The following is a 57,671-nucleotide window of genomic DNA, read 5'->3' as shown; positions in this document are numbered from 1 at the left end:
AATACTTTCTGATGGCGACGCTGCACGGAGCAATCGCGATCGAAGAGATAGACCGCGTTGCCGTGCTTGTCCGCGAAAACCTGCACTTCGACGTGACGGGGACGCAGCAGATACTTCTCGATCAACACGCGATCGTTGCCGAAGCTCGACGCCGCCTCGCGCTTGCACGACGCGAGCGCCGCCGCGAAATCCTCGCTTCTCTCGACGACGCGCATGCCCTTGCCGCCGCCGCCCGCGCTCGCTTTCAGCAGCACCGGATAACCGATGCGATCCGCTTCGCGCTGAAGCAGCGACGGATCCTGATCGTCGCCGTGATAGCCGGGCACGAGCGGCACCGATGCGGATTGCATCAGCGCTTTCGCGGCGGCTTTCGAACCCATCGCGCTGATCGCCTCGACGGGCGGTCCGATGAACACGAGTCCAGCTTTTTCGCACGCGTTCGCGAATGCTTCGTTTTCCGAAAGAAATCCGTAGCCCGGATGAATTGCTTGCGCGCCGGTTTTCTTCGCTGCATCGACGATGCGCTCGATGCGCAGATAACTCTCCGACGCCGCCGATCCGCCGACATGCACCGCTTCATCGCAGACATCGACGTGTTTCGCTTTGGCATCGGCGTCCGAATACACCGCGACGCTGCCGACGTTCAGGCGCTTCGCCGTCGCCGCGACGCGGCATGCGATCTCGCCGCGGTTCGCTATGAGTATTTTGTTGAACATGGCGTTACATCCCGAGGTCACATGCGGAACACGCCGAAGCGTGTTTCTTCGATAGGTGCGTTCATCGTCGCGGCCAATCCGAGGCCCAGAACGTCGCGGGTCTGCGCGGGATCGATCACGCCGTCGTCCCACAGACGCGCGCTCGCGTAATACGGATGCCCTTGCACTTCGTATTGATCGCGGATCGGCGCCTTGAACGCTTCCTCGTCCTCCTTCGACCACGTGCCGCCCTTCTTCTCGATGCCGTCGCGCCGCACCGTCGCGAGCACGGACGCGGCCTGCTCGCCGCCCATCACCGAGATGCGCGCGTTCGGCCACACCCACAGAAAGCGCGGCGAATACGCGCGGCCGCACATGCCGTAATTGCCCGCGCCGAACGAGCCGCCGATGATCACCGTGAACTTCGGCACCTTGGCGGTCGCGACCGCCGTCACCATCTTGGCGCCGTTGCGCGCGATGCCTTCGTTCTCGTACTTGCGGCCGACCATGAAGCCCGTGATGTTCTGCAGGAACACGAGGGGAATCTTGCGTTGCGCGCACAGTTCGATGAAATGCGCGCCCTTCAAGGCGGATTCGCTGAAGAGAATGCCATTGTTCGCGACGATGCCGACCGGATGCCCCCAGATATGCGCGAAACCGCAGACGAGCGTCGTGCCGTAGCGCGCCTTGAATTCGTCGAAAGCGGAATCGTCGACGATGCGCGCGATCACTTCGCGCACGTCGAAAGGCTTGCGCGTATCGACGGGAATCACGCCGTAGACGCTTTGCGGGTCATAGCGCGGCGGCAGCGGTTCTTTCAATGCGAGCGTCGGCGTCTTCACGCGATTCAGATTGCCGACGATGCTGCGCGCGATGCCGAGCGCATGCGCGTCGTTCTGCGCGAGATGATCGGCGACGCCGGACAGACGCGTATGGACATCGCCGCCGCCGAGATCTTCGGCGCTGACTTCTTCGCCCGTCGCGGCTTTCACCAACGGCGGACCGCCGAGAAAGATCGTGCCTTGATTCTTGACGATGATCGATTCATCGCTCATCGCGGGCACGTACGCGCCGCCCGCCGTGCACGAGCCCATCACCACGGCGATCTGCGCGATGCCTTGCGCCGACATGTTCGCCTGGTTGTAGAAGATGCGGCCGAAGTGATCGCGATCGGGAAACACGTCGTCCTGATTCGGCAGATTCGCGCCGCCCGAATCGACGAGATACACGCACGGCAGGCGGTTCTGCTCCGCTATTTCCTGCGCGCGCAAATGCTTCTTCACGGTGACGGGATAGTACGTGCCGCCCTTGACCGTCGCGTCGTTGCACACGACGACGCACTCCTGCCCCGCAATGCGCCCGATGCCGGTGATGATGCCCGCGCCGGGCGCGTCATCGTTGTACATACCGTACGCCGCGAGCTGCGACAGTTCGAGAAACGGCGTGCCCGGATCGAGCAGTTGCGCGATGCGATCGCGCGGCAGCAGCTTGTTGCGCGATACGTGCTTGTCGCGCGCGGCCGCGCCGCCGCCTTCCGCGATCTTCGCGATCTTCTCTTTGAGGTCCGCGACGAGCGCTTCGAGCGCCGCCGCGTTCGTGCGGAATTCCTCGCCGCGCGGATTCAGTTTCGATTCGATGATCGTCATGACGCGCGCCTCAAGCCGTCTCGGCGAACAGTTCGCGGCCGATCAGCATGCGGCGGATTTCGCTCGTGCCCGCGCCGATTTCATAGAGCTTCGCATCGCGCCACAGACGGCCGACCGGATATTCGTTGATGTAGCCGTTGCCCCCGAGCACCTGAATCGCTTCGCCGGCCATCCACGTCGCTTTTTCGGCGGTGTAGAGAATGACGCCCGCGCAGTCCTTGCGCACTTGCCGCACGTGGTCCGAGCCGAGCGTATCGAGCTGACGGCCGACGGCGTAAAGATACGCGCGGCACGCTTGCAGCGTCGAGTACATGTCCGCGACCTTCCCCTGAATGAGCTGGAATTCGCCGATCGCCTGACCGAACTGCTTGCGATCGTGGATGTACGGCACGACCGCGTCCATGCACGCGAGCATGATGCCGGTCGGCCCGCCCGCGAGCACCGCGCGCTCGTAGTCGAGGCCGCTCATCAGCACTTTCGTGCCGCCGTTCAGTTGACCGAGAATGTTCTCCTTCGGCACTTCGACGTTCTCGAACACGAGTTCGCCGGTATGCGAGCCGCGCATGCCGAGCTTGTCGAGCTTCTGCGCAACCGAAAAGCCTTTCATGCCCTTCTCGACGATGAACGCCGTGATGCCGCGCGGACCGGCTTCGATGTCCGTCTTCGCGTACACGACGAGCGTGTCGCAATCCGGCCCGTTGGTGATCCACATCTTGGTGCCGTTGAGCACGTAGTGATCGCCCTTTTCCTCGGCGCGCAGCTTCATGCTGACGACGTCGGAACCGGCGTTCGGCTCGCTCATCGCAAGTGCGCCGATATGCTCGCCGGACACGAGCTTCGGCAGATACTTGCGCTTTTGCGCCTCGGTGCCATTGCGATGAATCTGGTTCACGCACAGATTCGAATGCGCGCCGTACGACAACCCGACCGACGCCGACGCCCGCGAAATCTCTTCCATCGCGACCATGTGCGCCGTATAGCCCATGTTCGCGCCGCCGTATTCCTCGGAGACCGTCATGCCGAGCACGCCGAGATCGCCGAATTTCTTCCAGAGGTCCATCGGGAACTGATCGCTGTGATCGATCTCGCCCGCGCGCGGCGCGATTTCCTTCGCTGCGAAATTAGCGAGCGAGTCGCGCAACATGTCGATGTCTTCGCCCAACGCGAAATTCAGGCCGGGTACGTTGCTCATGGGTCGTCTCCTCCAGATGCGATGTTTTCGGTGCGTCCTGAAATATGAGCCTCACTCACACAGAACCACAAACCACGGAATGGGGCAATTTCACGCTCAAATCGCCTAGCCGTCAATAGATTTTTGAGCTACGCTCACATTTATTTCCCCACGTTTCCCGCCAATGTCGACGCAAACCACCGCCACCGGCCGCCGCGCGCCCGCCGGCGTCAAATCGCAGCAGCGCGTGAAGGACATCCTGCAGGCGGGGCGCGACGTCTTCGCCGAGAAAGGCTACGACGCCGCGACGAGCGCCGAGATCGCGCAGCGCGCGGGCATTTCGGAAGCGACGGTGTTCAGCTATTTCAGCGGCAAGCGCGAGTTGTGCGCGCGCGTCATCGCGGATTGGTACGACGAAATCATCGATGCGTTCGAGAGCGGCCTCCCGCGCGACGGCTCCGTGCGGCAGCAGTTCGCGTTCATCGTCAGAACGCACATGCGGCTGATGCTGATGAACGGCACCGGGTTGTGCGCGCTCGTGCTGTCGGAAGGCCGCACGAAGCAGCACGATCTCTCCGACACGCTGACCGAGCTGCAACGCCGCTACACCGCGCCGCTGATGGACGTGCTCGCGCGCGGCCAGGCGCTCGGCCACGTGCGCGCCGACATGCCGTTGCGTCTGTTGCGCTCGCTCGTTTTCGGGCCGATGGAGCACGTCCTGTGGGACGCGACGCTCGCGAAGCGCCGCCTGAGTCAGACTCAGATCGAGACGACGGCGAACGAATTGGTGGAAGTATTGTGGGCGGCGCTGCAGCCGCCGAACGCGCAACTGGCGGCGCTCGCGCAGTTCCGGCAGGACGTCGAGGAAGCGTCGCGGCGCTTCGAAGCGAGCGCCGCGCGCGAGAAACCTACTTCTTGACGAAGCGCAGCGCGAGCCGCGCGAGTTTCGGCACGGTCGTCGGACGCAGCAGGCGCGCGTCGTAACCGCCCATGCGGCGATCATTTTCGGCGAGACACAGTTCGATCAGCGAGCGAACCGATACATCGCCCGCGACCGAATCGCCGACATTCGCCGGAAAGTTCGCATCCTGCGCCGCGCCGCTCTTGTCGAAGCCGCGCGCGAGCGAGATGCGGTCGCGAATCAGCGAAATCCACACGCTCGCGGTCTTGATCAGGAACCACGGCTTGCGATACCAAGGCAGACTCCGCCGATACCACGCGACCCAGTTCGCGAAAAACAGGATGTGCCGCGCCTCTTCCTGAATCACCGGCTCGAAGGTTTCGACGAGTTCCTCGGGAAAGTAACCCGATTGTCGCGCCGCCTCGAATAGGCCGAACGCGAAAAAACTGTCGATGCACTCGCTGTAACCCGTGAGCATCCACGCGCGCAATGCATCGTCGGGAGCGGGATACGGCGGTTCGGGCGCGAGCTCGATGCCATATGCCTCGACGAGCTTCGACAGCACCAGCTTGTGCCGCGCTTCCTCGCCGCCGTTCATGCGCAAGGCTTCGCGCAATTGCGGATCGCCGACGGTGCCCGCGTAGGTCGCGACGCGGATCGACGCGCGCCCTTCCGTCTGCACCGCGATATCCCAGATCGGCAGCGACGTCACGCGCTTCAACGCCGCGGGATCGAGCTTCGGCCAGTCGATGACGGCCGGCTTGTACGGATTGTGCGTCGTCAGCAACATCTCGCAGAACATGCGCTTGTGCAGGTCCGAACCGATCGGAATCTTCCCCGTCGACCGGTACGTCCAGTTGCGCATCGCATGATCTGCTTCCACCGGGTTGAGCGTGTCGGACATATTCGAATATTGGCCGCCGAATGGGTAGGTCCTGCGGATTTTGGCATACAGGACGCTGACTCGCAGCATCATGCGCGCATTTTCGCCTATCGCGAGATTTTCTCCAGCGCGAGATCGCGCGTTCGCGGGCCCATGAAACCGATCGCGGCCATCACGATCAGCATCGCCGACGCGATGAACACGAACACGCCCGTCGTCCCGAAACCCTTCAGCACGCCCGCGATGATGAACGACGTGAAAATCGCCGAGAAACGGCTCCACGAATACACGAAACCGACGGCGCGCGCGCGGATGCTCGTCGGAAAGAGTTCGGTCTGATACGCGTGATAGCTGTACGACATGATGTTCGCGGAGAGCGTGAGGCCGACGCCCATCGCGATCAGAAACGCCGGGTTGCCCGACTGGCTGAAGGCCAGCCCGCAGACGATGTTGAGCGCGGCCATCGCGACGATCGCGGTCTTGCGCTCGATCCTGTCGGCAATGGCGAGCCCGATGATCGGTCCGACCGGCGCGGCGATCGCAATGATGCTCGAATACATCAGGCTCGACGTCACCGTGATGCCCTGCTTGACCAGCAGCGTCGGCACCCAGTTGGCGAAGCCGTAAAAACCGACCGTCTGGAATATGTTGAAGATGATCATCATCGCGGCGCGCTTGCCGTAGGGCGGCTTCCACATGTCGGCGAACGCGCCGCGCCGCTCCGCTGTCTCGACGGCGGGTTCGGGCGGCGGCAGCGGCTTGCCGTATTCGCGCGCGACTTTCTCTTCGAGCGCGCGCATCACGCGATCGGCTTCGTCGAGGCGTCCTTTCTGCGCGAGCCAGCGCGGGCTTTCGGGCAGTGTGCGGCGAATCCACCAGACGAAGAGCGCCCCGTGCGCGCCGATGATGACGACCCAGCGCCAGCCGTCGATGCCGAAGGGCGCGCGCGGCACGAGCAGATAGGCGAGAAACGCGACCACCGGCACCGCCATGAAACCAACCGCCTGCTCGCACGCGAACGCGCGCCCGCGGATGTGTTTCGGCGCGAGTTCGGAGATATACGTGCCGATCGTCACCAGTTCCACCCCGATGCCCACGCCCGCGACGAAGCGCCAGATGTTCAGGCCGGTCGCCGTGTCCTGGAACGCCATGACGAGGTTGGCGCCGGTGTACCAGAGCAGCGAATACGTGAAGATCGCGCGCCGTCCGAAGCGGTCGGCGAGAAATCCGCAGGCGATCGTGCCGATGAAAAGCCCCGCGAACAGCGACGCGATAAAGCTCGCGACGCCCGTCATGCCGAAAAGTCCGCTGGTCGTCGGCGTGAGAATGCCGCTTTTGACGAGACCCGGTGCGACGTATCCGGAATACAGCAGATCGTAGAGCTCGAAGAAGAAACCGAGGCTCAAAAGGACGATGAGCGTCCAGACGGAGCGCGTGGCGGGCAGACGATCGAGCCGGGCGGAAATGCTGCCGGCGGTGACGGGAAGCGCCTGTGCGTGTGCGCTGCGGGGTGTTGCCATCGGGGTGTCTCCTCATGAGGCGGGGTGCGCCGCGCGGCATCGCTGGCGCGGCGCGGTCGGACGAGGGACGAATTTTAACCGGGTGGGTAACATGAGCTGGAGTTGAATCCCGTCGCCTCGTGCGTCACAACGATCGCCATCGGACTGCCGGGGTTCCGGAAGAACCATCCGCTCAGCCCCCGATACGAAGAAAAGCTCTAAAGCCCCGCTATCCGGGCTTTTACTAGCTCCCGAACTATTTTGGCTTGGTAACCTTCTGCCGATTCTGAACGGACACGATCCGCGGAATATCATGCTCTGGCGCCCAACGACGCGCCGGACGTCCGGTACGAGACCTTCCGGGCTGAACTGACCACCTTCTGGAGTTAAAACAGTGAAGAAACTGCTCGCGGCACTGACGATGTCCCTTCTCGCCGCCACGTCGCTCACCGCCGTCACGCCGGCGCTTGCGAAGGACTATTCGACGATCCGTTTCGGCGTCGACGCAAGCTATCCCCCGTTCGAGTCGAAGGGTTCCGACGGCAAGCTGGTCGGTTTCGACATCGATCTCGGCAATGAGATCTGCGCGCGCCTGAAGGCAAAGTGCGTGTGGGTGGAAAACGACTTCGACGGCATGATTCCCGCGCTCAAGGCGAAGAAGTTCGACGGCGTGCTTTCCTCGATGTCGATGACACCGCAACGCGCCGAGCAGATCGCCTTCTCGAGCAAGCTCTTCAACACGCCGACGCGCCTCGTCGCGAAAAAGGGCAGCAACATCCTGCCGACGGCCGAAAGCCTGAAGGGCAAGAACGTGGGCGTCGAACAGGGCACGATCCAGGAAACCTACGCCAAGACCTACTGGGCGCCGAAGGGCGTGACGGTCACGCCGTACCAGAACCAGGACCAGGTCTATGCCGATCTGATCTCGGGCCGCCTGGACGCCGCGCTGCAAGACGCGGTGCAGGCTGAAATCGGCTTCCTGAAGACGCCGCGCGGCGCGGGCTACGACTTCGCCGGTCAAAACATCGACGATCCGAAGACGCTCGGCAACGGCGCGGGCATCGGTCTGCGCAAGGAAGACACCGATCTCAAGGCGAAGATCGACAAGGCTATCGCCGACATCATCAAGGACGGCACCTACAAGAAGCTCGAAAAGAAGTACTTCGACTTCGACGTGTACGGCAGCTAAGCCGCTCGCCACAAGCCACACCGGCTGACGAACGGGCTCCGCGCTCAAGGGCGCGGAGCCCGTTTGCTTTTCGGACAGCGGTTTCGGCGGCCGATTTCCGCTAAGATCGAACGTTCGAGACAGCGCCGACGGAAGGAGACGCCGCGGCGCGGAGCACTTTTCCGAGGCAAGACCGCGCACTCGCCTGCGCGCGACCAACATGCAAACCAGAACTCATTCCCTGATCTCGCCGACGCTCGGCACTTCCCGCAACATCACGAGTTTTCACTACGGCCCCGGCGGCGGCCAGAAAATCTACGTCCAGTCGTCGCTGCACGCGGACGAACTGCCCGGCATGCTCGTCGCATGGCGTCTGCGCCGCCAGCTCGCCGAATTCGAAGCGGCGGGCAAGCTGCGCGGCGAAGTCGTCATCGTGCCGGTGCCGAATCCGATCGGCCTGTCGCAACATCTGCACGGCACGCTGATGGGCCGCTTCGAGACCAACAGCGGCCACAACTTCAACCGCAATTTCCACGATCTCGCCGCGCTGATCGCGCCGCGCATCGAAGCGCGCCTCGGCAAGGACGCCGGCGCGAACAAGCTCGCCGTGCGCGCCGCGATGAAAGAAGCGCTCGACGAGCAGACGCCGCACACCGAGCTCGAATCGCAACGCCTCGCGCTGCAAAAGCTTTCCTTCGACGCCGATGTCGTGCTCGATCTGCACTGCGATCTCGACGCCGCGCTGCATCTCTACACCAATCCGGACATCTGGGACGAAGTCGAGCCGCTCGCGCGCTATCTCGATGCAAGAGCGTCGTTGCTCGCGCTGAATTCGGTCGGCAATCCGTTCGACGAAATCCACAGCTTCTGCTGGTCGGATTTGCGCCAGCGTTACGGCGAGCGCTTCCCGATTCCGAATGGCGGCATTTCGGTGACGGTCGAACTGCGCAGCCAGCACGACGTGTCCTACGAACTCGCGGATAAAGACGCGCAGGCCATCGTCAACTATCTGATCCACCGCGGCGTGATCGACGCGCCCGTGCCCGAGCAGCCGCCGCTCGCGTATCCGGCGACGCCGCTCGCGGGCGCGGAGCCGATCGTCGCGCCGGCGTCGGGCGTGCTCGTGTTTCGCGCGCAAGTGGGCGCGTTCATCGAAGCGGGCGAGCCGATCGCCGATATCGTCGATCCGCTCACCGATGTCGTCACCACGCTCAAGTGCACGACCTCCGGCGTGATGTACGCGCGGCATATCACGCGCTTCGCGACGGCCGGGCTGGAAGTGGCGCGCATTGCGGGCGCGAAGGCCTATCGCACGGGCTCGCTGCTGTCGGCGTAAGCGTTTCGCGGCGGATCAGAACGGCGCGAGACAACATTGCGCCGCGACGATCTTCCACGCGCCGCCAATGTCACCCCACGTTCGCGTGTAGCGCAAGCTGCCCGCGAACGGCGCGCCCGCGAACGTTCCCGAAAGCGCCACGCGCGTGACCGTCACGGCAAACGCGCCGTACACGCGCACGCTCTGATCCTCGACGTCCAGTTTCTCGATGCGCTGCATGCCGTAACGATGCCCGTTGAGATCGTCGGACTTCGTCCAGACCTTGCCGGTCGCATCGACGAAACTGAGGTCGTCGGCCAATAGCGCATCGAGTGCGTCCACGTCCGATGCCAGCATCGCCTTCTTCAGGCGCTCCTCCAGTTCGCGGATTCCTTGCTCGTCCATGTTTTCGCTCGCGGTGACGGAACCGAGAGCATCGCATCGGACGCGCCGAATACACAAGCGCCGATATTTCGCCATCCCTGTTGCACACGCGACACACCGCAAGGCGGCTGAAAGCACTGTCACATTTCTTTCTTTAGCGCCCGCTACATTTGCGCCCGTCGAACGCCACGCGCCATCAGAGCGCGACGCACTGCAGACACCGTCAACAACCACACCGCGAACCATCATACGGAGCTTGTTTTGAAGAAGAATCTCTTGGCGACCGCCGCGCTCGCCACCTTTGCCGCCCTCGCCGCCACGTCCGCGCAAGCGCAAGCGCAAAGCAGCGTAACGCTCTACGGCATCATCGACGCCGGCATCAGCTACGTGAACAACAGCACGCAAACCGCGACGCGCGCGGGCGATAAGCTCTTCAAGTACGACGACGGCGTCGCGCAAGGCAGCCGTTGGGGCCTGAAGGGTTCGGAAGACCTGGGTGGCGGCCTGAAGGCGATCTTCACGTTGGAGAACGGCTTCAATAGCGGCACCGGCACGCTCGGCCAGGGCGGCGCGCTGTTCGGCCGTCAGGCATACGTCGGTCTCGCGAAGAACGACGTCGGCTCGCTGACCTTCGGCCGTCAATATTCGTTCTCGACCGATTACCTCGGCAGCAACTATTCGATCGGCGGCCAGACGCTCGCGGGCAACTACGCGTATCACATGAACGACGTCGACCAGCTGACGTCGAGCCGCATCAACAACGCGGTCAAGTTCAGCAGCGCGAGCTTCTACGGCGTGACGTTCGGCGCGATGTACGGCTTCTCGAACCAGGCAGGCGCGTTCGCGGGCACGCCCAACACGACCGTCGGCACGACCACGACGGCGGGTTCGTCGCGCGCGTACAGCTTCGGCCTGAACTACAAGGCGGGTCCGTTCGGCATCGGCGCGGCGTACACCGACATCCGCTATCCGGCGGCATCGACGCCCGCGTTCAGCACGGCCGTCGCGAACATCCAGACGATGGGCACCGCGAACGCCGGCAAGGATCTGCGCACGTTCGGCGTCGGCGCGAACTACGCGTTCGGCGCGGCGACCGTGTTCGGCCTGTGGACCAACACGCTGTTCGAGCCGATCAACGGCGCGAGCTCCAAGCTCAACGCGTTCGATATCGGCGGCAAGTACAGCTTCACGTCGGCGCTGTCGGCCGGCCTCGGCTACTCGTACCTGAACATGACGGGCAACTCGAGCGGCCACTGGAACCAGGTCGACGCGAGCGTCGACTACGCGCTTTCCAAGCGCACCGATGTGTACGTGCTCGGCATCTATCAGAAGGCTTCGGGTTCGAACCGCGGCGTCGAGAATCAGGCGTCGATCGGTTCGTCGTCGTCGAGCTACTTCGGCACGTCGGGTCTGGGCGAAGACGATCAGCTTGCGTTCCGCATCGGCATCCGCCACAAGTTCTGAGCTTGCTTGCTGAGTTGACATGAGATCGGGCCGCCAGACGTATCGGGCGGCCCGATTTGTTTACCTCTTGTCGGACTTCTTGCCGACGGCCTTGTTATAGCGCTCGATGTACTCGTCCATCAGCTTGCGGATCGCGCGGCCGATCTGCATATAGTCGCTCTCGTTCAGGTTCGCGAGCGACACGCGCCCCGACGGATGCTGCGTGCCGAAGCCGCGCCCCGGCAGCAGCACGACACGCGCTTCTTTCGCGAGCCTGAAGAGCATCTCCGAAGGTTCCGTGTTCTTGATGACCCAGTCGACCAGTTCGCGGCCGTGCCTGCGCTCGCCGAGATATTCGATATCGAGGATCGTGTAGTAGTCGACCTCGTTCTTGTCCTCTTCTTCGAGCGCGATGCCGATCTCGCGATACAGCGCCTGCTTGCGGCTGCGGATCAGGCGCTTCAACGCGTTCTTGTACGCGTCGGGCGTGTCCATCAGCGAGAAGAGCGAGAACAGCACCATCTGCACCTGCTGCGGCGTCGACAATCCCGCCGTGTGATTCAGCGCGACGGTACGGCTGTCCGCAACCAGCCGGTCGATGAACTTGAGCTTGTCGGGCTCCGTCGTGATCGATTCGTAGCGTTCGTGAAGCTCCGCCCGTTTGTCCTTCGGCAGCGCGGCGAGCTGCTTGTCGAGCACGTTGTCGCGATGCGTCGCGATCGCGCCGAGACGCCAGCCGGTCGCGCCGAAATACTTGGAATACGAATAAACGAGGATCGTGTTCTTCGGGCACAACGCGAAGAGCGACACGAAATCGTCGGCGAAGGTGCCGTAGACGTCGTCGGTCAGAAGGATCAGATCGGGCCGCTCCTTCACGATCTCCGCGATGTATTCGAGGCTTTCGTCGTCCATCTTCACCGATGGCGGATTGCTCGGATTCACGAGGAAAAACGCCTTCACTTTCGGATCGCGCAGCTTGTCGAGCTCGGCCTTCGAGTATTGCCAGCCGCGGGCGACGTCCGCCTCCAGATTGACGACCTTCAGCTTGTAATCGTTCAGGCGCGGAATCTCGATGTACGGCGTGAAGATCGGGGTGCCGAGCGCGATCGTGTCGCCGGGCGCGATCAGGAAGTTCTCGCGCATCGTGTTGAAGATGTAGGTCATCGCGGCGGTGCCGCCTTCGACCGCGAAGACATCGAATTCGCCGACGAACGGATGCTTGCCGATCATCTCGCGCCGCAGATATTGCGCGACGATCTGCTCCGACAGCTTCAGCATGCGGTCCGGCACGGGATAGTTCGATCCGAGGATGCCTTCGCACATCTCATAGAGAAAGTCGCCCGCGTTCAGGCCGAGCTGATCGCGCACGTACGACACCGCGCCCGCAAGAAACGCGATGCCCGGCACGCCCTTGTTCTCGCGCGCGAAAATCTCGAAGCGCTCTTCGAGCCCTTCGCGCTTCGGAAAACCGCCGACGCCTTCCGGCATGTACGCGAACGAGCGCTCGGACTCGCGCATCGCGAAGAGGCCGAGTTGCCAGAAACCATGACGCGGTATCGTCGCGAGAAAGTTCGGATTGCCGCGCCCCGCATTGAGCATCGCGAGATTGGCCGGACGCTCGACCGCCCCGCCGCCCGCCGCCTTGATGAGCTCGTCCTTCAGCTCGAACGGGCTGAGCGCCGCCATGCCGGCGCGGTCGTTGGAACCCGATTTATCGGACTTTGCCATCCAACACCTCCAGAATTGATGATGGAAACAATGCGGCAGGAAGACCGCGTCACGTCAGCAGCATCACGATGACCATGCCCCAGATCGTAAGCAGCGTATTGCCGACCGCGTACGTCACCGTGTAGCCGAGGCCCGGCACCTGGCTCTTCGCGGCGTCGCAGATCATGCCGAGCGCGGCGGTGGTCGTGCGCGCGCCGGCGCAGATGCCGAGCAGGATCGCGGGATGAAACTTGAACACGTACTTCGCGATGTACATGCCGATGATGAGCGGCACCGCCGACGCGAAAATGCCCCACAGAAAGAGACTCACGCCGAGCTTCTGCAAGCCCGCGACGAAGCCCGGCCCCGCCGAAATCCCCACGACCGCGATAAAGACGTTCAGGCCGACTGAGTTCATGAACCAGATCGTCGGCGACGGAATGCGGCCGAACGTCGGATGGATCGCGCGCAGCCAGCCGAACACGATGCCCGCGATGAGCGCGCCGCCCGCCGTCGACAGCGTGAGCGGAATCGCGCCGACATGCAGCACGAGCGCGCCGATCAACGCGCCGAGCGTGATCGCGAGGCCGACGAACGCCATGTCGGCGGCGTCGGTCGGACGGTCGAGCACGCCGATCGCCTTCGCCGCCGCCGACGTGTCCTGCGTCCGGCCGACGAGCGTGATCGTGTCGCCGCGATGCAGCTTCGTGCTCGGCAGAATCGGTATCTGCGTTTCGGTCGCGCCGCGCTTGATCTTGCGCAGAAACACGCCGCGCGACGCGGGCATATGCGCGAGCTCCTGCAGCGTCTTGCCGTCGACGGCCTTGCTCGTCACGTAGATATCGACGCCTTCGATCGGCACGGCGAGCAGTTCGGCGTCGTCCACTTCGGTCGCGACGCCGCCGAGCAGATCGACGAGCAGCTCGCGCCGCCCGGAGACCGCGACGACATCGCCCGGTTGCAGCACGTCGTCGATCTTCGCTTCCTGAATGGTTCCGCCGCGCCGAATCCGCTCGATGAAGAGCCGCGCGCCTTCCGGCTCCAGCGCTTCGGCCTGCGCGACCGACATGCCCGCCGCGCGCCCGTGCTCCGCCACGCGATACGCGCGCAGTTCGAACTTGTGCCACGCCTGCCCCGCGCCGCCGAGATCGCCGCCGCCGCCGAGCGTCGCCTCGTATTCCTTGCAGGCCGCGACGAGGTCGATGTTGAGCAGCTTCGGCCCGAGCATCGCGAGAATCAGCGCGGAGCCGATCGTCCCGAAGATATAGGTCACGGCGTAGGCGGTCGGCATCGCGTCGAGCAGCGCCTTCGCCTGATCCGGCGGCAGGCCGAGCCGGTTGATGGCGTCGGTGGCAAGGCCCATCGAAGCGGAAATCGTCTGCGAGCCCGCGAACAGGCCCGCCGCCGAGCCGACGTCATAACCCGCGATCTTCGCCGCCGCGTAAGGCGCCGCGAGGCACAGCACGCACTGGATGACGGAGAAGATCGCCTGCGGCAAACCGTCTTTCGCGATGCCGCGCACGAACTGCGGACCGACGCCGTAACCGACGGCGAACAGGAACATCAGAAAGAAGACCGATTTGACGTTCGACGAAATGCTGATGCCTAGTTGCCCGATGGCGATGGCCGCGAGCAAGGTCGCCGTCACGGCGCCGAGGCTGAAGCCGCGAAAGCTTTTTCCGCCGACCCAATAGCCGACGCCGAGCGACAGAAAGATGGCGATTTCAGGATAACTGCGCAGTGTTGCCGTAAGCCAGGACATAGGCACTCCTTTGCGGTATGAGCCGCTCGCACATCAGCGATGAAGGGAATGAATGATCCGAACGCCAGCAATACACTATTTGGTGCAGCTTTGAAACCATCAATGAAAACAGCGGCCGGAGCCGCTGTTTTCATCGAGACGCTAACTTCGACGCGTCTTATTCCGCCGTTTCGAGCAACGGGTAATCCGTATAGCCCTTCGCGCCCGGCGCATAGAACGTCGACGTGTCCCAGTTGTTGAGATCGGCATCGACTTCGAAGCGGCGCACCAGATCCGCATTCGCGATGAAGGGCTTGCCCCACGCGACGGCATCGGCGTCGCCGCGGGCGATGATCGCTTCGGCGCTGGCCTTCGTGAAGCCTTCGTTGGCGATATACACGCCGCCGAACGCCTTCTTCAATTGCGGCCCGAGGCTGTCGGCGGCTTCATGCTCGCGTGCCGCGATGAACGCGATCTTGCGGCGGCCCAGTTCACGCGCGACGTAACCGAAGGTCGCGGCGCGATCGCTGTCGCCCATCGTGTGCGAATCCGCGCGCGGCGCGAGATGCACGCCGACGCGATCCGCGCCCCAAACTTCGATAGCCTGATCGACGACTTCGAGCAGCAGGCGCGCACGATTTTCGATCGGGCCGCCGTAGGCGTCGGTACGCTTGTTCGTGCTGTCCTGCAGGAACTGGTCGAGCAGATAGCCGTTCGCGCCGTGCACTTCGACGCCGTCGAAGCCCGCGCGCTTCGCGTTTTCCGCGCCCTTGCGGTACGCCGCGACGACACCGGCGATTTCATCCAGTTCGAGCGCGCGCGGCGTCACGTACGGACGCTGCGGACGCACGAGGCTCACGTGTCCTCCCGCCGCGATCGCGCTCGGCGCGACCGGCAGTTCGCCATTCAAAAAGATCGGATCGGAAATGCGGCCGACGTGCCACAGTTGCAGGAAGATCTTGCCGCCCGCTTCGTGCACGGCCTTCGTGACGAGCTTCCAGCCTTCCACTTGCTCGTCGGACCAGATGCCCGGCGTGTCGGCATAGCCGACGCCTTGCGGCGTCACCGACGTCGCTTCGCTCAGAATCAGCCCCGCCGATGCGCGGTCTGCGTAGTACTGCGCCATCAACGCGTTCGGCACGCGTTCGACGCCCGCGCGCTGACGCGTGAGCGGCGCCATGATGATGCGGTTCTTCAACGTGAGTGCGCCAACTTTAAGCGGATCGAAAAGAGTCGACATGAATTGGATTCCTAATGAAATTGAAAGCAGACTTTCACCGAATGGCAAGCAAGCTCAGAGATTCCCGATGGAATCGCGAAACGCCTGAATGACCGCTTCGTCGCGCTTGAAGAACACCCACTGTCCAACGCGCTTCGTGGTGACGAGTCCGGCTTTGTGCAAGGTCGCGAGATGCGCCGAAACGGTGGACTGCGACATGCCGCAGCGCCCATCGATCTGACCCGCACAAACGCCGTGCACGTGCGGCAATTCCTGATCAGGGAAATGCAGCTCGGGTTCCTTCAGCCATTCCAGAATCTCGCGGCGAAGGGGGTTGGCGAGGGCCTTGTGAATTGCGTCGATGTCCATTTCGTTGCTCGTGCGTCTGACGGACGGAACGTGCAGCCTGTTCCGAATCGTCTTGCTGCGAAGTATATATCGTAAATTTACGATATGCAAACCCCGCCGAATGCGTCGATGTGCGACATGCCGCCGCGCCGCGCCGTCTGGTACGCTCCCCGGTTTCATCGGCTGCAAGAAGACTGCACAAACCTTATGGATACTCCTTTCAATGAACGTGGCGTGACGCTTTCGCGCGCCGGACTCTCGGCGTCCGGTCAGATGATTCCGCTGCGCGATCTGCGCGCCGCGCGCGTCGTGATGATCCCGCGCCAGAAGCCTTTGCCGATCATCATCGCGCTGATCGGGCTGATCGTGCTCGGCGCGGGCATCTTCACCGGCTCGGGCGCGGCGCTCGTGCTCGGCGTGATGATCGTCGTCGTGGGTTATCTCACCTGGATCACGCAGGACGTGATCTATCAGTTGATGGTCGCGACGCCCGACGGCGAGCGCGAAGTGCTCATCACGAAGGATCAGGAATTCGCGGACAAGGTCGCGGCGCTCGTCGGCGAGGCGGTCGCGAAACATGCGGCGAGCGCAGGCGCGAAGTCATCGCAAGCCTGATCTTGATGCGCCGTTTACACGGCGGCGCGCTTCTTTAGCCCGGCCTTTAGGCGCGCGGCGCTAGAGTGCGGGCATCGCCACAACGAGCCGTCGCCGGACGGCTTCCATCGATGGATATCCGCACATTCGACTCGATCGCTCTTTCGCGCGTGGTCAACGGCGGCTCGCCGCGCCGCCGCGAAGCACGCCACTGCGTCGCGTTCGATCTCACCGTTCCGGGACTGGATTCGTCGGCCGCACGCGACATGCTCGCGTATGCGTTCGGCGCGGGCACGCAGGCTTATATCGTGGAGACGAGCCGCCTCCGCGATTGCACCACGCTCCATGTCGAGACCGATCGCGATGACATCGACGATGTCATCGGCACGCTCACCGCGCATTTTCCCAACGCAACGCTCGGCCGCGTGACGCGCATTACGCGCATCACACGGCGCTGAACGCGTCGTCAGGTGATCTGCAACGGCTCGACGTGCCAGATGTCGCGCGCATACTCCGCGATCGTGCGGTCCGACGAAAAAATGCCCATGCCCGCGACGTTCTCGATCGCGCTCCGCGTCCACGCATCCTTGTCGCGGTACTTGAGATCGACTTCGGTCTGCGTCTTGTCGAAGCTGTCGAAATCGGCGAGCACCATGTAGTGATCGCCCCAGTCCACGAGCGTATGGAAGATGTCGTAGAAACGGTGCGGCTCTTCCGGCGAGAAGTGCCCGAGTCGAATCTGGTCGAGCGCGACTTTCAGCTCCGCGTTTTCCTCGTAAATCTGCCGTGGCCGATAACCCGCCGCGCGCAACGATTCGATCTCGTCGGTCGTGTTGCCGAAGATGAAAATATTCTCGCGCCCCACGGCATCGCAGATCTCGATGTTCGCGCCATCGAGCGTGCCGATTGTCAGTGCGCCGTTCAACGCGAGCTTCATGTTGCCGGTGCCCGATGCTTCGGTGCCCGCCATCGAAATCTGCTCCGACAGATCCGCCGCCGGAATGATGAGCTCGGCCACGGAAACGCCGTAGTTCGGAATAAAGCCGACCTTCAGCCGATCGCCGATGAGCGGGTCCGTGTTGATCTTGCGGGACACATCGTTGATGAGCTTGATGATGTTCTTCGCCATCTTGTACGCGGACGCCGCCTTGCCCGCGAACATCACGACGCGCGGCGTCCAGTCCTGCTCCGGATTTTCGCGGATGCGGTTATAGCGCACGATCACATACAGGATGTTGAGCAATTGCCGCTTGTATTCGTGGATGCGCTTCACCTGCAGATCGAACAGCGCTTCCGGATTGATGATCGCGTTGGCGTCCCGTTTCGCGCGTTCCACGAGCCGCAGCTTGTTGGCGAACTTCGCATCGTGAAAGGCCTTGCAGAACTCCGGATCGTCGCGCCATTCGCGCAGCCTGCCAAGCTCGAAGAGATCGGTGCGCCAGCGCGGCCCGAGCCGCTTGTCGATCAGCGATGACAGCGACGGACTCGCCTGCGCGAGCCATCGGCGCGGCGTGATGCCGTTCGTCACGTTCGTGAAGCGCTCCGGATACATGCGCGCGAAGTCGGAGAAGATGTTCTGCACCATCAGTTGCGAGTGCAGCTTCGATACGCCGTTCACCTTGTGACTCGCGACGATCGCGAGATGCGCCATGCGCACGCGCCGCTGGCCGAATTCATCGACGAGCGAGATGCGCCGAATCAGCTCGACATCGCGCCCGAACTTCTCGGTGACTTGCTTCAGGAACTGCGCGTTGATCTCGAAGATGATCTCCAGATGCCGCGGCAGCAAGCGCGCGAGCATCTCGACGTCCCATGTTTCGAGCGCTTCGGGCATCAGCGTGTGATTCGTGTAGGAGAACATCTGCTGCACGAGCTTCCACGCCTTGTCCCACGGCAGATGATGCCGATCGACGAGCAGGCGCATCAACTCCGGAATCGCGAGCACCGGATGCGTGTCGTTCAGATGCACGGCGACCTTTTCCGCGAGCCGACCGAAGTGCGTATGCGTGCGCTGATAGCGGCGTATCAGATCCTGCATCGTCGCGGAGACGAAGAAGTATTCCTGACGCAGACGCAACTCGCGTCCGGCCTGAGTCGAGTCGTCGGGATACAAGAGACGCGACACATGTTCCGATGTGTTCTTCGCCTCCACCGCGCGCCGATAGTCGCCCTGATTGAACGCGGAGAGATCGAACTCGTCGGTTGCGCGCGCGGACCACAGGCGCAGCGTGTTGGTGGCCGTTGTCGCGAAGCCGGGAATAACCGTGTCGTAGGCCATCGCGTTGACGTGCTCGGTGTCGATCCAGTCGGTGCGATCGTCATGTTGCACCGTGCGCCCGCCGAAATGCACGGTGTACACGACTTCGGGCCGCGGAAACTCCCACGGATTGCCCGCGCGCAGCCAGTAATCGGGCATCTCGACCTGATTGCCGTCGACGATCGTCTGACGGAACATCCCGTATTCGTAACGGATGCCATAGCCGAAGCCCGGCACGCCGACCGTCGCCATCGAATCGAGGAAACAGGCCGCAAGGCGTCCGAGGCCGCCATTGCCGAGCGCGGCGTCCGGCTCGAGTTCCTCGAGCGCCGCGAGATCGACGCCCAAGCCGGCGAGCGCATCGCGCACTTCGTCGTAGATGCCTAGCGCGAGCAGCGCATTGCTGAAAGTTCTGCCGATGAGAAATTCCATCGACAGATAGTAGACGCGTTTCACGTCCTGTTCGTATTGGAGCCGCGTGGTGCGCATCCAGCGCGCGACGAGACGATCCCGCACGGCCAGTTCAGCGGCGTGAAGCCAGTCCCGCGGCTGCGCGGTGACTGCATCCTTGCCGACGCCGTACATCAGGCGGTTCGAGATGGAGCGCCTGAGCGCATCGACGGTACTGTTGAGCTGGTCGAATTCCAGATCGACGGATGTCATCGAAACCTCCGGTGTTTGCAACATATGCAACGACCGCGAAAGCCTGACGGGAGTTCAATCCGGACGCACCGAATTGGCGCCCTGCCCCGGTCTGGCGGGTGCGGACGTGCCTGAACGTGCAGGTTACGCCAGTTTTATTTTTTTTGGTATGACAAGGCGGAAACGGAGAGCGGCCCGCAAATTGCTAACGAAGAGCTTGCGGGCACATGATGGCATCGATATTTAGTTCGGATTCCGTATGTTTGTCATGCGATGGAGCGGCGTGGCGCGCGTGCGGCGATCAGCAGAAGCGCCGCGAGCGATACGCCCAGCAGAATCAGCGAGAGCGCGGACGCCGGCAGATAGTAACCGCGATTCACCTGCCCGACGACGACGATCGGCACCGTCGCGAATCCGGGCGGATACACGGTGAGCGTCGCGCCAAGTTCGCCGAGCGAGAGCGCGAAACCGAGCGCGAGGCTCGCGCGGATCGCGGGCACGAGTTGCGGCAATACCACGCGCGCGAGCACCATGCGCGGCGGCGCGCCGAGACTCGCGGCGGCTTCGCGCAGCGTCGTGAGCTCGGGGCGCAGCGCCGCGGCGGCGCATCGATAACAGAACGGCAACACGAGCGCGAGTTGCACGAGCACGACGATTGCGGCCGATCCCGACAGATCGAGCGGACGCTTGTGATACGCGATCAACACGGCGAGCCCGAGGACGACGCTCGGCACGCCGCTGCCCATCATCGCGACGGCATCGACGAGTGCGCCGAGACCGCGCCGGTCGCGTCCTTCCAGCGCGAGCGCGAGCCAGAGTCCCAGCGCGGTGCCGAGAAACGCGACGCCCAGGCCGACTTCGAGACTCGTCGCGACCGCATCGAGATCGCTCGATGAAAGACGCGCGAACCAGCGCGTGGAAAAACCATCGGGCAGGATCGTGCCGGACCAGTGCGACGCGACGCTCGACAACGCGACGACGATCACCGGCAGCACGAAGAGCCAGAAGCACAGCAACGCGAAGAGGCCCGTGAACGCATGACGCAGGAGCGCGCGAGGTCTGAACGCAGCAGCGATGAGTTGCATGTCAGCGCTCTCCCGAACGGCGACTCGTTTGCCGATTCACGCGTCGATACAACGCATAGAGCGATAGCGACATCAACAGCATCACGACCGAACCCGCGGCCGCGGTGGCCAGATCGAGGTCGACGGTCGCGGCGCTGTAGATCGCGATCGGCAAGGTGATCAGATGTGCGCTGCCGAGCACGAGCAGAATGCCGAACTCGTTCAACGTCAGCAGAAAGCAGAGGATCGTGCCTGCCGCGATGCCCGGCCACGCGAGCGGCAAGACGACTTTCGTCGCGACCATCCAGCCATCGGCGCCGAGGCTCTTTGCGGCTTCGACGAGCCGCATGTCGAGCGTCGCATACGATGCGAGCGTCGGACGCACGACGAACGGCGCATAGAACACGACCTCCGCGAGAATCACGCCGCCGATGCCGAAAAGGAAATCGAGCGGCGGCGCATCGAGCGAAAAGATCCGCTGCAGACCGATGCTCACCGAACCTTGCGAGCCGTATAGAAAGATCAGCGTGAACGCGACCAGAAACGACGGAAACGCGACGAACAATTCCAGAAAACGCGTGAGCAGGCGCGCGAGCGCGAACGGCCTGAAGAACAGCATCGATGCGAGCGCGACGCCGAGCAACGAAGCGATGCTCGCGCTCGCGAAGAGAATCCCGAGCGTCGTGCCGATCATCCCGCGCGTTTCGGGGTTGCTGAAGAACGCGCTGTACGCGTGCAGCGAGAAACCGTGCGGCCCGGTCACACTCGACATGACGAGGCGCGCGAGCGGATACACCACGAGCGGCCCGAGCACGACGACGAGAATGAAGAGCAGATGCCACTGCGCCTTGCGCTCGCGGCGTTGCGCTTCTTTGGCGTGCGCTGCGAATTGCGCGGAGAGATAGGCGTCGCAGATGCCGCGTTCGTCGCGCGCGACGCTGTCAGGGACGAACAAGGACGACATCGTCAGCCTCGAAGCGAAGGGAAACGCGCGCGCCTTTGTCCGGCATGCGCGAATGGCCGCGCTGCGTCGTCACGAGCACGGGCTCGCCGGGCAACGCATCGAGCGCAACGGAAATGGAAAGCGCCGCGCCATACCATTCGACGGACGCGATCGTGCCATGCAGATGGCCTTCTCCCAACGGCGCGATCGCGAATCGTTCGGGACGAATGCACGCGAGACGTTCGCGCTCGTCGTGCCGCGCATCGCCGACGGGATACACCACGCGCGGCGGCAGCAAATTCGCGGCACCGAGATAGCGCGCGACGAACGCATCGTTGGGCGCGTCGTACAGCTCGCGCGGCGCACCGAGTTGCGCGATGCGGCCATCGCGCATCAGCAGCGTGCGGTCGGAGAGCACGAGCGCATCGTCCTGATCGTGCGTCACGCAGACGATCGTCAGATTCGGCAAGCGCTCATGCAACGCCTTCAGCTCGCTGCGCACCGAAGCGCGCAGATTCGCATCGAGCGCCGAGAGCGGCTCGTCGAGCAGCAGCACGTCCGGCTCGATGACGAGCGCGCGCGCCAGCGCCACGCGCTGCTGCATGCCGCCGGAAAGCTGCGCGGGCATGACGTGACCGGCATCGGAAAGCTGCACGAGCTTGAGCGCATCGGCGACGCGTCGCGCGATCTCGCCCGTGTTCAGCTTGCGTGCGCGCAAGCCGAACGCGACGTTGTCGAACACCGAGAAATGCGGGAACAGCGCATAGCTTTGGAACAGCAGCCCGAGATTGCGCTGATGCGGCGGCACGTGCGTGAGATCGCGGCCCGCGACGGCGAGCGTGCCCGCGAGCGCATCGGCCTTCACGAAGCCGGCGATGAAGCGCAGCAGCGTGGTCTTGCCGCATCCGCTCCGGCCGAGCACGGTGAGGAATTCGCCGCGTTCGATCCGAAGCGAGAGATCGTCGAGCACGGTACGCGTGCCGAAGCGCACCGTCAGACGATCGATGTGCACGCCCGGCGTTTGATCGACGCCGAACGCTTCCTTGGGGACGGCGCTCATCAGGACTTCGGCTTGACGACGTCGGTCTGCTTGCCGGTGTTGCCGATCACTTCGGTCTTCCAGCGCTCGGTCCAGCCCGCCTTCTTCTGCATGACTTCGTTCCAGTCGACGGGAATAAGCTTCACGCCGGAGATCGCCTGCTTGACGGCTTCGCCGTTCTTGCCGGCGAGCGGCACGTCGGTGCGGCCGGGGATGCCGTAGATATCGGGCACTTTCGACTGCACATCCGACGACATCAGATAGTCGATGAGCTTCTTGCCCGCCGCCTGATTCGGTCCGCTCTTGATGAGGCCGATTGCATACGGAAGCTGGAATGTGCTCGGCGCTTCGCCTGCCTTGTGCGACAGGAAGAGCGGCTTGATGGAGAGACCGCCGTTCGCGGCATCGTCGAGGTCCATTTGCAGATCGCCGTTCGCGAATGCGATCTCGTTACGCGAGAGCAGCACGTCGAGATAGCCCGTGCCCTTCGTATGGAACTTCGCGTGTTGTTCGAGATCCTTCAGGTAATTGAAAGCCTGGTCTTCGCCCATCAGCGCGGACGTCAGGATGATGACGGCCATGCCGTCGCCTGCCGTGGCTGGATTCGAGTATGCGATCTTGCCGGAGTAGCTCGGATGCAGGAGATCGGCGAAGGTCTTGGGCGCGGTTTTCGTGACTTCGGGATTGATCGCGAACGAGAAATAGTTGTTCACGAAGGTGGCCCATGCGCCGTCTTTTTCCTTCGCGATGGCGGGCACGTTCTTGTAGTTCACGCTCTGATACGGCTGCAGCAGGCCGCCTTGTTGCGCTTGCTGGATGAACGGCGGCAGCGTGACGAGGACGTCTGCTTTCGGCGAATCCTTTTCGACGGTCGCGCGGTTCACCACTTCGCCGCTGCCCGCCGTGACGATGTTGACCTTCACGCCTTCCTTCTTTTCGAATGCGGGAAGCACGTCCTTGTAGAGATTCTCGAGGCCATCGGCGGTGTAGAGGACGACGGCGTCGGCGGCGTGAGCGGGCATCGCGGCAAGCAGAGCAAACGCGGCGGCAAACGCCGGCAGCACAGTGCGCGCGAAGCGGGAATCGCGGGTCATGGTGGTCTCTCGTGTCGGGGATCGATGAAGGTCGGGGGCGACCTTCGACCCGGAATATTGCAGAGATGTGTGACATCGACGTGAAGGCGCCACGGGTCGCCACGTATTTGCATATTTCGCCAAGGGGCTTGTGGTTTGTTCTTTGGTGTCTGCTTTTTCGCCGGATCCCGTTATGGTGTCGGTCTATTAGCGTTGCCCCTGTGCGGGGCGGCACTCACTTTCTTTGCTGCTGCAAAGAAAGTAAGCAAAGAAAGCAGCTCGTCACGGCCCGCGGTCACACGCAATTTGGGTAGTTCTCTCGTCACAGGCGGCACTCGCCTAACGAGTGCCCTCGAAGGACTAACCGGGCTTGGCTCGCGCACGGTCTGACGAGCCATTCCCTTTACCGCGGTGGTTCAGCACGAAATAGCTTCGGCACAGCGCTACGCGCTGCCGCCCCGTATGCAAGGGAAACCAACGTGCGGCAAGTGCAGCGAGATTAAGACGTTAGTAGCGAAGCACGCGCGGACCCGCTTGACCGGTCGGCCGCGAAGCGGGCCGGAGCTATTTGGTGCTGAACCCGTTTGTTGTGTGGTGCGATGACACAGACCGTGCGCGAGCCAAGCCCGATTATGTGTTTGAGGGCACTCTTTAGGCAGCCCACGATCGACGAGAGGACTACCCAAATTGCGTGTGACCGCGGGCGTATCGGAAGCTGCTTTCTTTGCTTACTTTCTTTGCAGCAGCAAAGAAAGTGAGTGCCGCCCCGCACAGGGGCAGTGCTAATAGACCACTAAGAAAACGGGATCCGGCGAAAAACCGGAGCCGACACGAATACGAGACCCATCGAAAGCGAACAACAAAAATCAAGCAACAACGACCTCAAGCCCCCGCGCGGCCAGCGCCCTTCGGACCCCCCGCTCAGGCAGAGCTTCACAAACCAGAAACCGAACCGCCTCGAACCCGGCGATCCTAACTGGCAAAACCAGGCCGAACTTCGAGCAATCAGCAACCACGACCGGGCACGCAGCAGACGCGATCATGCTCCCGCGCACCTCAGCGGCGAGCCGCGAATAATCCGTCAGATGCGCGTCATTCGTAATCCCCCCCGCCCCGACGAAAGCAAAATCCGCGTGATACTGCGCAAGCTGCTGAATGGTATCGAGCCCGAACGTCGCATCTTCGAGATCGGCGATCTCGCCACCCAGCAAAGTCACGCGATTGCCATTGCGCCGCGCCAGCAACATCGCGATACGCCAGTCGTTCGTATACACCGTCAGCCGATGCCGCTGCCCCAACGCACGCGCCAACGCCTGCGTCGTGCTTCCCGAATCGATGACGAGCGACGCCCCGTCCGGCACGAACGCCGCCGCGCGCACGCCGATCGCATGTTTCGCCGCCGCGTTCTTGGCTTCGCGCACATCGACGTGCGGCTCGCGCCGGTCGACCGATAACGCGCCGCCATGCGTCGTCGTCACGAGCCCGCGTCCGGCGAGCGCGTTGAGATCGCGCCGCACCGTCTCGCGCGACACCGACAACGCACGCACGAGATCCGCCACCGCGAGCGCGCCATGCTTGTCCAATTCGGAGAGGATGTACTGGTGACGTTGTTCGGCGAGCATCGTTCGATGAAGAAAGGCAAGGCGGCGTGTGGAGTTTAGCGGCCCTATGTGGCATTTCTCTGGCAAGCGCGATTCGTCAAGCCACGACGCGCAATGAATTCTTTCCCCCGGGTACGCAATCGACAAGCACGCCTCCGCTAGACTTCGTGCCTTATGCACGAGCTTTGAACGAGGCAACACGATGTACAAGAAAGGCGTGGTGATCGAAATCCAGTTCCCTCCCGAACGTCTGAACGACGCGGCTGGCGATCCCTACTGGATCGACCTCACACTCGACGAGGCAAAGCGCTTGCATGCGCAACTATCGCGGCGTTTCGAGGGCGAAGCGCGCGCCAATCAGCCGCTCGATACGTTCACCATCGAATGACGCGCCGCGCCGAAGTGCACGGTTAGACAAGACGCGCGCAAGCGTTCCGGCCGATACTGCGGCATTTCGTTTCGCCGCTTGCCTCACATGGTCTCGATTCTCGCCGCGCCCGTCTTCGTGTTTCTCTGGTCGACGGGTTTCATCGTCGCAAGGGCGATCACGCCTTACGTCGATCCGAATCTCTATTTGCTCGCGCGCTTCGGCGGCACGACGCTGCTGTTTCTCGCAATCGCCGTCGTCACGCGCGCGCCATGGCCGAAAGGCGGGGACATCGGCCGGCATCTGTTCGCCGGCGCGCTGCTGCAAGGCGTCTATCTCGGCGCGGGCTACTGGGCCGTCGCGCAAGGCATGGGCGCGGGCATCATGGCGCTGCTCGGCGCGCTGCAACCGCTTCTGACCGCCGCCGTCGCCGCGCGGCTCTTCGGTGAACGGCTCTCGCCGCGCGCATGGAGCGGGCTCGTGCTCGGCCTCTTCGGCGTCGCGCTCGTGCTCGCGCCGAAGATCGCGGCGAGCGGCGCGCCCGTCACGCACGCATCGTCCGGACACGCGCCGCAATGGCTCGTCGCGACGATCGCCGTGCTCGCCGTCGTCGCGATCACCGCGGGCACGCTGTATCAGAAGACTTCGCTCGCGCGCGCCGATATCCGCAGCGCCAGCGCGTTGCAGAACGCGGGCGCGACGATCGTCGCGCTCGTGCTCGTGATCGCGCTAGGCGAGCATCGCTTCATCGTCTCCACGACGACGTGGCTCGCGCTCGCGTGGGGCATCGTGATGCTCTCGGGCGTCGCGACGACGCTGCTCGTATGGATGGTCCGTCGCGGCGACGCATCGCGCGCGACCGCCCTGCTCTTTCTCGCGCCGCCGCTCGCCGCGCTCGAAAGCTATCTCGCATTCGGCGAGACGCTCGACGCGATGCAGCTCGCGGGCTTCGGCGTCGCGCTCGCGGGCGTGCTGCTCGCGCGCTCGAAATAGCACGCCCGGCACGCCTCAATCGACCGTGTCCGCGCCCGCCGGGATGTGCTCGCGCACCGCCTTGCCCGGACCCGGCGCCCACGCGGGCCGCGTCTTCCTTCCGGTATCGACGACGACGAGATAATGCCCCGCCCAGGGCGTCGTCTTGCGCGTGGCCTTCAGCACCCACATCGACTGGCCTTCGGATACGCGCGCCTCGTATTGCGCATCGAGAATGCCGTGATGATCGAAGAACGTGTTGAGCGTCGACGGAATCCGCACGCAGCCCTTCGAATGCCGCATGCCGAGCAGCGGCTCCAGTTTCTCGGGATCGGTGGCGTGCATCTGGAAGCGCATCGGCGACTTGCCGCCATGGCCCCAGCCGCGCTCGCCTTCGGCCCAGCCGAAATCGTAGATACGCATATCGCGCGCGCCGTAGCCGCGAATCTTGAACTCGTTGAGCGTGCCCTCGGCGCGAAAGTCCATGTTGCCCGGCACATGCTGGAAGACGCCGAGCGGCGTGAGGAAGTGATCGTAACTGCCGGGACGCCCCGTCGATACCGGCGATGCGCCGATCATCGACCACGCATCGTCGGCCTTCGCGCGGAAATAGACGAAGATCGCCTGCACGTTCGCGCTGCGATCGACCATCACGACGAATTCGTTGACGACGCCGCCGTGACCGTCTTCTTCCAGCGTACGTTGCAGCAGACGGCCGTAGCCCTGCTGATCCGCGACGGGCACATTGAGCCGCCGATCGACTTCCTTCGCGAAGGTCTGCCGCATCGCATACGCGCCGGCCGGCTGCATGCCGCTGCGCTGGGCGAGATTCGGCTCGGGTGTTTCCGGCGGCAAGGGCACTTCGGGCACGGCCGCTTCCGATGCCGCGCTCGCCGCCGATGCCGCGCTGGCTGCGCTCGCCGCCGATGCAGCCGATGCAGCCGATGCAGCCGACGCTTCCGGAGCCGATTGCGCGGGCATCGGCACGGGCATGGCGGGAAGCGCGCGCTCGGGCGCGCTCGCGGCTTGCGGAATGCTTGCGCCCTGCGGCATCGGCGGCACCGGGATAGAGCGGGCGACGGGCGCGACGGGCAACGCCGTCACGCGTCCCGGCGCGACCGCTCCCGATGCGCCCGAGGCCGCCTGAGGCTGCGCGCGAGCCGCCGTCGAGATCGAAAGAAGCGCGCCCGCCGCCGCGCACACGAGAAACCTTGCGCCGATCGGCGTCTTGTTCGTCCTGCTCTTTCCTGCCTGATGCATTCATTTGATTGATCCGCTTTGCCATTCGCCAACGGACGATCCACCGGATCGCCCGGTTCGAGCGGCCCATGCGCGAGACTGCGCGCACCGACAAAAAAGCCGGCGCGCACGACGCGCCGGCTTCGCCGCTACTTGAGGTTCGTCAACGGAAGCGCAGCAAAGTTCGTTCCGACCGCACGCGCGACGATGCGCGGCGCAGCGGAAACATCAATGCAGACGGATGGAGGCGTCGCCGGACGCGGAAGCCCGGGCACGCAAAGGTTCGTCGTGAAAGCGCTGATGGCACAGCTTCTGGGCGATCGCCTCGCCGATGTAAGGCACATCGGTCGCGAGCCTGGCGGTCGCGTAGGCGTGAGCGGTGCCCGCGCCGTGAACTTCGATGTCGCTCGCATACTGCCCGAGTTCGTGCTCGAGAAATCGCCGCACGTCGCGCGCGGCGCAGCGTTGAGGAAGATTCCAGACGAGCAGGTTCATCGCCGTCACCTTCTTGCGCGTGCGAAAACAGGCCGCCGGCTCTGCCTCGCGATCATCCGCGCCGCGAGCGTACCGACAACGAAGAGGGACACATACGCGAGCATCATGGCGACTCCAGGACTAATTTCGAGATAGCTCCATACTAATCCCGTTAATGGCGCGTGTGATGCGACATTCCGCCTATTTCAATAGATGTTCTAAATCGGACGGATAAGCCGAACGCATCGTTACAGGCCCGTACAGGTCATGCTGGAAAGATTCGGATACCGATTCGGCCAGTCGCCCGCCATTGCGGTTTGCGCTTCTTTCAGCGTCATGTCGCCGGTGCAGACGCAGCGCTTCAGGTACACCGCGAGCCGTTCCTTTCGGCGCTGGCCCTCGCGCCCTTCCCAGCGGCGCAGATCGAGATTCGCGGGCGAGTTGGGCGAGCCGCCGAGCAGCACCGGCATGCGATGATCGAGCGCGTATTCCGACGCGAACGACGGATCGATGCTGCGCTGCTTGAGCAGCCGCTCCTTCTGACGCATCTGGATTTCAAACGACGGCAGCACGCGGTCGACGTAACCCGGAATGCAGATCGTATCGACGATGGTCGCCTGCGTGACGCGCGCATCGAGCCATTCGGCGCGCTGGGCGCGCGGCGTGCCGGGCACGCATGCGAGCATCGCGCAGCAGCACGCGAGCGCCGCGCGCGCGGCCCGGCGGGCGCGGCGCGCGCCCGGTTTCGGTTCCTCGGTGAACCCGGTATCCCTTCGACTCATGCGTTTCGTGCGCCATCGATCGCGGCCTCGGTCCGCCGCTTGTTTTCAAGATGATCGGAGGTTCAATTAAAGCACACGAAACGCGCGCCGCACGCGAAGAGTTGCTCGCGATCCGCGAAGCCGCGTCACGTCGACGCGCCGGACGCCGGACAAACCGATGCCGACGCCGCGTCGAGCGCCGCATCGAGCGCCTCGGCCGCCGCGACGAACGCCGCGAACGATGCCGCGATGCGCGCATCGTCCTCGCCGTTGCGATCGTCGTCGACCGCCAGTTCGCAGTCGCGCTGCAACGTGACGCACGCGCGCATGAACGACGCCGCGCCGATCACCGCCGCCGCGCCCTTCATGCGATGGGCGATGTCGCGCAGCAAGGCGTGGTCGTTGTCGGCGAACGCGGCGTGCGCGTCGGCGAGATCGCTCGCGTTCGCGGATTTCAGCGTATCGACGAGCGTCCCGGCCTGCTCACCGAAACCGGCGAGCAACGCGGCATCCAGAACCGGCTCGCCGGATTCGCGCGTCGCCGATGCGACCGGCGCTGCAACCGGCACGCGGCCGTCGCGCGTCGCGGCGAGCAAGGCCTCGCGCAGCGCGTCGAGGCCGAGCGGCTTCACGAGGCACGCGTTCATGCCCGATGCGACCGCGCGCAATGCCGCCTCGGGCTGCGCGTTCGCTGTCAGGCCGATGATCGGCACGGCGCGCGTCGCCGGATGCTTCGCTTCGTCCTCGCGAATCGTGCGGGCCAGTTCCTCGCCGCTCATTTCGGGCATCGAGCAGTCGGTCAGAATCACGTCGACGGCGTGCGGCGCGGCGCGCCAGCGTGCGAGCGCGCTCTTGCCGTCTACGGCCAGTTGCGCGACGCCGCCGAGCAGCCGGATTTGTCCGTCGAGCACGATGCGGTTCGCCGGATGATCGTCGACGACGAGCACGCGCAAGCCCGCAAGCGATACCGCCGATACGCCCGTCTCCACGGCCGGCGCATCGGCGGCGCACGCGACGGCATCCGCCTCGGGCAAATCGAGCCGCACGGTGAAGCGCGTGCCGCGCCCCGGCTCGCTCGCCAGCTCGATCGCGCCGCCCATCATCTCGACGAGCCGCTTGCTGATCGTGAGGCCGAGGCCGGTGCCACCGACGCTGCGCGCACGGCCATCGTGCGTCTGCACGAACGGCGTGAACAGCAGCGCCTGCTTCCCGGGCGCGATGCCGATGCCCGTATCGGACACCGCGAGCGTCACCACGCGCCTGCCGTCCAGCGCCGGCGCGACGTCGTGTTCGAGCGTGACCGCGCCGGTATCGGTGAACTTGATCGCGTTCGAGAGCAGATTGCCGACGATTTGCCGCAAACGCTGACCGTCGGCAAGAATCCAGACGGGACCGTCGCCGGAAAGCCGCTTCACGACGAGCGCGATGCCCTTAGCGCGGGCGGCCGGCTCGTAGATCGCCGCGACGCCCGCGATCCACGATTCGACCTCGAGCGGCGCGGGCGCGAGCACGAGGCGCTCCGCCTCGATCTTCGCGACGTCGAGCAGATCGTCGATCATGCCGAGCAGATCGCGCGCGGCGTGATGCGCGGTCGACAGCGCGCGCTTGGTCGCGGCGCGCTCGCCGGGCGCACGCAGCTCCATTTCCAGCAGGCCGAGCACGGCGTTCATCGGCGTGCGGATTTCGTGGCTCATCGTCGCGAGGAACGTCGATTTCGCGCGATTCGCCGTTTCCGCCTCTTCCTTCGCGGCGCGCATGGCGCGTTCGGCGGCGATCCGTCGCGCGATCTGCACGCGCAGCGTCAACGCCCAGCCCGCGAGCGCGAGCAAAAGCGCAATGCCGAGCAGCGCGCCCAGCTCGACTTGCGGACGGCGGCGCTCCCACATCATTTCGGGATGCTCGGCGAGCTTCCAGCGCGTGCGGATCGATTCGAGTTCCGGCGGCGGCAGGCTCGCGATCGCGCGATTCACGATGCCGAGCAGCACCGGCTCGCCCGCACTGACGATGAGTCCGTGCGGAATCGGCTTCGTCGACAGCACGCCGCTGATCGTGAGCGTGCCGCGAAACGGATTGCCCACGGCGTAATTGGCGAAAGGCAGATCGGCGACGGCCGCATCGGCGTCGCCGTTGGCCACGGCGCGAAACGGACCGTCGAACGGTTTCGAATCGACGATGCGCGCTTGCGGCGCATCCTCGCGCACGAAGTTCAGGATCGGCCAATCGTGCGGAATCGCGATGCGCTTGCCGGCGAGCGCGGCGGCGTCGCGCAAGGGCGGACGGCCCACGGCGGTCACGATCGCAAAAATGCTTTCGCCCGTCGGCGTGGTCGCCTCGCCGCCGGGCAACGGCGACAACGCGCCGAGACTGAACGGCACGATCGCGGACGCGCCGCTCTTCAGATCGGCGCGCAACTGCGCCATCGACGTGCGTATGCGCGGCTCGAAGCGCAAGCCGGTCACGCGCGCGATCGCGTCGAGGATATCGACGGCGATGCCCGCCGCGTTGCCGCGCTGATCGCGGAACATCAGCGGCGCGGCCTGCGCGAGCATCGAATAATGCACGACGGGATGCGCCGCGATCCACGCTGCTTCCTCGCGCGTGAGCGGGATCGGCGTGTTGCGCGTGATCGCGGACGCCGCCGGCTGCCAGCGCTCGTGCGTCACGAGCGCGAAGCTCGGCGGCAATGCGGCGAGCGCATCGTCGACGCGCTTGCGCAGCGCATCGGCGTCGGCGCGTCCGGGCGCGAACGCGAAACTGTAGCCGCCTTCGTCGAAGGTCGCGAAACCGGTGATCGTCAGGTTCGGCAAATCGAAATGATCGATCGTGTACGAGGCCACGGTCATGTCGCCGACGAAGGCGTCCGCGTCGCCGAGCGACACCGCGAGCAGCGCGCCGGTCAGATCGGGATAAGCCACGGGTTCGAGCGATGGATACGCCGCGCGCAGACGCGCCGGCGATGTCTGCGCGGCCACGTAAGCAAGCCGATGCGTCGGCGGATGGGAATGGAGCGGCTCGACGTAGATCAGCTTCGTCGGCAGATACGGGCGGCTGAACGCGAGCGGTTCGCCGGCATCTTCGCCTGTCGCGCCCGTCGCCATGTCGATGTCGCCGAGCCTGAGCGCCGCGATCATCGCCGGCCTGTCGGGAAAGAAGCGCCAGTCCGGATCGATTCCGAGCGCACTCGCGACGGCGTTCGCAAAATCGGCCGAGATGCCGCGCGGCAAGCCCGGCCGCGCCGAACAATGATTCACCGAATCGGCCATGTCGAGCGGCGGCGCCATGCCCGGCACCGCGCCGATCACGATGGACTCCTTCGCATGCGCAAACCCGCACGCGATGCAGAGCACACACGCGAGAACAGCGCACGCGCCCCGCCCGGCGCCGGCGCGATGCTGCGCTAGATTGAACACGTCACGCCCCGATGGACCCGAGTGCGGCTAGTGTCTCAAAAACACCCGGGCGCGTATATCGACGGCGTGACGCATGAAGCCGCGCTTCGTTGCGCGGCGCGAAACGCGCGTCAGGCGGGCACCGACTCCGCCTTTTGCGCGCGCGACCACACGCGATGCTTGCTCATCGCTTCGATGAAGCTCTTCAGCACGGCATTCGCGTCGCTGCCCACGGCGACGCCTTCCTCGCCGCCCGGCAGATGCGCGGCCGCGAGCAGGTCCTCGCCGTCGCCGATCGCGCCGATGGCCTTCAGATGCTTGAACGCTTCGAGCACGAAGTGACGCGCGTCGCCGGATTCCGACAGCGTCTTCGCGCTGTCCTTGCCGCCCGCGACGATCACGCCGTCGAACATGATCGACGGCATGCCGAGGATGGTCGCATCGGCCTCGATGCCTTGCGCGGGCGAGCCGAGCGTCGGCGAGATGACCTTTGCGTGCGCGCCCTCGGCTTTCAGCGCGTCCTGTACGGCCTTGATGCTCGCGGCATCGGCGCCGGGCGCGGCGAGAATGGCGACTTTGCGCGTCTTGATCGACGGCTTCGTTTTCGCGACGATCGACAGCGCCGGCGATTCCGTCACCGAAGACTTGCCGAGCTCGTCGGCATCCGCGTTCTTCTTCGGCGCGGGCAAGCCGAGATTCTCGGCGACGCGCGCGGCGAGCGTCTCATCGATGTTCGCGAGAATGCCGAGCTGGCGCTCGCGGATGTGCTTGCGCTCGACCTTCGACAACTCGAACGAATACGCGCCGACGATGTGATCCTTTTCCGGATCGGTCATGCTGTTCCAGAAGAGCGTGGCTTGCGAATAATGGTCCTTGAACGACGGGCTGCGCACGCGGATCTTCGAGCCTTCGACGCGCTCCGTGTAGCTTTCGAAGCCGCCGCCCGATGCGGCGGGCGGGGTTTCCTTCGGCCATCCGCCGTCGATGGAATTCGGCTCGTAGGACGCCTGTCCCTTGTCGATCGTCTGGCGATGCATCGCGTCGCGCTGGCCGTTGGCGAGTGGCGCGAGTGGCCGGTTGATCGGAATTTCGTGGAAGTTCGGGCCGCCGAGACGGCTGATCTGCGTGTCGGTGTAGGAGAACAGACGCCCTTGCAGCAGCGGATCGTTGGTGAAATCGATGCCCGGCACGATGTGCCCGGGGCAGAACGCGACCTGCTCGGTTTCGGCGAAGAAGTTGTCGGGATTGCGATTCAGCGTGAGCTTGCCGATCATCCTGAGCGGCACGAGCTCTTCGGGAATGATCTTGGTCGGATCGAGCAGATCGAAGTCGAACTTGTGTTCATCCTCTTCTTCGACGATCTGCACGCCGAGTTCCCATTCGGGATAGTCGCCGTTGTCGATCGCTTCCCACAGATCCCGCCGATGGAAGTCCGAATCCTTGCCCGCGAGTTTCTGCGCTTCGTCCCAGAGCAACGATGCGGAGCCGATCGTCGGCCGCCAGTGGAACTTGACGAAGCGTCCTTTGCCTTGCGCGTTGATGAAGCGGAAGGTGTGGATGCCGAAGCCTTCCATCGTGCGCAGGCTGCGGGGAATCGCGCGATCGGACATGGTCCAGAGCACCATGTGCGCCGATTCGGGCACGAGCGAGACGAAGTCCCAGAAGGTGTCGTGCGCGGATGCGCCTTGCGGCATTTCGTTGTGCGGCTCGGGTTTGACCGCGTGGACGAAGTCGGGGAACTTGATCGCGTCCTGAATGAAGAATACCGGCATGTTGTTGCCGACGAGATCGAAATTGCCTTCTTCGGTGTAGAACTTGACGGCGAAGCCGCGCACGTCGCGAACGGTATCGGCTGAGCCGCGCGAGCCTTGCACGGTCGAGAAGCGCACGTAGACGGGCGTTTCCTTCGACGGGTCTTGCAGGAAGGCGGCCTTCGTCAGTTCGGCCTGCGATTCGTACACCTTGAAGACGCCGTGAGCGGCCGAGCCTCGGGCGTGGACGATGCGTTCCGGAATGCGCTCGTGGTCGAAGTGCGTGATTTTTTCACGCATGATGAAGTCTTCGAGCAACGAAGGGCCGCGTTCGCCGGCGCGCAGGGTGTTCTGGTTATCGGCGATCTTGACGCCCTGGTTTGTCGTCAGGGCCTGGTTGGTCGCGTCGGAGCGGAACGTTTCGAGGGATTCGACTTTTTTGTTGGTGTTGCTCTGCGAGGGGGTGCGGGCTACGCCGCCTTCGGGCGGTTGCTTCTCCATTGCCATTTTTTTGCGGACTCCGGGGTTTGGGTGAGGACTTGCGGTCCTCTACCGCAATTGATGTTCCCGGGCGGGGGTGCTTTTCGCCGTGGTTGTTTTCGCCGGATCCCGTTTTCTTTGTGGTCTATTAGCGTTGCCCCTGTGCGGGGCGGCACTCACTTTCTTTGCTGTAGTCGCCGGATCCCGGTTTCGCGTCGGTCTATTAGCACTGCCCCTGTGCGGGGCGGCACTCACTTTCTTTGCTGCTGCAAAGAAAGTAAGCAAAGAAAGCAGCTTTTCAGGCCCGCGGTCACACGCAATTTGGGTAGTCCTCTCGTCCCAGGCGGCACTCGCCTAAAGAGTGCCCTCAAACACCTAATCGGGCTTGGCTCGCACACGGTCTGCCAACCAATAACTTCGAGGGCGCTGGTTCAGCACGAAAGAGCTTCGGCACAGCGCTACGCGCTGCCGCCGGGTCTGCAAGGGAAACCATCGGTTTGCGCGCGCAGTGCGATAAAGATGTTAGTAGCGAAGCACGCGCGGACCCGATTGACCGGTCGGCCGCGAAGCGGGCTGGAGCCATTTGGTGCTGAACCAGTTTGTTGTGTGGTGCGATGTGACAGACCGTGCGCGAGCCAAGCCCGATGGGGCCTATGAGGGCACTCTTTAGGCAGCCCACGAACGACGAGAGGACTACCCAAACTGCGTGTGACCGCGGGCGTATCGGAAGCTGCTTTCTTTGCTTACTTTCTTTGCAGCAGCAAAGAAAGTAAGTGCCGCCCCGCACAGGGGCAGTGCTAATAGACCACTAAGAAAACGGGATCCGGCGAAAAACCGGAGCCGACACGAATACGGGATCCGGCGACAACAAAACAAAAAACCCCCGAACCCCACCGCCTCGCGGTAAAAGCAAACCATCACCCCACCGGCGACAACGCCCCCAACTTATCCGCCGTAGTCTTCTGCAACGTAATGATCCGGCTCATAGCCGCATGATTCGTGGTCGCTTCGTCGTACATCTTCGCGAGATCCGCCTTGAGCTGCGTCCTCGATCCGCCATCGAGATAGACCATGTGTCCGGAAGGATAAAACGTCGCCGAAAGATTCTGCCGCACCGTCTTGTCGATCAGCGGCATCTGCTGCAAGTCGATGATCGTCTGATAGAACGGCGTCACGAAGTCGTACATCCCATTGGCGGCCAGCACCTTCAGATCGACGTTCAGCGCCATCACCGCGGCGAGATCGCCCGCCGTGTAGAGAATGATGTTGCCCTTCGAATCCAGGCCCTTCTGTTCGCCCGTCGGGTCCGTATGCTTGAAGTCCCAGTTGAGGAACGCCTGATCGTTCAGGTCCGTGAACGACGACGTCGACGTGAACTTCAACTGCTCGTTCAGATAGCTGTTCCACATCGTCGTGTAGACGCCGCTCACCGCGGTCATCGTCGGATCGTTGCCGCCCGAATTCGGATCGATCTTGCCCGCGATGCCCGTCGATATCGCCGTCACGCGACCATCGTAGGAGCCGAGCGATTCGCCCTTCGACTTCAAGAGCGTCGTAAGAAAAAGCGAATTCCCCCGGCTGTCGTAAGCCGCGATATCGAGACTCCACGCCAGCAACGTCGCGCGGTCGATGCCCGTGTATTCGGAGAGCTTCTCGACCACTTCATCGTCCGTCTGCGGAAATTTGCGCAGCGCGTTCAGATAATCCGTGCGCGAGAACTCCGCGACTTCCTCCACGAACGTCAGCAAGTTGGTCGGCGTCGGATGCACGCCGAGTTTCTTGTGATACCACGCGTCGGCGGCGGCGGTCGGCAACGCGCCGACAGGATTGCCAGCCTGCGCGTAATCGAGAATCGACGATTGCAGCGTGACGCCGTTCAGATCGATGCCGTCCTCATGCAGCTTGTACGCGAGCACGCAACTGCGCGCCGTGCCGTACGACTCGCCGAACAGAAACTTCGGCGAATTCCAGCGATTGTTCTTCGTCAGATAACGCTTGATGAACTGCGCGATCGACCCCGCATCCTGATCGACGCCCCAGAAATCGCGATTCTTGTTCGGCGCGATCGCCGCCGAATAGCCCGTGCCGACCGGATTGATGAAGATGAGATCGCTGCGGTCGAGCAGGCTGTCCGGGTTGTCTTCCATCTGATACGGCGCGGGCGGCGTGAAGCCCGGCATCGCCGTCTTGATGCGGCGCGGCGCGAACGAGCCGAGCAACACGAACACCGACGACGACCCCGGCCCGCCGTTATAGAAGAACGTCAGCGGACGCGCCTCTTCCTTCGCGCCGTCTTTCGTGAACGCGACGTAGAACATCTTCGCGCTCGGCTTCGAACTGCTCGGATCGACCGTGACGAGATGGCCGACCGTCGCCGTATAAGCGATCTTCGCGCCGCCGATCGTCACGCTGTGATGCGTGATCGCCGCGTTCTCGTCGGCCTCGGTCGCCGCGATGGCGTCGTCGGGACCGTTGCCGTACGCGACCGGATCGAAATACGGCTGATCCTTCTTCGCCGTCGTGGTCTTCTTCGGCGCTTTCTTCGCGGCGGCGGTCAAGGCCGGTTCTTCCGCGTTCGCAGGTTTGTCGCTCGCTGCCAGTGGATCGGAGTTCATCGTGATCGCTCCAGAATCGTCGTCGTGGTTGTTGTTCACTGTCTTACGCCTTGCTCAAAGACTTCGCGGGTTTCAACGCGGCCGCGATCTTCGCGCCGTCGGGACTGCCCATGCCGGTGCACGCGTCCCAGCCGGCCGCCGCGGAAAAACTTCCGTTGTTGCCTTCCGTGATGTCGCGAAACGCCGTCTTCGCCGTGTAGAGCTTCGGATTGACGAAGCCCGATGGCGAACCGTTGATCGCGTTGATGCGCGCGATCAGCGCCGCCCACAACGGCGCGACCGCGCTCGTGCCGCCGACGACCGTATCCTCGCCGTCGATCAGCACCTCATAGCCGGTCAGCGGCGATGCGTCGCCCGCAACGTCCGGCACGCCGCGCTTCGCGAGCACCGTTGGCTTGCCGTTACGCATCACCGACAAACCCTTCTGCCACGCCGGCAGCGCGAACAGGCCGGACACGCCGCCGCCGCCCGAGCCGCCCTGATCGCCGTCGTTCCAGACGACTTCCTTCGCGATGCCCGTCGCCGACGCCTTCAGGCTCGTGCCGCCGCAGCCGAGCACATACGGGCTCGACGCCGGAAAGTCGACGTGATCCGCGCCGTCGCCCGCGCCGTCGGACGAGCCGCTGTCGCCCGATGCCGCGCACACCGTCACGCCGAGCGCGGCCGCGCTTTGCAGCACGTCGTTGAACGCGCCGATCGATTGCGACGACCAGTTCGCCTCCGGCCCGCCCCAACTGATGGATATGACCGAAGGCTTGTTGGCGGAATCGTGCAGCGCGCGATTGACGGCATCGACGAAACCGGCGTCGCTGTTCGGCGCGAAGTACACGGCGATGCGCGCGCCCGGCGCCACCGCGCCCGCGACCTCGATATCGAGCGTCACCTCGCCGTCCGGGCCGTTCGGATTGCCCGTGGGCGCGTTCTTGCCGCCATCGACGCCGACCGACACGACTTGCGGCGACTTCACGCCGAGCTTCGAGAAGTACGCGGAAAGATCGGCATCGCGATAGCCGCCGCCCAGTTCGATGATGGCGATGCATTGGCCCGCGCCGTCGCCATCGGGGAAATCGTAGAGACGCGCGAGATCGACCGGCGTGAACGACGCGCTCGCCGCGCCGCGCGCCGGCTTGAACGGCGGACGGAAACGAAAGTGCGGACGCGCCTGCGGCTTGCTGTCGAGCCCGAGCACGGCGGTGACGGCGTCGTGCACTTCGTCGGGCACCTTCACCGGCCCCGAGCGTCCGCGATATTCGCCGATGTTGTGATGTTGAAAGCGTTCGAGCTTGACGTCGAAAGCCTTCTGGAATTGTTCGATGGTCCCTTTCAGCACGACGCTGCGCGTTTCGGTTTCCGCGCGCACGACCGTCAGGCCGTACTGCTGCGCGAACGCCTTCACTTTGGCGATGTCGTCGTCCGAGGCGGTGAAACGTTTGTCGAATTCCTCGCGCGATACGGCTTGCGCGGGCGCTTCGCCGGAATCGATGCGCGCCATCATCTGCTTGAAGCCCGCCTCGTCCTTGCGCCGCAGCATCACGATGACTTCGATCTGTTCGGACGGATCGCAGTCGCCGATGCATTGCGCGCCTTCGGGATGAATCTTGTCGCTGCCGCTGACCGGTTGCTTCGTCATGGTATCGATGCTCCTCGTTGGCCATGAAAATCAAAGTTTCTCGATCCTGCCGCTGCCCGCGCTTATCGTCTTATTTTCCGGGCGCGAATGCAATTGCTCGGACCGTTGACGAGAGCATGCAGTTCCAGCGAGACAAAAGCTGTCCCGGTCTTCAACGTTTCGTCTCGATGTGCGGCTCGGCGGGGAGCGCGATGCCGAGGCGCTCCATCAGGCGTCGCGCGTCGAACGGGGCGCGCACTTTCTGATCGTTGTCGAAGTAGCAGAAGACGTCGCGGCCCGCGCGCGGCCGCGCTTTCGCCGATGAAATCAGCCGCGCGTCGGCGATCTGTCCGCCCGACGCCCAGCATTCGATGCGGCGTGCCCATTCGTCGAGCGCCTCGTCCTTATAGCTGCCGCCATAAAGCGTTTCGCTGCCGTGAAGCCGCAAATAAGTGAAGTCGGACGTGAGATCTTCGGCATAGGGCCAGCCGGCCACCGAATCCGACACGACCAGCGCCGCGCCGTGTTTGCGCAGCAGCCGCACGAATTCATCGGTGCAGAAACTCGGATGACGGATCTCGATCGCGTGCCGCAGCGCGCGCTTTCTTCCGGGCTCGAACCACGGGTCTTTCACGCGCGTGTCGTGGCCCTGGGCGAGCCGCGCGGCGGCGACCGTATCCTTCGGCAGCAATTCGAGAAAGCGTTCGAAGGCTTCGGGACGGAAGGAAAAGTTCGGCGGAAACTGCCAGAGGAACGGACCGAGCTTGTCGCCGAGCGCGAGCACGCCGGACGCGAAGAAGTTCGAGATCGCCGGAATCGCCGTTTCGTCGCGAAAACGCAGCATGTGCGTCAGATAGCGCGGCCCCTTCACGCTGAAGACGAAGCCATCGGGCGTCGCGTCGCGCCACGCGCGATAGCTCGTCACGCTTTGCAGCGAATAATGCGATCCGTTGATCTCGACCGTCTGAACCGCGCGCGACGCGAAATCGAGCTCGCGGGCCTGCGCGAGCTTTTTCGGATAGAACACGCCGCGCCAGCCGGCATAGCGCCAGCCCGAAATACCGATGCGGATGCGCCCTGTCATCGCGCGCCTAGTGCGGACGGCCTTCGTCGTATTCCGCCCGCGCGCCCTGCGGCAGCCACGGCTCGCGATGCTTGCACCAGAGCTCGTAAGTCGGCTCGAAGACGCCGGTTTCGTCGAATGCGCCGATGGGCAGATCGACTTCGTCGCGCGTCGTGAATTCCATGTACGCGACCGAGCCGCACGCCGGGCAGAAGTGCCGCCGGCCATCGTCGGAACTCTTCCACGTCGAAAGGCTGCCGCTCATCATCACGTTGCCGCGCGCGTAAATCGCATAAGCTCCGAAGGCGGAGCCATGCACTTGCCGGCACGTCGTGCAGTGGCAGATGCAGACGCGAATGGGCTTGCCCGCCGCGCGAAAGCGGAACGCGCCGCACGCGCATCCGCCTTCATGAACCGTAGCCGCCCGCGTTTCGTCCTTTTCAACGCTCATCGACCTCTCCCGTAAATACGATGGTTTGTTACGATAACCCTTCACGATCGGAGATGGCACTCATGAGCACACCAAGCACGACCGGCACCACGTATACCGCGAGTACCTTGTCCCTGCTGAAGCTGCTTCCCGGCGCCGGATCGGAGTTCGGTCCGGCCGCATCCGACCTCGTCGCCCACGTGCTGTCGCATGATCGCTTCGATGCGGTCGCGAATGCGAACGCGCCGCGCGAAACGTTCCGCGGCGTCACCGTCGACGACGTCATGAACGACGAGTACGTGTTCCCGCTCGGCCGCACCGGCCAGTCGATCGTGCTGACGGGCTATCGCATCGCGGCGGGTTTCATCGCCGAACGCGCGGCCGACGAATGGCTCGAGCTCGCGCACAAGGAACGCGTTGCAAAAGGCTTGCCCGCCGAGCCGCAAGGCAGCGAGCCGCATCTCGCGCCCGATCCCGCCGAAGCCGATCAGCTGCTCGACCGCGCCTACGAGTGCGCCCAGCGCATTCTCGATCCGGTCGCGGGCGAGCCGGTTCTTTCGCTCTTCGAGACGCACTATCGCGGCGGACGGGAGTTTTTGCGTCTGAGCTGGGAAGGTTTGCCGGAGGATCTCGTGCCGGAATCGCGCCGTCCGCTCGCGGCGCTCGCCGCCGCGCAAAACGGCGAGCGGCGAGAAAAGCGCGATTACGATCCGTACGGTCTCGACGGCGTCGACGATTACGACGTCGACAGGCCGCTCGCGTATCGCGAGAAGATCGGGCCGTTTCTCTTCACGATGACCTATCGCCACGAATACCCGCAGGTCGACGACGAGCGGCTCGGCACCGCGTTCGCCGTCTTCCACGAGGCGGGCAGCGATATCGTCGCGGCGGCGGTGCGGCTGAAACTCGTCAAGGTGCCGCCGCTCACGAGCAGCGCCGATCTCGTCTACACGCTCGACACTTACTCGGGCGAAATGCTCTCGCTCGCGCTCGCATCGACGGAAGCGCTCGGTCCGGAGAAGCTGTGCGAGGTCTACAACGCGCATCGCGTGATTTACATCAGCCTGTGGGAAGTGAGAAAGCCGTGGCGCGGCGAGGGCCTCGGCGTCGCGCTGCTGCATCAGGCGCTGGAACGCCTTCCCGTCGATGTCGATGGCCGGCCGAACGCGCTGTGCGTCGCGCCCGAGCCGTATCAGACCGACATGCGGCACTTCGAGAAGCTGCCCGGCGTGCTGCGCGAGGAACTGAAGACGCCGGCGAAGCGCCTCGCCGCGCATCTGACCAACTGGCTCGAACGCTCGAAGCTACCGATCGCCACGCACTTCTTCGTGCCGATGGCCAAGCATGCGGGCATCGGCTCCGCGGGCGAGAACGCGCGGCTCATCGACCGGATCATGGAGAGCGAGGCCTGACGCGATGCTCGTCATCGTCGACATGCAGGCGCGGCTCCTGCCGCATCTGGATGGCGCGCAACGTCTGACGGAGCGCGCCGGCACGCTCTTGCGCGCGGCGAACCTGCTCGACGTGCCGGTGCTTTTTACGGAGCAGAATCCGCGCGGGCTCGGCCGGACGGTCGAAAGCCTGCCCGTCGATCTCCGGTCTGCGAAAGTCGTCGAAAAGCACACATTCGATGCGACGCTCGAACCCGCGTTCGTCGATGCGCTGCCGCCCGCGCCCGCGACGCTGTGGGTCGCCGGCGCGGAGGCGCATGTGTGCGTGCTGCTGACGGTGCTCGGAGTGTTGCGGCTCGGCTATCGCGTGGAATTCGTGGCGGACGCGGTCGCGTCGCGGCGAGCCGCGGATCGCGCCGTCGCGATCGAACGGGCGCGGCAGGACGGCGCGCGGTTCACGACGGTCGAAACGACGATCTTCGGATGGATGGGCAGTTGCCGGCATCCGCGCTTTCGGGACGTGCTTGCGCTTATCAAGTGACGTGGGTTTCGAACCAGACCGTTAGTTTTACGCGCGCATGCAGCATTTACCCGCACGGCCCGCTCATAAGCCAGCCAGCGTCCGTGCCGAGCGCATGGCACCCCACTTGCTGTAGTCTGCGATTGCGGCTCGACGAACGTTCGGTTCCCTTACAGTTGCCGAACGATCGCGAACCGCGCCTCTTGCGCCGCCCCGAGGACTCGAGCATCGGCGCTCCGCCCGATCCGTCGCAATCGGCTGCGAGCGAATCCCCGTGAAGACTTGAGCCCGTCGACGCCCTTCCGAACGAGCGAGGAGCAATCGATCGCCATGTCCCCAGCCGAAACCCATCCTCACGACGACGCCAGCGACGCGGCGCAAAAGCCGTCGCGCCGTCGTTTCCTGCAATCCGCCGCCGCGGCCGCAGCAGTGACCGCCGCGCCGCACGCGCACGCGCAGCAACCGGCCGCGACGCCTGCCTTGGCGCCGCCGCCCGCCGCCACGCCGATGTTGCCCGTGAAGCTCACCATCAACGGCCATCCGTATGAACTGCAGGTCGAGGCGCGCACGACGCTCCTCGACGCGCTGCGCGAATATGCCAACCTCACCGGCACGAAGAAAGGCTGCGACCGCGGCCAGTGCGGCGCGTGTACGGTGATCGTGTCGGGCCGGCGCATCAACTCGTGCCTGACGCTCGCGGTGATGCACGACGGCGAATCCGTCACGACCGTCGAAGGCCTCGCGCCCGACGGCGACACGCTCGCGCCGATCCAGCGCGCGTTCATCGAGAAGGACGCCTTTCAGTGCGGCTACTGCACGCCGGGGCAATTGTGCTCGGCGACGGCGCTCATCGCCGAATATCGCAACGGCGACGCGAGCGCGGTCACGGCCGACGTGCGCTTTCGCCCCGCGCAACTCTCCGACGACGAAATTCGCGAGCGCATGAGCGGCAACATCTGTCGATGCGGCGCGTATCCGAACATCGTCGCGGCGGTAAAAGCCGTCGCGTCGGGCAACGCGTAAGGAGACGCACATGGACGCGATCTCCTATCAGCGCGCGCCGGATATTGGCGCGGCGCTCGCGGCCGCGAGCCAGCCGGGCACGATGTTCATCGGCGGCGGCACGAATCTGCTCGACCTGATGAAAGGCGGCGTCATGCGGCCGATGAGGCTCGTCGACATCACGCACATCGACGGCTTGAATGGCATCACCGCCCTGCCCGATGGCGGTCTGCGGCTGGGCGCGCTCGTGCGCAACAGCGACGCCGCCAATCATGCGTGGGTGCGCGAACGCTATCCGCTTCTGTCGCAGGCGCTGCTCGCGGGCGCATCGGCGCAACTGCGCAACATGGCGACCGTCGGCGGCAATCTGATGCAGCGCACGCGTTGCGCGTACTTCTACGACACCGGCTTTCCTCAATGCAACAAGCGCTCGCCGGGCAGCGGCTGCGCGGCCATCGACGGCAACAATCGCATGCACGCGATTCTCGGCGCGAGCCGTCAGTGCATCGCGACGAATCCGTCCGACATGAGCGTCGCGCTCGCGGCGCTCGATGCCGTCGTGCGCGTCGCGGGCCCGAACGGCGAGCGGACGATTCCGTTCGCGGAGTTTCATCGGCTGCCGGGCGACAGGCCCGAGCTCGACACGACCTTGCACGCAGGCGAGCTCATCACGTCGGTCGATCTGCCGCCGCCGCTCTTCGCCGCGCACTCGAAGTATCTGAAAGTGCGCGATCGCGCGAGTTATGCGTTCGCGCTGGTGTCGGTCGCGGCCGCGTTGCAGATGGACGGCAACACGGTGAAGAGCGCGCGCATCGCGCTCGGCGGCGTCGCCCACAAGCCGTGGCGCGCGAACGCGACCGAACGCGCGCTCGTCGGCCAATCGCTCGATAAAGCCACGCTGCAGAACGCCGCCGCGCTCGCCGTACAGGGCGCCCAGCCGCAGCGCGACAACGCGTTCAAGATCGTGCTCGCGCAGCGCGCGATCGTGCGCGCGGTTCAACAGGCCGGAGGTGTCGCATGACTGTCATCGGAAAACCGCTCGATCGCACCGACGGCGTGCTGAAAGTCACCGGCCAGGCGCGCTATTCCGCCGACAACACCGACGCCAAGCTCGCGCACGCGGTCATCGTCACGAGCACGGTCGCGCACGGCCGTATCGCGTCGATCGACACGAGCCGCGCGCAATCGATGCCCGGCGTGCTTCTTGTGATGACGTATCGGAACGCGATGCGCCTGCCGAACAACGGCGTCCCCGACGCGCAGCCGCCCGCCGTGCGCAAGCTCACGCTCTTGCAGACCAACGAGGTGCGCTACAGCAACGAGCCGGTCGCGGTCGTCGTCGCGGACTCGCTGGAGCACGCGCAAGGCGCGGCGCGTTACGTCGACGTGCGCTACGAAGCCGCGATGCCCAACGCGGATTTCACGCGCGCGAAGGCCTCGGCGTATCAGCCGGAAAAGATGATGGGCCGCGCGATCACGACGAAACGCGGCGACGTCGACGCAGGTTTGAAACAAGGCCCGACGCGCCTCGACGCCGTCTACACGACGCCGTACGAACATCACAATCCGATGGAGCCGCACGCGACCGTCGCGCGCTGGGACGGCCCGAATCTCACGCTCTACGACGCGACGCAAGGCGTGTCCGGCGCGAAAAGCGCGGTCGCGAAGTTCTTCGGCATCTCCGATGAGAACGTGCGCGTGATCTGCCCGTTCGTCGGCGGCGGCTTCGGCTGCAAGGGGTCGGTGTGGTCGCACGTCGTGCTGGCGGCGATGGCGTCGAAGCAGACCGGCCGCCCCGTCAAGCTCGTGCTCGAACGGCCGCAGATGTTCGGCATGGTCGGCAACCGGCCATTCACCGAGCAGCGCTTTCAGGTGAGCGCGCGCGACGACGGCATCATGACCGGCATGCGTCACGACGTCGTTTCGACGACATCGACGTTCGAGGACTGGACCGAAAGCTCCGCGATCGTCACCCGCATGCTGTACGCGGTGCCGAACCAGTCGACGTCGCACAAGCTGGTCAAGCTCGACATCGGCACGCCGACCTTCATGCGCGCGCCCGGCGAGACGAGCGGCTCGTTCGCGCTCGAATCGGCGATGGACGAAATGGCGTATCGACTGAACATGGATCCGCTCGCGTTTCGCATCAAGAATCACGCGAACATGGAGCCGCAGGAGAAGAAGCCGTGGTCGGAGAAGGCGCTGCTCGAATGCTATCGGCGCGGCGCGGATACCTTCGGCTGGTCCAAGCGCAACCACGCGCCGAAGTCGATGCGCGAAGGCAATACGCTCATCGGCTGGGGCGTGGCGACGGCGACGTATCCGGCGAATCGCAGCGAGGCGTCGGCGGTGGCGCGCATCCTGCCCGACGGCACCGCGATGGTCGCCTCCGGCACGCAGGATCTCGGCACCGGCACGTACACGGTCATGACGCAGGTCGCCGCCGACGCGCTCGGCTTTCCGCTCGATTACGTGCGCTTCGCGCTCGGCGATTCGTCCTTGCCGAAGGCGCCGGTCTCGGGCGGCTCGCAATCGGCGGCGAGCGTGTCGCCGGCGGTGCGGGCGGCGTCGATGGAGGCGCGCGATCAACTCATCGCGATGGCGCTCGCGGATCGCGGATCGCCCGTCGCCGGTCTCGCGCGCGAGGACGTGACCGTGTCCAACGGCTGGGTCGTGAGCCTGTCGAATCCTGACAAGCGCGATCCCGCGGCGGCGATCATCGCGCGCAACGGCGGCAAGCCGATCGAGGCGATCGCCACGACCCGGCCCGGCGACGAGAAAAAGCAGTATTCATTTCACTCGTTCGGCGCGGTGTTCGCGGAAGTGCATGTCGATGCGGACCTCGGGATCATCCGCGTGCCGCGCATCGTCGGCGTGTACGACGTCGGCACGCTCTTCAACGAAAAGACCGCGCATAGCCAGTTGATGGGCGGCATCGTGTGGGGCGTCGGCTCGGCGCTGCTGGAAAAGAGCGAGATGGATTCGCGCTACGGGCGCTATACGAACGCGAATCTCGCGGAATATCACGTCCCGGTGAACGCGGATATCGGCATGCTGGATATCGCGTTCGTCGGCGAGCCGGACCCGCATATCAATCCGCACGGCGCGCGGGGCATCGGCGAGATCGGCATTACGGGCGTGGCAGGCGCGCTCGGCAACGCGGTGTATCACGCGACGGGGGTGCGTGTGCGCGATCTGCCGATTACGCTCGACAAAATCCTGCCGCCGACGATGGCGTGAAGTGAAACGACGCACACGGCGGTCCGCCCGGCCGCCGTGTGTTTTTTTATGCTTGCGACGCCGTTCGATGCGCCGCACAATCGCGATTCATCCCCACACGAGCACCCGCGATGACCTATTCGTCGAACGCGACCGGCATTCTGCTGGCGGCGGGTCTCGGCACCCGTTTCGACCCGTCCGGACTCCACAACAAGCTGCTCGCCACCCTGCCCGACGGAACGTCCATCGTGTTCCAGTCGGCGCGCAGGCTGCTCGCCGTGTGCGCCGAAGTGATCGCGGTCGTGCGTCCCGGCGCCGAAAAGCTCGCCGACGTGCTCAACGAAGCAGGCTGCAACGTCATCTTCAGCGTCGACGCCGAGCGCGGCATGGGCGCGACGCTCGCCGCGGCCGTGCGCGCGACGTCCGAAGCCGATGGCTGGCTCGTCGCGCTCGGCGACATGCCGTGGATCGAAGCGTCGTCGTATGAAGCGGTCGCGCGTGCGCTCGACGGCGGCGAAGCGCTCGTCGCGCCGTTCCATCGTGGCAAGCGCGGGCATCCGGTGGGCTTCGGCATCGCGCATCGCGAGATGCTCGCCACGCTCGACGGCGACGCGGGCGCACGCGCCATCTTCACGACGCACAAGCCGTTCATCGTCGAAGTGGACGATGCGAACGTGCTGCGCGACGTGGATTTGCCGAGCGACCTCGGGCAGACTTGAGCGCGACTTAAGCCGCGATCGCCGCCGTTTCCGCGGAATCTTCGGCGTCGGCGCCGATCGGCAGATAGCGCCGGCTGACTTCGAGCAGCGTCGCGCCGAATCCCTTCTTCGCCCGGAAATCCGTCCGCGCGCTCGTCACCACGCGCGGCGACGCACTCCACTCGATCCGTGCGCCGGTCGCCATCAGCGCTTCGACGAGCGCCACGTCCTCGCTCGTCTCCAGCGGCGCAAATCCGCCCGCCTTCACGTACGCGCTCGCCGACACGCCCATGTTCGCGCCGTGAATATGCCGATGCCCGTCCGCATCGGTATAAGTGCGCCCGAAGTGCTCGCGCACCGCGCCGATATGCGGCGACCAGTCGTGCACGCCGATCACGCCGCACACCGCGTCCGCGCAGCAGTCGAGCTGGCGCACGAGCCAGTCTGCGGCGACGGTCGTATCGGCATCGGTGAATGCGAGCCAGCGCGCGCCCAGCGCCAGCGCCCGCTGTGCGCCATGCGCGCGCGCGACGCCGACATTGCACGCCTCGATGCACGTCACTTCCGCGCCCAGCGCCCGCGCGATGGCGGCGGTGTCATCGCTGCAACTGTCGGCGACGACGATCACGCGCGCCGCCTCGCCAAGCAGTTGATGATGATCTGCCGCGCGACGTGCAGCCGCGACGCACGCGCCGATATGCGCGGCTTCGTTGTGAGCAGGAATGACGATGGCAAGCATTGGCGGCTCCGTGTGTGAGTTTTTTTCCGTTGGCAATCGGACGGCGCGATGGATGAATTTCAGCAATGGCCGTTCCCGTGAATGGCGGGCCGCTCCGCCGTATAAGGGCGCGATCGTCTCTAAATAGTTGCTGAAAAGCGGCGGGAATCGCTAGAATTACTGTATGGATATACAGTGCTTTTATGATTCCGTTCGCCGATGAAAAGCGTCACCATCGATCCGTCGTTCGCTGCCTGGCGTACCGAGGCGCGCAATCTCCTCATGGAAGACGCGCGCCCGGAAGACGTGGAATGGCTCGAAACCGATGCATCGGCAACGGTGTTCGGCTCCATCGTTGCGTCGCGCGGCCCGTCGGATCCGAATGCGAAGAAGCCGGTCAAGATCGCGCGCGAATTCCTCGCCATGCTCGAAACGGCGGCGTGCTTTCGCGCGCCCGACCGCTGGCGGTTTCTCTACAAGGCGCTGTGGCGCTGGACGCAGGGCGACCGCGCGATCGCCTCGCCGGAAGATCCGGACGGGCATCGGCTGCGGCGCATGATCGAATCGGTCGAGGCCGAAGAAAGCGAAATGCGCAGAGTGCTGCGTTTCCGGCATCGCGATTCGTCGCTCGGGCCGCCCGAGTTCATCAGTTGGTTCGAGCCGGTGCACGATGTGCTGGAGCACGCCGCGATGCACTTCGCCACGCGCATGGGCAGCGCCACGTGGATGATCGCCACGCCGCACGGCGCCGCGTTCTGGGACGGCGCGCTCCTGCGCGTGGACCGCACGAGCGAGCCGGAAGAAAAGCCGATGGATTTCGGCGACACCGCGATGAGCGGCGAAGCCATCAGCGGCGACGCCATCGAGGCGCTCTGGCTCGCGTATTACGAGAGCACGTTCGCGCCGGCGCAGGAAAACGCCGCCGAAATGGCGTCGCATATGCCGGTGCGCTACTGGAAAAGCCCGGAGAACGCGCGCACCGATCCCGCGCTGATCTCCCGCGCCGATCCCTATTCGCGGCGCGACCGTCATCCGCGTAATGTGCCGCCCGACATGGAAGTCGCCATCAACACGGATCTGGAGCCGATCAAGGGCACGATGCTGATCGAGCCGCCGTCGCTCGATGCATGCAGGCGCTGCGCGCTGTGGCGCAACGCGACGCAGGCGGTGCCGGGCGTCGGTCCCGGCGACGCCCGCGTGATGCTGGTCGGCGAGCAGCCGGGCGATCAGGAAGACCGCGAGGGCAAGCCGTTCGTCGGTCAGGCGGGCAAGCTGCTCGACGAAGCGCTCGCCGAGGCGCAGATCGCGCGCGAATCGCTCTATCTGACCAACGCGGTGAAGCATTTCAAATGGGAAGCGCAAGGCGAGGAGCGCGCGCATCTCGCGCCCGCGCAGCGCGAACGCGAAGCCTGCCGCTACTGGCTCGACGAAGAACTGAAGCGCATCGGGCCGAAAGTCGTCGTCGCGCTCGGGGCGACGGCGCTCAAGGCGCTCACGGGGCATCGCACGGCGTTGTCCGAGTATCTCGGCAAGACCATCGAGCATAAGGGGCACATCATCGTGCCGACGTATCACCCGTCGTATCTGATGCGCCTCGCCGACGACAAAGTGCGCGCGGAAGTCTTCGGGACGATCGTCGAGGCGCTCGTTTTCGCGCAGCAGATCGCCGACGGCACCGCGACCATCCGCACGCCGGTGAAGGACCCGACGCGCTGAACGAGCCGCAGATGCAACAGGACGAAACAGGACGCAACAAGACGAAAGCGTCGTCAACGTTCCTGTAAGCCGCGCGTTATACCGGTGTCGCGCCGACTGGCGCTCACCGATGGTCCACATCACACCCAAATGGCCGCTCTCCCGCTCGAAGAACTCCGCCGTCAACAATCGCAGGGCTTGCACACACGCGCGCTCGTGCCGAAATCGGCCGGGCAACTGAAGACCGAACGCGAGCGCATCGTCGCGCGTCTGCAATTGCTGCTCAACGTGACCATCGCGGTGGCGCTCGCGGGCGTCGCGCTCATCGCGTGGCTGCCGTTCTCGCCTGTGCCGCACGCATTCCGCTTCGGCGTGCAGGAAGTGCTCGGCGTCGCGGTGTTCGCGTCGTGCCTGTTCATCCTGCACGAGCGCGCCGAACTGGAGCTCGGTCTTTACGACTACGAGCCCGTCGAGCAGACGACGCAAGGCGAATTGCGCGCGCTGCTGCATCGCGTGCCGGAAGGCGTGTCGTATCAGGAAGCGCTCGCCGCGGACAAGCGCACGTTCGTGACTGGCGAAGTCGACGGCATCCGCCGCCGCGCCGAAGCGTTCACGCCGAAGACGCTGCCCGCCGCCGACGGCAACACGGAAACCTGAGCGCCGCTCGACGCCGCATCCAAGCCGCCGCCTCGCCATCGCGAGGTGGCGGCTTTTTTACATCGACGCTGAAAACTTCGCGCCTTGACGAGCGCCGCCGCGCCTCCTTCAATACGTGACAGATGCCGCAATCGACGCTCAAACTGTCACGCTTCGGAACGCAATCTGTGTCCAACGCGGGCATTTTCAGGCGGAACGTGCCGCAAACGCGCCGGGCATGGCGGGTGCTTGCCAAGCGCGCGGCCCCGCGAGTTGCGCCGAATCGAGCGAGGCCACGCCACTTGCAGGAGCCAAGATGCGAGCCAATCCCCTTTCCACGTTGAGCGACGACCTCACGACAACGCTCGTCCCCGACGCGCCGAGCGCCCCGCCCGCCGCCGCGCGTGACGGGAGCGACGATTACGACACGCTCGCCGCGTTCCACGGCATCGAGCGCGAGCGCCTGGTGCTGATCCATCCGGGCAGCCATCACGCCGCGCCCGCCTGGCCCGCCGAACGATATGCCGATGTCGCCGACCAGCTCGCCGCCGATGGCTGGCAGATCGCGATCGTCGGCGATTCGCCCGATCCCGAGCGCACCGCCGGCGTGCTCGGCGCGATGCAGACGGCCGCGCTCTTTCTCGCGGGCGCCGTCGCGCCGGCGACGCTGCCGCGCCTGATCGCCAATGCGCGGCTGCTCCTGTCCGACGACGCCGAAGCGTCCTCGCCCGTCGCCGCCGCCCGCGCGCTCGGCACGCCGCATATCGTGCTCGACGAACATCCGCGCGACACCGGCAGCGACGCGATCGCCGCACACGCCCGCGACGCGCTCTCGCACACCGGCGGCGCGCATCCGGGCGAGCCGTTCACGCTGCACATGCCGGCGGCGCACGAATCGGCATAGACGAAGAGCCACCTTTCGGGGGACATCATGAAATTCGACATGCAGACCAATCCCGTTCCGGATCCCGTCGCGGACCCGAACCGCGATCCGGAAGCCGATCCGCTCACGCCGCCTTCGCCCGGTCATCGGCCGGAGGAGCCGCAGCATCCCGACGCGCCGCCCGACAAGGATCCGATCCGGCGTCTCTGATCCGACGCTTCCCTACGGGAATTCCCGCCCTACATTCGCCGCCCATGCCTGCCGTAAAGCGGGCATGCGGCGGCGTGCGCCGTCGCAAACGACAACGCGAATACAACGCAAACAGGCGACGGGCGCAACATGAACAGAATGACGTTGAACAAGAAGCTCGGCTCGTTGATCGCCGTGCTGTGGATCGGCTTGATCGCGATCGGGATCATCGGGGCATGGCAAAACCGGACGTCGATGATCGACGACCGCAAGGAGCAACTGAAGACGCTCGTCAACGAGGCGCACTCGATCACCGCGCACTACGCGGCGCTCGCCGCGAACAAGACGCTCACCGAAGACGAAGCGAAAAAGCGCGCGCTGGAAGTGGTCGGCGCGATCCGCTACGGCACGGACGGCTATCTCTCGATCAACGACTCGCATCCGAGGATGGTGATGCACCCGATCAAGTCCGCGATGAACGGGCAGGATCTGTCGAGTTATGCCGATCCGGCGGGCACTCGCCTGTTCGTCGATATCGTCAAGGCGGGCGATCAGCCCGGCGGCGGCTTCATCAGCTATCTGTGGCCGAAGCCCGGCAGCGACAAGCCAGTCGGCAAGCTCTCCTACTCGCAGCGCTTCGGGCAGTGGGACTGGTACATCGTCACCGGCATGTACATGGACGACGTGCAGAGCGCGTTCTGGGCAAGCGCGCTGCGCTGGCTCGCGATCACGGCCGTGCTCGGCGGCTTCGCGACGGCCGCGATGCTCATCGTTCTGCGCAGCATCAAACGCAATCTCGGCGGCGAGCTCGAACTGGCGGTCGACGCGGCGCATCGCATCGCGCGTGGCGATCTGACGAGCAGCGTCGACGTCCGTCCGAACGACACGACAAGTCTGTTGCACGCGCTCAGCGTGATGCAGAGCGGTCTCGTCGATACCGTGTCGCGGGTGCGCAGCGGCACGGACAACATCAACGTGGGCGCGTCGGAGATCGCGGCGGGCAACACCGATCTGTCGCAGCGCACCGAGGAACAGGCCGCGGCGCTCGTGCAGACCGCGTCGAGCATGGACCAGATGACCGCGAACGTGAAGAACAACGCGGAGAGCGCCGCGCAGGCGGCGCGTCTCGCGGAGCAGGCGGCGGACGTGGCGACGCGCGGCAGCGGCGTGGTCGACGACGTCATCGACACGATGACGCGCATCACCGCGAGCTCGCAGCAGATCGGCGACATCATCGGCGTGATCGACGGCATCGCGTTCCAGACGAACATCCTCGCGCTGAATGCGGCGGTCGAAGCGGCGCGCGCGGGCGAACAGGGACGCGGCTTCGCGGTCGTGGCGGCGGAAGTGCGCAGTCTCGCGCAGCGCTCGGCGACGGCGGCGAAGGAAATCAAGGCGCTCATCGAAACGTCGACGCAGACGGTCGAGCAAGGCGCGTCGCTCGTGACGAACGCGGGCGCGACGATGACGGAAATCGTGCAATCGGTGCGCCGCGTGAACGAGATTCTCGACGAGATCAGCCACGCGTCGCGCGAGCAGAGCGCGGGCATCGAGCAGGTGAACCGCGCGGTCGTCGAGATGGATCAGGTGACGCAGCAGAACGCCGCGCTCGTCGAGGAAGCCGCCGCCGCCGCGCATTCGCTGAAGGATCAGGTCGATGTGCTGCGCGAGGCGATCGGAAGTTTCAGGCTGCCGGCGTGATTTCGGTCACGCCAGGAATCGTTCGACGAGGCGCGCCCAGTAAGCCGCGCCGACCGGCAGATTCTTGTCGTTGAAATCGTAGTGCGGGTTGTGGACCATGCAGCCGTCCTCGCCCGCACCGTTGCCGAGGCGCAGGAACGAGCCCGGCCGCTGCTGCAGCATGAACGCGAAGTCCTCGCTGCCCATCAGCAGATCGGCGTGCGCGACGACGTTCTCTGCGCCGACCAGTTCGCGCGCGACCTCCATGGCGAACTCCGTTTCCGCGTCCGAATTCACGACGACCGGATAGCCTTCCAGATACTTCACCGTCGCGCTCGCGCCGTAGCTCGCCGCCTGCGATTCCACCAGTTCCTTGATGCGGCGCCTGAGCAGTTCGCGCACTTGCGGGTCGAAGGAGCGCACGGACAGTTCGAGCGTCGCGCGATTCGGGATGACGTTGTTGACCGTTCCGGCGTGCATCGAGCCGACAGTGACGACAGCCGGCTGCGCCGGATCGACGTTGCGCGCGACGATCGTCTGCAGCGCCATGACGATGCTCGCCGTCACGACGACCGGATCGACCGACAGATGCGGCCGCGCCGCGTGCCCGCCGACGCCTTCGACCACGATCGACACCTGATCGCCCGCCGCCATGAACGGCCCCTTGCGGAACAGGAACGTGCCGGGCTGCGCGCCGGGATGGTTGTGCACGCCGAACACGGCGTCGCAATGAAAGCGCTCGAAAAGACCTTCCTCGATCATCTTCTGCGCGCCGCTCGGCACGCCGTGCTCTTCCGCCGGCTGAAAATACAGATGCACCGTGCCGTTGAAATTGCGCGTGCGCGCGAGATGGCGCGCCGCGCCGAGAAGCATCGTCGTGTGGCCGTCGTGGCCGCACGCGTGCATCTTGCCGTGCGTCTCGCTCGCCCAGGGCTTGCCGCTCTGCTCGATGATCGGCAGCGCGTCCATGTCCGCGCGCAGTCCGATGCTCTTCGTGCCGTCGCCCGCCTTCAACGTGCCGACGACGCCCGTCCCGCCGACGCCGCGCGTCACCGTCCAGCCCCACTCTTCGAGCCGCTCCGCGACGAGCGCCGCAGTGCGCGTCTCCTCATACGACAACTCCGGATGACGATGGATATCGTGGCGAATTTCGCGCAGCGAAGGCGCGTCGTCGGAGAGATCGGCGATGACGGTGAAGTGGTGGTCGGACGAGATCGTCATGGAGAAGCCCTTGCGGTTGATCGGAAAACGGCGCACATGATCCTCCACATGCGCCGCGCTTGCCAGTTCCGCGCGCGTTTTTTTCGCTGACCGTAAGCGAATCGTGAAATTTCGACCGCTTTTAGCGCAGAAACCGGTCGATCACGTCGGCGAGCGTGGCGAAAGCCGGCGCGATGTCGTCGTCCGGCACGCATGCATATCCGATCAGCAAGCCGGATTCCGCGTCCGGCCGATGCGCGTAATACCCCGACAGCGGCCGCACGACGATGTTCTGCGCGAGCGCGGCGGCGGCGAGCGCGCGATCATCGACGTGGCGCGGCAGTTTCAGCACGAGATGCAGCCCGGCATCGCCCCCGGCGATCGAAAGCGTGTCGCCGTAGCGCGCGGCGATGGTCGCGAGCATCGCGTCGCGGCGCTGGCCGTAGAGCGCGCGCATCCGCCGGATATGCGACGTGAAATGCCCCTGCTCGATGAATTCCGCGAGCACGGCCTGCTGCAGCAACTGCCCTTCGCGATACAGCTCGGCGCTCGCCATCGCGAAGCTCTCCGCGAGCGCTTCCGGCACGACCACATAACCGATGCGCAGCCCCGGAAACAGCGTCTTGCCGAAACTGCCGACGTAAATCACCTGCCCCGCCGTGTCCATGCCCTGCAGCGACGCGAGCGGCCGGCTGCCGTAGCGGAATTCGCTGTCGTAATCGTCCTCGATGATCCAGCAGCGGTGCTGGCGCGCATATTCGAGCAACATGCGGCGGCGCGCGAGGCTCATCACCATGCCGAGCGGATACTGATGCGACGGCGTGACGAGCATCAGCTTCGGCGGCGACGCGAGATCGGCGGATGTCGGCGCGATGCCTTCCGCGTCGACGGGAATCGCCTTCAGATCGAGCCCCGAAACCTGCAGAACGCTGCGCACGCCCCAGTAGCACGGATCCTCCGTCCAGATCGTGTCGCCCGGATCGGCGAGCAGGCGCGCGGCGAGATCGATGGATTGATGGATGCCCGTCGTCACGACGATCTGCTCCGGCGTGCAACGCACCGAGCGCGACGTGCGCAGATAGTGCGCGAGCGCGTGGCGCAGTCCCGCGTGGCCGCCGCCCGGCGCGTAGGTGAGCAGATCGGGCAGCGGCTTGCGCCAGTATTTCGCGTGCAGCCGGTTCCACACGCGCGACGGAAACCGCGATACGTCCGGCACGCCCGGCATGAACGCGCCGCCCTGACGCTTCGACACGCCCGCGCCCGAAATCAGCCGCGCGCCGCGCGTGGAGAGCGTCGATTGTGCATCGGATGGCGCGATCGCCGCGGGCGGCGCGTCGTCGAACACGATGTCGTCGGGCGTGCTGTCCGCGACGAAGGTGCCGCGCCCCGTCGCCGACGACACGTAGCCCTCGAGCGCGAGTTGCTCGTAGACCTGCGTCACCGTGTTGCGCCCGACGCCGAGCTCGGCGGCAAGCAAGCGCGACGACGGCACTTTCGCGCCCGCCGCGAGCTCGCGCGTGAGGATGGCCTGCTGTAGCAGCCGATGCAATTGCCGGTAGATCGGCTGGCCGTTCGTGCGATCGATGCGCTGCGCCAGCCAGTCGGACAGCACGCTTGCGCGCGTCGACATCAAATTGGCTCCTATAGATTTATTGAAATGGCTCTGAACTTGAGGGCCAAATCTTACTATAGTCGTCTCTATATTCAGTCGGCCGATGCGGCCACCAACGATCCAGGAGATTTCCGTGAGCACCAACCTCAAGAATGCCGATCTGCACGCCCGCAAGAACGCTGCGACGCCGCGCGGTGTCGGCGTGATGTGCGATTTCTACGCGGCGCGCGCCGAGAACGCGGAACTGTGGGATGTCGAGGGCCGCCGCTTCATCGACTTCGCGGCGGGCATCGCGGTGTGCAATACGGGGCATCGCCATCCGAAGATCGTCGAGGCGATTCGCGCGCAGCTCGACTGCTTCACGCACACGGCGTATCAGATCGTGCCGTACGAGTCGTATGTGTCGCTCGCCGAGAAGATCAGCGCCCGCGCGCCGGGCTCGCACGCGAAGAAGACGGCGTTTTTCACGACGGGCGCGGAGGCTGTCGAGAACGCGGTGAAGATCGCGCGCGCCGCGACGGGCAGGCCGGGCGTGATCGCGTTCACGGGCGGCTTTCACGGCCGCACGCTGATGGGCATGGCGCTCACGGGCAAAGTCGCGCCGTACAAGATCGGCTTCGGGCCGTTCCCGTCGGACGTGTTCCATGCGCCGTTCCCGAATTCGCTGCATGGCGTGTCCGTCGAGGATTCGCTGCGCGCGATCGAGCATCTTTTCAAGGCGGATATCGAAGCGACGCGTGTTGCCGCGATCATCTTCGAGCCGGTGCAGGGCGAAGGCGGTTTCGTTCCGGCGCCGACGGAATTCGTGCGCGGCCTGCGCAAGATTTGCGATGACCACGGCATTCTGCTGATCGCCGATGAAGTGCAGACGGGCTTTGCGCGCACCGGCAAGCTGTTCGCGATGGAGCATCACGGCGTCGTGCCGGATCTGATGACGATCGCGAAGTCGCTGGCGGGCGGGATGCCGCTGTCGGGCGTCGTCGGGCGCGCGGAGATCATGGATGCGGCGGCGCCGGGCGGGCTCGGCGGCACGTATGCGGGCAATCCGCTGGCGGTGGCGGCGGCGCATGCGGTGCTCGACATCATCGACGATGAAGAGCTCTGCGAGCGCGCGGTTGTGCTCGGCGACAAGCTGAAGGCGAAACTCGAAGCGCTGAAGGGCGATGTGCCGCAGATCGCCGACGTGCGCGGGCCGGGGGGGATGATCGCGGTCGAGTTCTGCAAGCCCGGTTCGCATGATGCGGATGCTGCTTTTGCAAAGCTCGTGCAGACGCGGGCGCTGGAGCGCGGGTTGCTGCTGTTGGTTTGTGGCGTTTATTCGAACGTGGTTCGGTTCCTGTTTCCGCTCACCATTCAGGATGCGGTTTTTGATGAGGCGCTCGGTATTCTTGAAGATGTGTTGACGGAGACTGTTGGCGTTGCGGTTTGATTTGGTTTTTGGTTTTTGGTTTTTTGTTTTGCGTTGGTCGCCGGATCCCGTATTCGCGTCGGTCTATTAGCGTTGCCCCTGTGCGGGGCGGCACTCACTTTCTTTGCTGCTGCAAAGAAAGTAAGCAAAGAAAGCAGCTTTTCAGGCCCGCGGTCACACGCAATTTGGGTAGTCCTCTCGTCACATGCGGCACTCGCCTAAAGAGTGCCCTCAAACACCTAATCGGGCTTGGCTCGCGCACGGTCCGCCGCCCGAAAACGCTGAGGACACTGGTTCAGCACGAAAGAGCTTCGGCACAGCGCTACGCGCTGCCGCC

48 protein-coding genes (1 of these 48 running past the window's edge) are annotated in these 57,671 nt (G+C 64.7%); 20 read left to right on the top strand and 28 right to left on the bottom strand.

Going from position 1 to position 57,671, the window contains the following annotated elements; all coding sequences use genetic code 11:
* The 3 genes in view from NCR93_RS15355 to NCR93_RS15345 are tightly spaced (at most 17 nt apart) and all read right to left on the bottom strand, a layout consistent with a single transcriptional unit that may run on beyond the window.
* Nucleotides 1–716: the beginning of an acetyl/propionyl/methylcrotonyl-CoA carboxylase subunit alpha gene (locus NCR93_RS15355; protein ID WP_175979145.1), read on the bottom strand. 1,288 nt of this gene lie to the left of the window's left edge; only the first 716 of its 2,004 coding nucleotides appear in the window; the start codon lies at nt 714–716; the stop codon falls past the left edge of the window.
* Between the two features lie 17 nt (nt 717–733).
* A complete protein-coding gene (locus NCR93_RS15350) occupies nt 734–2,341 on the bottom strand; it encodes a carboxyl transferase domain-containing protein (RefSeq protein ID WP_250532258.1) in 1,608 nt (535 codons plus the stop codon).
* Between the two features lie 10 nt (nt 2,342–2,351).
* Nucleotides 2,352–3,533: an isovaleryl-CoA dehydrogenase gene (locus tag NCR93_RS15345; RefSeq protein WP_062603797.1), complete on the bottom strand. Its 1,182-nt coding sequence runs from the start codon at nt 3,531–3,533 to the stop codon at nt 2,352–2,354.
* Nucleotides 3,534–3,696: 163 nt separating this feature from the next.
* Here NCR93_RS15345 and NCR93_RS15340 point away from each other — a divergent pair, with 163 nt between their 5' ends.
* Nucleotides 3,697–4,431, top strand: coding sequence for a TetR/AcrR family transcriptional regulator (locus tag NCR93_RS15340; protein ID WP_008353774.1), 735 nt, complete (start codon nt 3,697–3,699; stop codon nt 4,429–4,431).
* Here NCR93_RS15340 and NCR93_RS15335 read toward each other — a convergent pair.
* Complete coding sequence (locus NCR93_RS15335) at nt 4,421–5,317, bottom strand: ferritin-like domain-containing protein (protein WP_008353775.1); 897 nt, start codon at nt 5,315–5,317, stop codon at nt 4,421–4,423. The two genes, NCR93_RS15340 and NCR93_RS15335, sit on opposite strands and share 11 nt — an antisense overlap.
* An 86-nt stretch (nt 5,318–5,403) precedes the next feature.
* Nucleotides 5,404–6,816, bottom strand: a complete 1,413-nt coding sequence (locus NCR93_RS15330; protein ID WP_175979143.1) for an MFS transporter — start codon at nt 6,814–6,816, stop codon at nt 5,404–5,406.
* Between the two features lie 373 nt (nt 6,817–7,189).
* On the opposite strand from NCR93_RS15330, the gene NCR93_RS15325 reads away from it, so the two are divergent.
* On the top strand, nt 7,190–7,984 hold the full coding sequence (locus tag NCR93_RS15325) for an ABC transporter substrate-binding protein (RefSeq protein ID WP_008353777.1): 795 nt from the start codon (nt 7,190–7,192) through the stop codon (nt 7,982–7,984).
* 199 nt (nt 7,985–8,183) lie between these two features.
* Nucleotides 8,184–9,299 carry a succinylglutamate desuccinylase/aspartoacylase family protein gene (locus NCR93_RS15320; RefSeq protein WP_175979142.1) on the top strand — a complete coding sequence of 372 codons (1,116 nt, stop codon included), beginning with the start codon at nt 8,184–8,186 and terminating at the stop codon, nt 9,297–9,299.
* Nucleotides 9,300–9,314: 15 nt separating this feature from the next.
* Here the strand turns inward: NCR93_RS15320 and NCR93_RS15315 are convergent, their stop codons facing one another.
* Nucleotides 9,315–9,683: a nuclear transport factor 2 family protein gene (locus NCR93_RS15315; protein ID WP_175979141.1), complete on the bottom strand. Its 369-nt coding sequence runs from the start codon at nt 9,681–9,683 to the stop codon at nt 9,315–9,317.
* A 240-nt stretch (nt 9,684–9,923) separates the two neighbouring features.
* Between NCR93_RS15315 and NCR93_RS15310 the strand changes: the two genes are divergently transcribed.
* Entirely contained in the window at nt 9,924–11,126 is a 1,203-nt protein-coding gene (locus NCR93_RS15310; RefSeq protein WP_175979140.1) for a porin, read from the top strand.
* A 60-nt stretch (nt 11,127–11,186) separates the two neighbouring features.
* On the opposite strand, the gene NCR93_RS15305 is transcribed toward NCR93_RS15310, so the two are convergent.
* From NCR93_RS15305 to NCR93_RS15290, 4 genes are all read right to left on the bottom strand, one after another.
* Nucleotides 11,187–12,833 (bottom strand): bifunctional aspartate transaminase/aspartate 4-decarboxylase, encoded by a 1,647-nt coding sequence (locus NCR93_RS15305; protein ID WP_008353781.1) that lies wholly within the window; start codon nt 12,831–12,833, stop codon nt 11,187–11,189.
* A 49-nt stretch (nt 12,834–12,882) separates the two neighbouring features.
* A complete protein-coding gene (aspT, locus tag NCR93_RS15300) occupies nt 12,883–14,574 on the bottom strand; it encodes an aspartate-alanine antiporter (protein ID WP_175979139.1) in 1,692 nt (563 codons plus the stop codon).
* A 157-nt stretch (nt 14,575–14,731) separates the two neighbouring features.
* Nucleotides 14,732–15,793, bottom strand: coding sequence for an alkene reductase (locus tag NCR93_RS15295; protein WP_008353785.1), 1,062 nt, complete (start codon nt 15,791–15,793; stop codon nt 14,732–14,734).
* A 54-nt stretch (nt 15,794–15,847) separates the two neighbouring features.
* Nucleotides 15,848–16,141, bottom strand: a complete 294-nt coding sequence (locus NCR93_RS15290; protein ID WP_008353786.1) for an ArsR/SmtB family transcription factor — start codon at nt 16,139–16,141, stop codon at nt 15,848–15,850.
* Nucleotides 16,142–16,327: 186 nt separating this feature from the next.
* Here NCR93_RS15290 and NCR93_RS15285 point away from each other — a divergent pair, with 186 nt between their 5' ends.
* Nucleotides 16,328–16,735 (top strand): DUF6232 family protein, encoded by a 408-nt coding sequence (locus NCR93_RS15285; protein ID WP_008353787.1) that lies wholly within the window; start codon nt 16,328–16,330, stop codon nt 16,733–16,735.
* A gap of 110 nt (nt 16,736–16,845) precedes the next feature.
* Nucleotides 16,846–17,172 (top strand): hypothetical protein, encoded by a 327-nt coding sequence (locus tag NCR93_RS15280; RefSeq protein ID WP_175979138.1) that lies wholly within the window; start codon nt 16,846–16,848, stop codon nt 17,170–17,172.
* A gap of 8 nt (nt 17,173–17,180) precedes the next feature.
* Here the strand turns inward: NCR93_RS15280 and NCR93_RS15275 are convergent, their stop codons facing one another.
* The 6 genes from NCR93_RS15275 to NCR93_RS15250 form a co-directional block, all read right to left on the bottom strand.
* Nucleotides 17,181–19,634: a glycogen/starch/alpha-glucan phosphorylase gene (locus NCR93_RS15275; protein ID WP_008353789.1), complete on the bottom strand. Its 2,454-nt coding sequence runs from the start codon at nt 19,632–19,634 to the stop codon at nt 17,181–17,183.
* A 245-nt stretch (nt 19,635–19,879) separates the two neighbouring features.
* Nucleotides 19,880–20,698, bottom strand: a complete 819-nt coding sequence (phnV, locus tag NCR93_RS15270; RefSeq protein ID WP_175979137.1) for a 2-aminoethylphosphonate ABC transport system, membrane component PhnV — start codon at nt 20,696–20,698, stop codon at nt 19,880–19,882.
* A gap of 1 nt (nt 20,699) precedes the next feature.
* Entirely contained in the window at nt 20,700–21,641 is a 942-nt protein-coding gene (locus NCR93_RS15265) for a 2-aminoethylphosphonate ABC transporter permease subunit (protein ID WP_175979136.1), read from the bottom strand.
* Nucleotides 21,619–22,680, bottom strand: a complete 1,062-nt coding sequence (gene phnT / locus NCR93_RS15260; RefSeq protein ID WP_175979135.1) for a 2-aminoethylphosphonate ABC transport system ATP-binding subunit PhnT — start codon at nt 22,678–22,680, stop codon at nt 21,619–21,621. The genes NCR93_RS15265 and phnT overlap by 23 nt, the downstream gene beginning before the upstream one ends.
* Nucleotides 22,680–23,753 carry a 2-aminoethylphosphonate ABC transporter substrate-binding protein gene (phnS, locus tag NCR93_RS15255; protein ID WP_008353793.1) on the bottom strand — a complete coding sequence of 358 codons (1,074 nt, stop codon included), beginning with the start codon at nt 23,751–23,753 and terminating at the stop codon, nt 22,680–22,682. The genes phnT and phnS overlap by 1 nt, the downstream gene beginning before the upstream one ends.
* Before the next feature lie 845 nt (nt 23,754–24,598).
* Nucleotides 24,599–25,354, bottom strand: a complete 756-nt coding sequence (locus NCR93_RS15250) for a DeoR/GlpR family DNA-binding transcription regulator (RefSeq protein WP_008353794.1) — start codon at nt 25,352–25,354, stop codon at nt 24,599–24,601.
* Between the two features lie 181 nt (nt 25,355–25,535).
* Between NCR93_RS15250 and NCR93_RS15245 the strand changes: the two genes are divergently transcribed.
* Both NCR93_RS15245 and NCR93_RS15240 read left to right on the top strand, forming a co-directional pair.
* The gene (locus NCR93_RS15245; RefSeq protein ID WP_008353795.1) at nt 25,536–25,721 is read left to right on the top strand and encodes a hypothetical protein; all 186 of its coding nucleotides are present in this window, start codon (nt 25,536–25,538) and stop codon (nt 25,719–25,721) included.
* 87 nt (nt 25,722–25,808) lie between these two features.
* Nucleotides 25,809–26,693, top strand: coding sequence for a DMT family transporter (locus NCR93_RS15240; RefSeq protein ID WP_175979134.1), 885 nt, complete (start codon nt 25,809–25,811; stop codon nt 26,691–26,693).
* Between the two features lie 15 nt (nt 26,694–26,708).
* Here NCR93_RS15240 and NCR93_RS15235 read toward each other — a convergent pair whose 3' ends face one another.
* From NCR93_RS15235 to NCR93_RS15195, 9 genes are all read right to left on the bottom strand, one after another.
* On the bottom strand, nt 26,709–27,932 hold the full coding sequence (locus NCR93_RS15235; RefSeq protein ID WP_175979133.1) for a hypothetical protein: 1,224 nt from the start codon (nt 27,930–27,932) through the stop codon (nt 26,709–26,711).
* A gap of 207 nt (nt 27,933–28,139) precedes the next feature.
* Nucleotides 28,140–28,406 carry a hypothetical protein gene (locus NCR93_RS15230; protein WP_008353799.1) on the bottom strand — a complete coding sequence of 89 codons (267 nt, stop codon included), beginning with the start codon at nt 28,404–28,406 and terminating at the stop codon, nt 28,140–28,142.
* Between the two features lie 227 nt (nt 28,407–28,633).
* Nucleotides 28,634–29,167 (bottom strand): hypothetical protein, encoded by a 534-nt coding sequence (locus NCR93_RS15225; RefSeq protein WP_008353800.1) that lies wholly within the window; start codon nt 29,165–29,167, stop codon nt 28,634–28,636.
* Nucleotides 29,168–29,292: 125 nt separating this feature from the next.
* A complete protein-coding gene (locus NCR93_RS15220; protein WP_239295442.1) occupies nt 29,293–32,448 on the bottom strand; it encodes an ATP-binding protein in 3,156 nt (1,051 codons plus the stop codon).
* A 218-nt stretch (nt 32,449–32,666) separates the two neighbouring features.
* Nucleotides 32,667–34,787, bottom strand: a complete 2,121-nt coding sequence (gene katE, locus NCR93_RS15215; protein ID WP_175979131.1) for a catalase HPII — start codon at nt 34,785–34,787, stop codon at nt 32,667–32,669.
* A gap of 896 nt (nt 34,788–35,683) precedes the next feature.
* Nucleotides 35,684–37,381 (bottom strand): S10 family peptidase, encoded by a 1,698-nt coding sequence (locus NCR93_RS15210; protein ID WP_175979130.1) that lies wholly within the window; start codon nt 37,379–37,381, stop codon nt 35,684–35,686.
* Nucleotides 37,382–37,424: 43 nt separating this feature from the next.
* Complete coding sequence (locus NCR93_RS15205; RefSeq protein WP_250532257.1) at nt 37,425–39,011, bottom strand: S53 family peptidase; 1,587 nt, start codon at nt 39,009–39,011, stop codon at nt 37,425–37,427.
* 151 nt (nt 39,012–39,162) lie between these two features.
* Entirely contained in the window at nt 39,163–40,074 is a 912-nt protein-coding gene (locus tag NCR93_RS15200) for a DUF72 domain-containing protein (RefSeq protein ID WP_175979128.1), read from the bottom strand.
* Nucleotides 40,075–40,081: 7 nt separating this feature from the next.
* Complete coding sequence (locus NCR93_RS15195; RefSeq protein WP_175979127.1) at nt 40,082–40,504, bottom strand: GFA family protein; 423 nt, start codon at nt 40,502–40,504, stop codon at nt 40,082–40,084.
* Between the two features lie 62 nt (nt 40,505–40,566).
* Between NCR93_RS15195 and NCR93_RS15190 the strand changes: the two genes are divergently transcribed.
* The 6 genes from NCR93_RS15190 (at nt 40,567) to NCR93_RS15165 (ending at nt 47,334) form a co-directional block, all read left to right on the top strand.
* On the top strand, nt 40,567–41,895 hold the full coding sequence (locus NCR93_RS15190) for a hypothetical protein (protein ID WP_008353808.1): 1,329 nt from the start codon (nt 40,567–40,569) through the stop codon (nt 41,893–41,895).
* A 4-nt stretch (nt 41,896–41,899) separates the two neighbouring features.
* A complete protein-coding gene (locus tag NCR93_RS15185) occupies nt 41,900–42,415 on the top strand; it encodes an isochorismatase family protein (RefSeq protein ID WP_175979126.1) in 516 nt (171 codons plus the stop codon).
* 309 nt (nt 42,416–42,724) lie between these two features.
* Nucleotides 42,725–43,417 (top strand): (2Fe-2S)-binding protein, encoded by a 693-nt coding sequence (locus NCR93_RS15180; protein ID WP_175979125.1) that lies wholly within the window; start codon nt 42,725–42,727, stop codon nt 43,415–43,417.
* 10 nt (nt 43,418–43,427) lie between these two features.
* Nucleotides 43,428–44,417 (top strand): FAD binding domain-containing protein, encoded by a 990-nt coding sequence (locus NCR93_RS15175; RefSeq protein ID WP_008353811.1) that lies wholly within the window; start codon nt 43,428–43,430, stop codon nt 44,415–44,417.
* A complete protein-coding gene (locus NCR93_RS15170) occupies nt 44,414–46,636 on the top strand; it encodes a xanthine dehydrogenase family protein molybdopterin-binding subunit (protein ID WP_175979124.1) in 2,223 nt (740 codons plus the stop codon). The genes NCR93_RS15175 and NCR93_RS15170 overlap by 4 nt, the downstream gene beginning before the upstream one ends.
* Nucleotides 46,637–46,746: 110 nt before the next feature.
* Nucleotides 46,747–47,334 carry a nucleotidyltransferase family protein gene (locus tag NCR93_RS15165; protein ID WP_175979123.1) on the top strand — a complete coding sequence of 196 codons (588 nt, stop codon included), beginning with the start codon at nt 46,747–46,749 and terminating at the stop codon, nt 47,332–47,334.
* A gap of 7 nt (nt 47,335–47,341) precedes the next feature.
* Here NCR93_RS15165 and NCR93_RS15160 read toward each other — a convergent pair whose 3' ends face one another.
* Nucleotides 47,342–48,052, bottom strand: a complete 711-nt coding sequence (locus NCR93_RS15160; RefSeq protein WP_175979122.1) for a glycosyltransferase family 2 protein — start codon at nt 48,050–48,052, stop codon at nt 47,342–47,344.
* A gap of 198 nt (nt 48,053–48,250) precedes the next feature.
* Here NCR93_RS15160 and NCR93_RS15155 point away from each other — a divergent pair, with 198 nt between their 5' ends.
* The 5 genes from NCR93_RS15155 to NCR93_RS15135 all read left to right on the top strand — a co-directional run bounded on the left by NCR93_RS15155 (nt 48,251) and on the right by NCR93_RS15135 (nt 53,135).
* Nucleotides 48,251–49,747, top strand: coding sequence for a UdgX family uracil-DNA binding protein (locus NCR93_RS15155; protein ID WP_008353815.1), 1,497 nt, complete (start codon nt 48,251–48,253; stop codon nt 49,745–49,747).
* Between the two features lie 129 nt (nt 49,748–49,876).
* Nucleotides 49,877–50,383 (top strand): hypothetical protein, encoded by a 507-nt coding sequence (locus NCR93_RS15150; RefSeq protein WP_008353817.1) that lies wholly within the window; start codon nt 49,877–49,879, stop codon nt 50,381–50,383.
* 295 nt (nt 50,384–50,678) lie between these two features.
* Nucleotides 50,679–51,266 (top strand): glycosyltransferase family 9 protein, encoded by a 588-nt coding sequence (locus tag NCR93_RS15145; protein ID WP_008353823.1) that lies wholly within the window; start codon nt 50,679–50,681, stop codon nt 51,264–51,266.
* 27 nt (nt 51,267–51,293) lie between these two features.
* Nucleotides 51,294–51,455, top strand: coding sequence for a hypothetical protein (locus NCR93_RS15140; protein WP_008353824.1), 162 nt, complete (start codon nt 51,294–51,296; stop codon nt 51,453–51,455).
* Nucleotides 51,456–51,593: 138 nt separating this feature from the next.
* The gene (locus NCR93_RS15135; protein ID WP_034474397.1) at nt 51,594–53,135 is read left to right on the top strand and encodes a methyl-accepting chemotaxis protein; all 1,542 of its coding nucleotides are present in this window, start codon (nt 51,594–51,596) and stop codon (nt 53,133–53,135) included.
* A 6-nt stretch (nt 53,136–53,141) separates the two neighbouring features.
* Here NCR93_RS15135 and NCR93_RS15130 read toward each other — a convergent pair whose 3' ends face one another.
* Complete coding sequence (locus NCR93_RS15130; RefSeq protein ID WP_175979559.1) at nt 53,142–54,335, bottom strand: M20 aminoacylase family protein; 1,194 nt, start codon at nt 54,333–54,335, stop codon at nt 53,142–53,144.
* Nucleotides 54,336–54,456: 121 nt separating this feature from the next.
* Nucleotides 54,457–55,944 carry a MocR-like pyridoxine biosynthesis transcription factor PdxR gene (pdxR, locus tag NCR93_RS15125; protein WP_175979121.1) on the bottom strand — a complete coding sequence of 496 codons (1,488 nt, stop codon included), beginning with the start codon at nt 55,942–55,944 and terminating at the stop codon, nt 54,457–54,459.
* Between the two features lie 115 nt (nt 55,945–56,059).
* Here pdxR and gabT point away from each other — a divergent pair, with 115 nt between their 5' ends.
* Nucleotides 56,060–57,355, top strand: coding sequence for a 4-aminobutyrate--2-oxoglutarate transaminase (gene gabT / locus NCR93_RS15120; protein ID WP_008353829.1), 1,296 nt, complete (start codon nt 56,060–56,062; stop codon nt 57,353–57,355).
* The last annotated feature ends 316 nt before the right edge of the window (nt 57,356–57,671 follow it).

The organism is Caballeronia sp. ATUFL_F1_KS39, assembly GCF_023630985.1.
Lineage (GTDB): Bacteria > Pseudomonadota > Gammaproteobacteria > Burkholderiales > Burkholderiaceae > Caballeronia > Caballeronia zhejiangensis.
This window is presented reverse-complemented; position numbering and strand designations above follow the sequence as displayed.

Excerpts from the sequence above, each read along its gene's own strand:
- NCR93_RS15245 (WP_008353795.1), top strand. The coding sequence starts at position 25,536 with ATGTACAAGAAAGGCGTGGTGATCGAAATCCAGTTCCCTCCCGAACGT.
- NCR93_RS15175 (WP_008353811.1), top strand. The coding sequence starts at position 43,428 with ATGGACGCGATCTCCTATCAGCGCGCGCCGGATATTGGCGCGGCGCTC.
- NCR93_RS15200 (WP_175979128.1), bottom strand. The coding sequence starts at position 40,074 with ATGACAGGGCGCATCCGCATCGGTATTTCGGGCTGGCGCTATGCCGGC.
- NCR93_RS15290 (WP_008353786.1), bottom strand. The coding sequence starts at position 16,141 with ATGGACATCGACGCAATTCACAAGGCCCTCGCCAACCCCCTTCGCCGC.
- phnT (WP_175979135.1), bottom strand. The coding sequence starts at position 22,680 with ATGAGCGCCGTCCCCAAGGAAGCGTTCGGCGTCGATCAAACGCCGGGC.
- NCR93_RS15190 (WP_008353808.1), top strand. The coding sequence starts at position 40,567 with ATGAGCACACCAAGCACGACCGGCACCACGTATACCGCGAGTACCTTG.
- NCR93_RS15350 (WP_250532258.1), bottom strand. The coding sequence starts at position 2,341 with ATGACGATCATCGAATCGAAACTGAATCCGCGCGGCGAGGAATTCCGC.
- NCR93_RS15150 (WP_008353817.1), top strand. The coding sequence starts at position 49,877 with ATGGCCGCTCTCCCGCTCGAAGAACTCCGCCGTCAACAATCGCAGGGC.
- NCR93_RS15320 (WP_175979142.1), top strand. The coding sequence starts at position 8,184 with ATGCAAACCAGAACTCATTCCCTGATCTCGCCGACGCTCGGCACTTCC.
- NCR93_RS15305 (WP_008353781.1), bottom strand. The coding sequence starts at position 12,833 with ATGGCAAAGTCCGATAAATCGGGTTCCAACGACCGCGCCGGCATGGCG.
- NCR93_RS15240 (WP_175979134.1), top strand. The coding sequence starts at position 25,809 with ATGGTCTCGATTCTCGCCGCGCCCGTCTTCGTGTTTCTCTGGTCGACG.
- NCR93_RS15275 (WP_008353789.1), bottom strand. The coding sequence starts at position 19,634 with ATGACATCCGTCGATCTGGAATTCGACCAGCTCAACAGTACCGTCGAT.
- NCR93_RS15265 (WP_175979136.1), bottom strand. The coding sequence starts at position 21,641 with ATGTCGTCCTTGTTCGTCCCTGACAGCGTCGCGCGCGACGAACGCGGC.
- NCR93_RS15180 (WP_175979125.1), top strand. The coding sequence starts at position 42,725 with ATGTCCCCAGCCGAAACCCATCCTCACGACGACGCCAGCGACGCGGCG.
- NCR93_RS15140 (WP_008353824.1), top strand. The coding sequence starts at position 51,294 with ATGAAATTCGACATGCAGACCAATCCCGTTCCGGATCCCGTCGCGGAC.
- NCR93_RS15280 (WP_175979138.1), top strand. The coding sequence starts at position 16,846 with ATGGATATCCGCACATTCGACTCGATCGCTCTTTCGCGCGTGGTCAAC.
- aspT (WP_175979139.1), bottom strand. The coding sequence starts at position 14,574 with ATGTCCTGGCTTACGGCAACACTGCGCAGTTATCCTGAAATCGCCATC.
- NCR93_RS15165 (WP_175979123.1), top strand. The coding sequence starts at position 46,747 with ATGACCTATTCGTCGAACGCGACCGGCATTCTGCTGGCGGCGGGTCTC.
- NCR93_RS15335 (WP_008353775.1), bottom strand. The coding sequence starts at position 5,317 with ATGTCCGACACGCTCAACCCGGTGGAAGCAGATCATGCGATGCGCAAC.
- NCR93_RS15340 (WP_008353774.1), top strand. The coding sequence starts at position 3,697 with ATGTCGACGCAAACCACCGCCACCGGCCGCCGCGCGCCCGCCGGCGTC.
- NCR93_RS15130 (WP_175979559.1), bottom strand. The coding sequence starts at position 54,335 with ATGACGATCTCGTCCGACCACCACTTCACCGTCATCGCCGATCTCTCC.
- phnS (WP_008353793.1), bottom strand. The coding sequence starts at position 23,753 with ATGACCCGCGATTCCCGCTTCGCGCGCACTGTGCTGCCGGCGTTTGCC.
- NCR93_RS15185 (WP_175979126.1), top strand. The coding sequence starts at position 41,900 with ATGCTCGTCATCGTCGACATGCAGGCGCGGCTCCTGCCGCATCTGGAT.
- pdxR (WP_175979121.1), bottom strand. The coding sequence starts at position 55,944 with ATGTCGACGCGCGCAAGCGTGCTGTCCGACTGGCTGGCGCAGCGCATC.
- NCR93_RS15250 (WP_008353794.1), bottom strand. The coding sequence starts at position 25,354 with ATGCTCGCCGAACAACGTCACCAGTACATCCTCTCCGAATTGGACAAG.
- NCR93_RS15195 (WP_175979127.1), bottom strand. The coding sequence starts at position 40,504 with ATGAGCGTTGAAAAGGACGAAACGCGGGCGGCTACGGTTCATGAAGGC.
- katE (WP_175979131.1), bottom strand. The coding sequence starts at position 34,787 with ATGGAGAAGCAACCGCCCGAAGGCGGCGTAGCCCGCACCCCCTCGCAG.
- NCR93_RS15210 (WP_175979130.1), bottom strand. The coding sequence starts at position 37,381 with ATGAACTCCGATCCACTGGCAGCGAGCGACAAACCTGCGAACGCGGAA.
- NCR93_RS15155 (WP_008353815.1), top strand. The coding sequence starts at position 48,251 with ATGAAAAGCGTCACCATCGATCCGTCGTTCGCTGCCTGGCGTACCGAG.
- NCR93_RS15330 (WP_175979143.1), bottom strand. The coding sequence starts at position 6,816 with ATGGCAACACCCCGCAGCGCACACGCACAGGCGCTTCCCGTCACCGCC.
- NCR93_RS15230 (WP_008353799.1), bottom strand. The coding sequence starts at position 28,406 with ATGAACCTGCTCGTCTGGAATCTTCCTCAACGCTGCGCCGCGCGCGAC.
- NCR93_RS15235 (WP_175979133.1), bottom strand. The coding sequence starts at position 27,932 with ATGCATCAGGCAGGAAAGAGCAGGACGAACAAGACGCCGATCGGCGCA.
- NCR93_RS15345 (WP_062603797.1), bottom strand. The coding sequence starts at position 3,533 with ATGAGCAACGTACCCGGCCTGAATTTCGCGTTGGGCGAAGACATCGAC.
- NCR93_RS15205 (WP_250532257.1), bottom strand. The coding sequence starts at position 39,011 with ATGACGAAGCAACCGGTCAGCGGCAGCGACAAGATTCATCCCGAAGGC.
- NCR93_RS15145 (WP_008353823.1), top strand. The coding sequence starts at position 50,679 with ATGCGAGCCAATCCCCTTTCCACGTTGAGCGACGACCTCACGACAACG.
- NCR93_RS15135 (WP_034474397.1), top strand. The coding sequence starts at position 51,594 with ATGACGTTGAACAAGAAGCTCGGCTCGTTGATCGCCGTGCTGTGGATC.
- NCR93_RS15170 (WP_175979124.1), top strand. The coding sequence starts at position 44,414 with ATGACTGTCATCGGAAAACCGCTCGATCGCACCGACGGCGTGCTGAAA.
- NCR93_RS15295 (WP_008353785.1), bottom strand. The coding sequence starts at position 15,793 with ATGTCGACTCTTTTCGATCCGCTTAAAGTTGGCGCACTCACGTTGAAG.
- NCR93_RS15315 (WP_175979141.1), bottom strand. The coding sequence starts at position 9,683 with ATGGACGAGCAAGGAATCCGCGAACTGGAGGAGCGCCTGAAGAAGGCG.
- phnV (WP_175979137.1), bottom strand. The coding sequence starts at position 20,698 with ATGCAACTCATCGCTGCTGCGTTCAGACCTCGCGCGCTCCTGCGTCAT.
- NCR93_RS15225 (WP_008353800.1), bottom strand. The coding sequence starts at position 29,167 with ATGAGTCGAAGGGATACCGGGTTCACCGAGGAACCGAAACCGGGCGCG.
- NCR93_RS15285 (WP_008353787.1), top strand. The coding sequence starts at position 16,328 with ATGGATACTCCTTTCAATGAACGTGGCGTGACGCTTTCGCGCGCCGGA.
- NCR93_RS15160 (WP_175979122.1), bottom strand. The coding sequence starts at position 48,052 with ATGCTTGCCATCGTCATTCCTGCTCACAACGAAGCCGCGCATATCGGC.